The following is a 51698-nucleotide window of genomic DNA, read 5'->3' on the forward strand; positions in this document are numbered from 1 at the left end:
GGCTCCGGCTCCCGCCCGGCTTGCGGCTCCGGCTCCCGTACGGCTCGCGGCTCCGGCTCCCGTACGGCTCGCGGCTCCGGCTCGGCGGTCGGTACCGGCTCCTCTTCCGGTGACGGTGCGTCCGGCACCCATGCGTCCGGTATCCGGGCATCCGGTATCCGGGCGTCCCGGGCCGGTACGTCCGTTCCGGCGGCAACCGGCGCGGCGGCCTCGGGGCCAGACTCGGCAGTCTCCGGCCCCGACTCGGCGGCCTCGGGCCCCGGCGCCTCCGTAGCGGCAGCCCCCGGTGCCGGTACCTCCGACGCCCGGGGGTCGATCACCGTGGGGGTGCGGTGCGGCGGGGCCGTGTCGGGGAGCTGGGCCGGGGGCGGGGCGGCGAAGGGGGCCAGGGCCGCGTCGACCTCCTCGACCGTGGGACGGTCCCGCGGGTCCTTGCGCAGCAGCGCGGTCAGGATGCCGGTCAGCGGGCCGGCGGCCGCGGGGATCTCCGGCTCCTCGTACAGCACGGCGTGCAGCGTGGCCAGCGTCGAGGCGCGGCTGAACGGCGACTCCCCGGCGAGCGCGGCGCAGAGCGTCGCGCCGAGGGACCAGAGGTCGGACGGCGGGCCCTGCTCGCGTCCCTCGACGCGCTCGGGCGCCATGTAGTCGGGCGAGCCGACCAGCACCCCGGCCATGGTGAGCGCGGCCGCGTCCTGGATCGCGGCGATGCCGAAGTCGGTCAGCACCACCCCGCCGCGCGCGTCGATCAGGACGTTGCCCGGCTTGATGTCCCGGTGCAGCACGCCCACCGCGTGCACCTCCCGGAGCGCGGCGGCCAAGCCGCGGCCGACGCGTGCCGCCTCGCCCGGCCCGAGCCGCCGCCCCTCGGACAGCACGTGTTCCAGCGAGGGCGCCTGGACGAGCTGCATGACGATCCACAGCCGGTCGCCCTCCTCGGCCACGTCGTAGACGCGGACGACGTGCGGGTGGTCGATGCGGGCCGTGGCGCGGGCCTCCCGAAGGCTGCGCTCGCGCTGGATGCGGCCGCTCTCCCCGGCGAGTTCGTCGATCCGGATCTCCTTGACCGCGACCCACCGGTCGAGCATTTCATCACGAGCGCGCCAGACCCGCCCCATTCCACCACGACCGATCAATTCCGAAAGCCGGTAACGGCCTGCCGCACACTGCTCCCGGCGCACGCTGTCCGAATTCCCCACCATGCCCGCCCCCCACAGGGCCTGCGGAATCTTGTGGTACCCATCAAATACCTTCGAAAGGCGATGCAGATAGGGGGGACGAGAAATGCACAGCATTCGCCGGGGAAGCAGAGCGGCCGCCGTCGCCGTTCTCACGGGGAGCCTGCTGGTGCCGCTGGGTGCCGCGGCGCAGGCGCACGAGCCGACGCCGAGCAGCGGGCGGGGCGGCTCGCCCGGTGCCGGTTCACCGTCCGGATACCGCGTGACCACGGAACTCCCGCAGCGGATCATGGTGGACAACCACTCGGGCAAAACGTCCTTGACCGCCGGGATCACCAACCGGGGCAGCCGGACCACCGGCACCGTGCACCTGCTGGTCGTCGGATTCGGCGGCATGAAAATCACGGCCGTCAAAGGCTGCGCAGCCGTACCGCAGGGCAAACTCCCGAAAGGAGCGAACAGCGCTTTCTCGTGCGCCGTCGACCGGCTGGCCGCCGGTCAGCACCGTACGTACGACGTCAGTGCGACATTCGATCTGAAAAAGCGGGGGAAAATCTGTCTGCCGGTGCTGCTGGGCAATACGAAGACACTGCTGTGGCAGCAGGGGCCCGTCGACTTCGGCACCACCGAGCCGACGCCCGACGCGCCCGACACCCCGCTGCTCCTCGGCACCGTGAACGTGCCCGCGGGCGCGCCGCACACCAGCCCGGCACCGCCAGGGAAGCCACCGGAGAAGGAGCTGCCCAATACGGGGGCTCCGGTGCTGCCGATGGCCGGCCTCGCCGCGGCGCTGCTGGCGGCGGGCGGCGCCGGGATGTGGCTCACGTCCCGTCGGCCCGGCCGCCGCTGACCGTACGGCCCCGGCCGCCGTTGCCCGCCGCCCGTGCGGACCCGGTCGCCCGCAACGGGCCCCGCCGCCCGTACGAGCCCGCCGCACCCGTGGCCGTACGAGCCCGGCCGCACCCGCCGGGGCCGCCGCAACCGGAAACGGCGCGGGCCCCGCACCCCCTGAAGGAGGGTGCGGGGCCCGGCCGTACGCGAGGCCGCGGCCTCAGTCGCGGCGGCCCGCCAGCTTCCAGGCGGCCGGCAGCGCGCCCATGGCCAGTACGGCCTTCAGTGCGTCCCCGACCAGGAACGGCACCAGGCCGGCCGCGACGGCGGCACCCAGCGACATGCCGGTGGACAGCGCCAGGAACGGCACGCCGACCGCGTAGATCAGCGCCTCGCCGACCAGCATCGTGCCCGCGGTGCGCAGCACCCCGCGGTCGCCGCCGCGCCGGGCCAGCGCGCCGACGGCGGTGACGGCCAGCAGCATGCCGAGCACGTAGCCGAAGGAGGCGCCGCCCGCACCGGACTGCGCGCCCGCGAACCACGGCACGCCGAGCACGCCGGCCACGGCGTACAGCGCGAGCGAGAGGAAGCCCCGGCCGGCGCCGAGCGAGGCGCCGACGAGCAGCGCGGCGAAGGTCTGGCCGGTCACCGGGACCGGGGAGCCCGGGACGGGGACGGCGATCTGGGCGGCCACGCCGGTGAGCGCGGCGCCGCCGAGGACCAGCGCGGCGTCGCGGACGCGGGCGCGCGGGGCGGTGGCGGCGGGCAGCAGGTCGGCGAGGACAGCGCCCGGGCGGATGGAGGCGGCGGCAAGGCTCATCGGAACTCCGCTGGGTGGGAAACGACAGGGACGGATCGAACTTAGTCCAGTGACGGTCAGCTGATCATCGTGCGGCAGCGACAAACGCGTCACACCGCACTTGGTGGCTTCCGCTTTTCTCCCACGTCCGGTGCCGGACCGGAAGATCGGCCGTTTCGCCAGGTCACGTGATGCTCATCACGGCATGTCCGCGGCTCGTGCGGGCATTTTGTGCTAGCGCGGTCCGGCCGGGGACACTGTGGAGTCTCCCCAATGTCTCCCGTGAGAAGTACAAGCGCATGCACGACGCACCGACCGCTTCCGGCACCGGCCCGACCGGTGGCGCGGACAGCGGCGAACCCCTGTCCGGCGGACTGAAGCAGCGGCATCTGACGATGCTGGGCCTGGGCGGCGTGATCGGCGCCGGCCTGTTCGTGGGGTCCGGTGCCGGCATCAAGGTGGCGGGACCCGGCATCGCGCTCTCGTATCTGATCGCGGGCGCGCTGGCCATGCTGATCATGCGGATGCTGGGTGAGATGTCCTCGGCGATGCCCGCCTCGGGCGCGTTCTCGGTGCACGCGGAGCGGGCGCTGGGCCGCTGGGCGGGGTTCAGCGTGGGCTGGCTGTACTGGTTCATGCTCGTGGTCGTGCTCGCCGTCGAGGCGACCGGCGCGGCGCAGATCGCCAACGGCTGGGTGCCCGCGGTCCCGCAGTGGGGCTGGGTGCTGATCTTCATGCTCTTCTTCACGGGCGCCAACCTGGCCGCGGTCCGCAACTTCGGCGAGTTCGAGTTCTGGTTCGCCACGCTCAAGGTCGGGGCGATCGTGCTCTTCCTGGTCCTGGGGCTGCTGGCGATCTTCGGGGTGCTGCCGGCCTCGGGCGGGTACGACGGGGACCCGGTCGGCCTCGCACACCTCACCGGTGACGGCGGCTTCCTGCCGAACGGCTGGTCCGGGGTGATCTCCGGGGTGCTGGCCGTGGTGTTCGCGTTCGGCGGCCTGGAGGTCGTGACGATCGCGGCTGCCGAGTCCGACGACCCGGCGCGCGCGGTGGGCCGCGCGGTGCGCAGCGCGGTCTGGCGGATCCTCTTCTTCTACGTCGGCTCGATGCTGGTCATCGTGGCGCTCCTGCCGTGGTCCTCGATCGAGCCGGGCAAGAGCCCGTACGTGGCGGTGCTGGACCGGCTGGGCGTGCCGGGCGCGGGCCAGATCATGAACGTGGTGGTGTTCGTGGCGCTGCTGTCCGCGCTGAACGCCAATCTCTACGGCTCGTCGCGGATGGTGTTCTCGCTGGCCGAGCGGGGCGAGGCGCCGCGCGGGCTGCTGAAGGTGTCGGGCGGCGGGGTGCCGCGCCGGGCCGTCCTGGCCTCGGTCGCCTTCGGCTTCATCTCGGTCCTGCTCAATCTGAAGTGGCCGGATTCGGTCTTCCTGTATCTGCTCAACGCCGTCGGTGCGGTACTGCTCTTCGTCTGGGGCCTGATCGCCGTCTCGCAGCTGCGGCTGCGCCGCCGGCTGGAGCGCGAGGCCCCCTCGAAGCTCACCCTGCGTATGTGGGGATTCCCCTGGCTGACCTGGGTGGCGCTGGCCGCCATGGCGGCCGTGATCGGGCTGATGCTCTTCGACGACGGGGCCCGTCCGCAGCTGCTGTGGTCGGCCGGGGCGACCGTGCTGGTGCTGCTGATCGCGGGCGCGCGCGAGGTGCGCGACCGGCGCCGCGGGTGAGACGCCCGTCACCCTCTGTCGCTGTGGATCACGCCTCGAGCGCGGTCGGTCACGATTCAGTCTGAATATCGAACAACAAGTGCACGACTGTTGTCCTGAGCGGACGCCCCACCCAAACTGAGCGGGCTTATTCGGATCCGCCTCAGCTCCGCTCTCACCTTTGGGACAGGTACGACCATGAATCGGACACCTTCGTCCACCGCGCCCGAGCGCGAGCCGGCCGACCGGGCCGCGAGCGCCGGACCGGACGGCGGCACCTCGCTGTCCAACGGGCTCAAGCAGCGCCATCTGTCGATGATCGCGCTGGGCGGCGTGATCGGTGCCGGACTCTTCGTCGGCTCCGGCGCGGGCATCGCCGCGGCCGGCCCCTCCATCGTCATCGCCTACGCGATATCCGGCTGCCTGGTCATGCTGATCATGCGCATGCTGGGCGAGATGGCCGCGGCCAACCCGGCCTCCGGCTCCTTCTCCGTGCACGCCGAGCGGTCGATCGGCTCCTGGGCCGGCTTCACCGCGGGCTGGATGTTCACCGCACTGCTCTGCGTGGCCGTCGCCGCCGAGGCGCTGGGCGCGGCCGACATCATGGTGGGCTGGTTCCCCGGCACCGAGCCGTGGATGTGGGTCCTGCTCTTCATGGTGATCTTCTGCGCCACCAACCTCGCCGCGGTCGGCAACTTCGGTGAGTTCGAATTCTGGTTCGCCACCCTCAAGGTCGCCGCGATCGGCATCTTCCTCGTCCTCGGCCTGCTCGCCATCTTCGGCGTGCTGCCCGGCACGGACGCGCCCGGCGCCACGCACCTGACCGGTGACGGCGGCTTCCTCCCCAAGGGCGTGGACGGCCTGATGGTCGGCCTGCTCGCCTCGGTCTTCGCGTACGGCGGCCTGGAGACGGTGACCATCGCGGCCGCCGAGTCCAAGGACCCGGTGCGCGGCGTGGCGAGCGCCGTGCGCACCGCGATGTGGCGCATCGCCCTCTTCTACGTCGGCTCGATGGCGATCATCGTGACGGTCATCCCGTGGAGCGCGCCGGAGATCACCAAGACCGGCCCGTACGTCGCCGTCCTGGACTACCTGAAGATCCCCGCGGCCGGGCAGATCATGAACGTGGTCATCCTGGTCGCCCTCCTCTCCGCGATGAACGCCAACATCTACGGCTCCTCCCGGATGGCGTACTCGCTCACCGCCCGCGGCCAGGGCCCGCGCTTCCTGAGCAAGGTCAGCGGCGGCGTGCCGCGGCGCGCCGTGCTGCTCTGCTCGGTCTTCGGCTTCTTCACCGTGGTGCTCAGCATCGTCTGGCCGGACACCGTCTTCCAGTGGCTGCTGAACATGGTCGGCGCCGCGGTCCTGGTGGTCTGGGGCTTCATCGCGGTGGCCCAGCTGCGGATGCGCCGCCGGCTGGAGCGCGAGGCGCCCGAGAAGCTGGTCGTGCGGATGTGGGCCTTCCCCTTCCTCACCTGGGTGGCCCTGGCGGGCATCGCCGTCGTGCTGCTGCTGATGCTGCGGGACGAGGCCCAGCGCATCCAGCTGTACTTCACCGGCGGCTTCGCCGTGGTGCTGACCGTGATCGGGCTCGTACGGCAGAAGGCGGTCGCCCGCGACTGAGCGGCGGCGGCTTCCGCGAGAGGCGGGGCGGGACTCCTACCGGGGTCCCGCCCCGCCTCCGTCTTTCGGACCGGCCCCTCCCCCTTGCCCTGCCTCCACCCTCACCTGCTGTTAGCCTGCTCTTGCAACTTACTTGCAACTACTGCTGTAGCAGCTTGGAGGCTCGGCGCACATGGCGACGTACACACTTCCTGAACTCCCCTACGACTACTCGGCGCTGGCGCCCGTCATCAGCCCCGAGATCATCGAGCTGCACCACGACAAGCACCACGCGGCCTACGTGAAGGGCGCCAACGACACGCTGGAGCAGCTGGCCGAGGCGCGCGACAAGGACGCCTGGGGCTCGATCAACGGCCTGGAGAAGAACCTGGCCTTCCACCTGTCGGGCCACATCCTGCACAGCATCTACTGGCAGAACATGACCGGCCCGAAGGACGGCGGCGGCGAGCCGCTGGCCGTGGACGGCGTGGGCGAGCTGGCCGACGCGATCGCGGAGGGCTTCGGCTCCTTCGCGAAGTTCAAGGCCCAGCTGACGAAGGCCGCGGCGACCACGCAGGGCTCCGGCTGGGGCGTCCTCGCGTACGAGCCGGTCACCGGCCGCCTCATCGTCGAGCAGGTCTACGACCACCAGGGCAACGTCGGCCAGGGCTCGGTCCCGATCCTGGTCTTCGACGCCTGGGAGCACGCCTTCTACCTCCAGTACAAGAACCAGAAGGTCGACTTCATCGAGGCGATGTGGCAGGTCGTCAACTGGCAGGACGTCGCCAAGCGGTACGCGGCCGCGAAGGAGCGCGCGAACAACCTGCTGCTGGCGCCGTAGGCGCCGAAGGCGCCGATTGAGCGGCCTGCCTCGTGATCGTCTTCTCACCTTTCACCGGGCAGGCGGACAAAAGGAACCGCCCCCGCGAGGACGTGACTCGCGGGGGCGGTTCTGTCTCTGTAAGGGCTGCGGGTGCGTCGTGGCCGGTCGCGCAGTTCCCCGCGCCCCTGGTGGGGCGCTAGTCGAAGCTCGGGGCTGCCGTGCGGGTGCGCTTGATCTCGTAGAAGCCCGGGATGGACGCGACCATCAGGGTGCCGTCCCAGAGCTTGGCGGCCTCCTCGCCCTTGGGGGACGGGGTCACGACGGGGCCGAAGAAGGCGATCTGCTCGCCGTCGGCACCGGGGACGGCGATGACCGGGGTGCCGACCTCCTGGCCGACCAGGTCGATGCCCTCCTTGTGCGAGGCGCGCAGCCGCTCGTCGTACGCGTCGGTGTCCGCCGCGTCCGCCAGCTCGGCGGGCAGGCCCGCGTCCTCCAGCGCCGCGAGGATCGTCTCGCGGTTCCGCGGCAGGCCCTGGTTGTGGAAACGGGTGCCGAGCGCGGTGTAGAGCCGGGCGAGGACCTCGCTGCCGTACTTCTCCTCGGCCGCGATGCAGACCCGGACCGGGCCCCACGCCTCGGTCCGCATCATCTCCTGGTACGCCTCGGGCAGCTCGTCCAGCTTGGGCTCGTTCAGCACGGCCAGGCTCATCACGTGCCAGCGGACCTCCACCGGGCGGACCTTCTCCACCTCGAGCATCCAGCGGGAGGTCAGCCAGGCCCAGGGGCACAGCGGGTCGAACCAGAAGTCTGCCGGGGTCTTGCCGGTGTCGGACATGGTCTCTCCTACGAGGATCGGAAGGGCGGGTCGGCAGCCGGTTCAACCGCGGCGCCCCGTGCCATGATTCCCAGTGTTCGATATGCGAGACGAAGAGATCGCCAAGAAGACGAACACGAAGACGAACGCGAAGACGAAGGAGTCACGTCGTGCCCGGTGAGAATCTGTCCCGAGACGAGGCCCGCGAGCGGGCCCGGCTGCTGGCCGTCGACGGGTACGAGGTGGCGCTGGACCTGCGGTCGGCCGTGGCCGAGGGCGAGGCGGCGCGCACCTTCCGGTCCGTCACCACCATCCGCTTCCGCTCCTCCCGGCCCGGCGCCGACACCTTCGCCGACCTGATCGCGCCCGAGGTCACCCGGGTGACCCTGAACGGCCGCGAGCTGGACCCCGCCACCGTCTTCGACGGCGCCCGGATCGCCCTGCCCGACCTGGCCGCGGAGAACGTCCTCGTGGTGGACGCGCAGTGCGCCTACAGCCGCACCGGCGAGGGCCTGCACCGCTTCGTCGACCCCGAGGACGGCGAGGTCTACCTCTACACGCAGTACGAGCCGGCCGACGCCCGCCGGGTCTTCGCGAACTTCGAACAGCCCGATCTCAAGGCCCCGTTCACCTTCGAGGTGACCGCGCCCGAGGGCTGGGTCGTGCTCAGCAACGGCGCCGAGGAGGGCGAAACCGAAGGGGCGCGCGAAGCGCATCCGCTGAAGGGCGGTGGTGGGCGACGGGTGGGCCCGGTGCACCGCTTCGCCACGACGAAGCCCATCTCCACGTACATCACCGCCGTCGTCGCGGGCCCGTACCACTACGTCTCGGACACCTACCGGCGTACGTTCGAGGACGGCACCGAGCTGGAGGTCCCGCTCGGCGCGCTCTGCCGCAAGGGCCTGGCCCGGCACTTCGACGCCGACGACGTCTTCACCGTCACCAAGCAGGGCCTGGACTTCTTCCACGACCACTTCGACTACCCGTACCCCTTCGGCAAGTACGACCAGGCGTTCGTGCCCGAGTACAACATCGGCGCGATGGAGAACCCGGGCTGCGTCACCTTCCGCGAGGAGTTCATCTTCCGCGGCAAGGTCACGCAGGCGTCGTACGAGCGGCGGGCCAACGTCATCCTGCACGAGATGGCCCACATGTGGTTCGGCGACCTGGTCACCATGGAGTGGTGGGACGACCTGTGGCTGAAGGAGTCCTTCGCGGACTTCATGGGCGCGCTGTCGCTGGCCGAGGCCACCCGCTTCAAGGACGGCTGGATCACCTTCGCCAACGGCCGCAAGGCGTGGGCGTACCGCGCCGACCAGCTGCCCTCCACCCACCCCATCACCGCGGACATCCGCGACCTGGAGGACGCCAAGCTCAACTTCGACGGCATCACCTACGCCAAGGGCGCCTCGGTCCTCAAGCAGCTGGTGGCGTACGTCGGGCGGGACGCGTTCCTGGACGGCGCGCGGCGCTACTTCAAGCGCCACGCGTACGGCAACACCACGCTGGCCGACCTGCTGACCGCGCTGGAGGAGACCTCGGGCCGCGACCTCGCCGCCTGGTCCCGCTCCTGGCTGCAGACGGCCGGCGTCAACGCGCTGACCCCGCAGGTCACCTACGACGCGCAGGACCGCATCACCGAGCTGTCCGTCCTCCAGGAGGCCAGCCCGGCCCGGCCCGAGCTGCGGCCGCACCGGGTCGCGGTCGGCCTGTACCGCAGGGGCGACGCGGACGGCGCGCTGGTCCGGTACGCCCGTGCCGAGCTGGACGTCTCCGGGCAGCGCACGGCCGTCGAGGAGCTGGCCGGCGCCGAGCGCCCCGACCTGATCCTGGTGAACGACGAGGACCTGACGTACTGCAAGGTCCGCTTCGACGAGCGGTCGCTGGAGACCCTGCGCGGCCACCTCGGCGAGATCACCGACCCGATGGCGCGCGCCCTGTGCTGGTCCGCGCTGTGGGGCCTGACCCGGGACGGGCTGATGCCGGCCCGCGACTACCTCGGCATCGTGCTGCGGTTCGCCGGCCGGGAGTCCGACATCGGCGTGCTGCAGACCCTGCACGCGCAGGCCCGTACCGCGCTGCACCACTACGCGGCGCCCGAGTGGCGGGAGACCGGTGCCCAGCAGCTGGCCCAGGGGGCGCTGCGCGAGCTGCGGCTCGCCGAGCCCGGCAGCGGCCACCAGCTGACCTGGGCCCGCTTCTTCGCGTCCGTCGCCTCCACCGAGGCCGACTTTCAGCTGCTGAACGGGCTGCTGGACGGCACCGCGAAGATCGACGGGCTGGTGGTGGACCAGGAGCTGCGCTGGGCGTTCCTGGAGCCGCTGGCCGCCAACGGCATCGCCGACGAGCGGCGCATCGACGCCGAACTGGCCCGGGACGACACCGCGTCCGGCAAGCGGCACCACGTCCGCTGCCTGGCGGCGCGGCCCTCGGCCGAGGTCAAGGCGCGTGCCTGGGCGGACGTGGTGGAGTCCGACGCGCTCTCCAACGCCCTGGTGGAGGCGACGATTTCGGGCTTCGACCAGCCGGGCCAGCGGGACCTGCTCGCGCCGTACGCGCCGAAGTACTTCGACGCGCTGCGCACGGTCTGGCAGGACCGGTCGATCGAGATCGGCATGGCCGTGGTCCGGGGCCTCTTCCCCGCGCTGCAGAGCAGCCCGGACACGCTGGACGCGGCCGACGCCTGGCTCATCGGGCACCCGGACGCGCCGCCCGCGCTGCGCCGCCTGGTGTCGGAGTCGCGGGACGATCTCGCGCGGGCGCTGCGGGCACAGGGTTGTGACGCAAAGGTCGGCGGCAGGCCGTAACCCGAGGCAGTACCAGCACTTATCGGCCGTCGAACGCTCGTACTTTAGGACGTGGTTGTGCGGAAACGTCGACGGATCGGTAACAGCGGTTAGGGGGCGGCTCGGGCGAGGGAAAGGGCGGTGACATGAACCACAACACCCCGCTCTCTCCCCGCCCGTTGCACCACCTCGCCGACGTACGGCACCGCGTCCTGACCGCCCGGCAGCTGCGCGAGCACGGCATCGCGCCGTCCGACCTCGCCGAGCGGTGCCGGCCCGGCGGCCCCTGGCAGCAGATCCTGCCGGGGGTCCACCTGCTCCACCCCGGGCCGCCCACCAGCGAGGAACGGCTGCACGCCGTCCTGCTGTACGCGGCCCGGCGCACCCCCGCCGCGTCCACGGGCCCCGACGGGGAACCGGCCGTGCCACCCCAGGGCGGCGCCGACCGTCATGAGCCCGAGGCGATGATCACCGGTCTGGCGGCGCTCGCCCTGCACCGCTTCTCCTCCGCTCCCCCGCTGCTGTCCCTGGACCGCATCGAGGTGCTGGTGCCGCGCTCCCGGCGGCTGCGCTCGACGGGCTTCGCGCAGGTCGTACGGGCCCAGACGCCGCCGCCCGCGGTCGAGGTCAGCGGGCTGCCGGTCGCCCCGGTGCCCAGGGCGCTGGCCGACGCGGTGGCCCGGCTGACCGGCCCGCAGACCACCCGTTCCGGGTTCGGGGAGAGCGAGATGACGGCGCTGGAGGCGGTGGGCGGACCGACGGCGATCCGCCGGCTGCTGAGCGAGGCGGTGCGCGGCGGGCACTGCGACCCGACCGCGGTGGTGCGGGAGCTGAGCCGGGCACGGCTGCTGGGCAAGCCGCAGGTGATGGACGCGGTGGACGGCCTGCTGGCGGAGGGCCGGGCGCTCGCCGAGGGGATGCTGTACGCGCTGGTGCGGGACCACCGGCTGCCGGACCCGGTGTGGAACGTGGACCTGCGGCTGCCGGGCGGTCCTTACCTGGGCGGGGTGGACGCCTTCTGGCCGGTGCAGGCGGTGGCGCTGACGATCGACGCGCGGTCCCCGAAGTACGCCGACCAGACGCTGTGGCCGGAGCACACCCGCACCCGTGAGCGGCTGGAGCGGCTGGGCATCACGGTCGTGCAGGTGACGCCGAAGAAGCTGCGGGAGGCGCCCGAGCAGCAGGCGGCGGTGGTGCGGACGGCGCTGATGGCGGCGGCCGACCGGGAGCCCAGCGCGTACGTGGCGGTGCTGCCGAAGTAGGGCCTGCGGACGGCGGGAGGGCGGGCCCGGTGCCGGACCCGCCCCCGCGGGCGTCAGGCCCCGTGCGGGCCGTTGGACGTCACTTCCCGCCGCAGAACTCCGCCTCCACCATGTCCACGCTGTCACCGGTCCAGTCGGCGTTGAGGTTGAACGCCGCGGTGTGCCGGCCGTCGCGGGTGCTGACCGCCTCGGAGGACGAGCCGTGGATGCCGCCGCCGTGGCCGTACAGCCGTACGCCGCAGGACAGTTTCTGTGTCATCAGGCCGAGCCCGTACCGGATGCCCGGCCCCACCTCACCGGCCGGAACGGTGGTGAGCATCTCCTTGAGCTGCCGATGCGGGAACAGCTCGCCGCGCAGCAGCGCCCGGTAGAAGCGGTTGAGGTCGCCGGCCGTGGAGATCATCTCGCCGGCCGAGGAGGCGAGCGAGGGATTGAGCTCGGTGGCGTCGTACACCTCGGGCCCCGGCTTCTCCGCCAGCAGCTTGGAGTACGCGATGCCGTGCGGCCCGGGCATCCGCGGGTCCGTGCCGGGCACGACGGTGTGGCGCAGCCCGAGCGGCTTCAGGACGCGGCGCTCGACCTCCTTTCCGTACGGCTTTCCGGTGGCCTTCTCGATGACCATGCCGGCGAGTACGTAGTTGGTGTTGGAGTAGCTCCAGGACGTGCCCGGCTCGAAGGCGGGCGCGCCCTTCATGGCGAGCCGGACCAGCTGCCGCGGTGTCCAGGTGTCGTAACGGTGCTTCAGGAAGCCCGGCCCGGTGACCTTGTCGCGGAACTCCTCCGCCTCGAAGACGTCGCGGATGCCGCTGGTGTGGTTGAGCAGCTGCCGGAGGGTGACGCGGCGGCCGTCGTGGCCGTGGCCGCGTACGACGCCGGGCAGCCAGTGCTCCACGGTGTCGTCCAGGCTCAGCCGGTGCTCGGCCTCCAGCTGGAGCAGGACGGTGGCCACGAACGTCTTGGTGATGCTGCCGACGCGGAAGGCGTCGTCGGCGCCGCGCGGCTGTCCGGTGCCGGTGTTGCCCACCCCGGAGCTGGCCTTCCACACCTTCCCGTCCTCGGTGACCCGGCCGATCACGCCGGGGACGCCCTTGGCGACCTGTGCGTCCATCGCCGCCCTGGTGCCCCGGTGGCCGTCGTGGCCCGGCCCGGCGGCGGTGGCCGCGGGCGCGGTGAACAGTGCCGTGCCCGCGACGGCGGCGGCCAGCGCCCCCGCCAGTGCGATCCGTGCCCTCATCGTCGTTCCCCCTCACTGCGGCGCCGGTGGCGCCTGCTGCCGGCTGCGGTCGGTGAGGGGGACCCGGGCGCGGGATGCGGGGTTGAGGGGGCGCCGGGGGTTGAGCGTCAATCAGCCACGCTTGAGGACCAGTTCGGTGTTGCGGTCGCCCGGCTGCCCGGCCAGGTCGGTGCGGGCCTCGGGCGCGTTGAAGGAAAGCTCCCGGTAGAGGGCGGCGAGGCCGGTCTGGGAGAGGTCGTGGAAGTCGGTGCGGTGCGGTGCGGCGGACTCCACGAGCGTGGTGAAGAGCGAGACCGTGCCGTCGTGGTTGTCCACCACCTCGATCACCCGCGCGAGCTGCGGGAAGTCGATGTGGGAGGCGGTGGAGACCTCCCAGAAGCCGTCGTGCGCGGTGATGTCGTTCTTGTGGCTGTGGCCGTTGATCCAGGCCAGAACGTTGCGGTGGGCGGAGAGCAGCCGGACCAGCTCGTCGCCGCCGTGCCGTCCCTCGTCGGGGCGCGCCGGGTCCGGGCGGGTGTTGTTCATGGTCTTGCTGGTGTGGTGGCTGAAGACCAGTACGTAGGAGTCCTTGTGCTCCTTCAGCTGCCGCTCCAGCCAGCGCAGCTGGGCGGTGCCGACGGAGCCGGTGTAGTGGCCGCCGGGGTCGGTGGTGTCCAGGCTGAGGCCGATCACGTCGTCGGAGACCTTGAAGGAGTAGTACAGCCGGTCCTCGTGCACGTTGGCCTCGGTGAAGCCGTGGCCGTGCGGCCCTGCGCCGGTGTAGGCCGGGTCGAGATGGGCCCGGACGTACTCGGCGCGGGTGAAGGGCGCGCGCCGCGGGTCGGGCGTGACCTGCCGGGTGTGCCGCCGGTTCGCCTTCATCAGCGCCTTGAAGTCGGCGCCCGTGGGGTCGAGGCCCTTCTTCACGGCCTTCCAGACCCGCTCCGCCTCGTCCGCCGGCAGCGTCTCCAGCTTCCGGCCGCCGGTGGCGACCTCCGTCCAGTAGGAGTCGTCCGGCGCGTAGCAGCCGCCGGGCAGCTGGTCGTGGTTGCCGACCGTGCTGTACCAGGGGATGTCCAGGCCGGGGCTGTGCACGGTGCGGATCGCGGCGTCCAGGAAGCCGGGCAGCCGCGGGAAGCCGAGCTGCTTGTCGGCGTCGCGCAGGTCGCTGCCCGGCTGCCAGTACAGCTTCAGGCCGCTGTCCTGGACGCCTTCGTAGTGCCGGGGGTCGCCGGTGTTGGGGACGATGCGGCCGCCGCTCATCGCGGCGAGGAACCAGTCCAGCTCGACCTTGGAGTTGTTGTCGGTGTTGTCGCCGGTGGTCATCGCGAAGGCGAGCGGCGAGCCGGTGGCGGGGCCGCCCTCGAGCGCGTTGACCCGCTCGATGAGTGAGACGAGACCGGCCACCGACAGGGCCTCCTGGGGCCGCCAGGCGCTCGCGGTCTGCGCGCGCAGGTACTCGTACCGCAGCGGGCTCTGCACGTCGACCAGGTGCAGGTCGGTGAACTGGACGAAGGAGGCGAGCGTGGTGCGCCGCTCGTCCCGGCCGGGGCGCGCCGACGCCAGCTCGGTGCGGACCACCCGGGACCAGGCGGGGCCGTCGCCGAGGCGGCGGTAGCCGGTGGTGCCGCGCGGGGTGGCGACGGAGTGCAGGGTGGTGCCGCGCTGGAACGGCACGGGCGGTACGGCGGGCGCCGCCACCGGCTGCGGCGCGAAGGGCGGCGGCCCGGCCTGGGCCGGCACGGCGGTGGCCGTCCTGCCGGTCAGTCCGAGGGTGAGTCCGGCCCCGGCGGCGGCGCCGGCCACTCCGGTGGCGGCGAGGAACGTACGGCGGTCGAGGGTGGCGGCGGCGGACCGGATGCGGGACATGCGCGAACTCCCCGGGTGCGGACGCGGTGGTGTCGGGGGCGGGCCGGCCGCCCCTCACCGGGGATGTTTCGCACCGGGGGTGGACTGTGCGTGAACATGACCACAACGCGGGCCACCGATCTCCGCACAGGGATCACGGCCGGGTCCTGGCGTGGTCCGCCCGCAACGGGACGCTCGCGGACCGGGCAGCCGCGCGTCATGTGGCGTTCACCTCACGGGGTAACCCGTCGCGCACGGGCGGACGCGGGGAGTGCGTCACCTCACCGGCGCGCCGGGCGCGGCACCCGGGCGCGCGGTGTGGGGTTCACCACCAGTACGTCGGATACCTGCGGGCGCCGCGGCCGCCGAAGCGGTGCACGCAGACGCCGACGGCGGCCAGCAGCACCGTGGCGGCGGTCAGCAGGGCGAGGAAGGACAGCGGCTCGGGCCCCTGGAAGCCGACGATCGCGGCCGTGGCCATGGCGGGCGCGTGCGGCGTACGGGCCACGGAGGTCGCCCCGAAGGCCAGCGCGCCGGCCGCCGCCGCGCTCCAGACGCCGGCCCCCGCGACGGCCACCACGAGGAACCCGGCGCCGGCGGCCAGCAGGTGGCCCCCGATGATGCTGCGCGGCTGCGCGAGCGGGAGCGCCGGTGCGCCGGCGATCAGCGCGGCGCTGGCGGCGAGCGGCGGGATGAGGACGGGGTGCCGGACCAGGGCACCGGTCCCGGCCAGCACGAACAGCGCGACGGCCACCGCGACGGTCGCGGCCAGCAGGGCGAGCGGCCGGGGCCGCGGGGGCGCCGCCGAGCGCAGGGCACGCGCGGAACCGGCGGCTGCGGGAACGGCGGCGGGAGTGGCGGCAGCGGCGGGGCCGGGGGTGTCTGTCTCCGGGTCGGCGACGGCAGGGGCAGGGGCGGTCACAGGAGCAGGGCCTCTCTGGGGGCTCTACGCCCCGTTCGGTACCGGAATGCACGGTCTTCGCGTCGGCACCTCGTTGTGACCTTCGCACTGTCCTTCGGGTAGGAGATTATGGGAGGGCAGTAGCGACTCAGAAGTCACTTGTCCGCATGGCAAGATTTGTTTTCCGCTCCAGTCCGCTCCACTCCGTGAAACGGATTGGACAGGGCGACGGGTGTCACACGCATGATGGAGGGACTTCTGAGCAGGGTTTCCTTTCGGAAATCGTCGCCAGTCCCCTAGAAGGAGTGCCATGAGGATCGGAATCGTCGGAGCCACCGGCCAGGTCGGCGGTGTGATGCGAGGGATTCTCGCCGAGCGGAACTTCCCCGTGGAGCAGCTCCGGCTGTTCGCCTCGGCCCGGTCCGCCGGCCGCACGCTCCCGTGGCAGGACACCGAGATCACGGTCGAGGACGCGGCGACGGCCGACTACTCGGGCCTGGACATCGTCCTCTTCTCCGCGGGCGGCGCGACCGCCAAGGAGCTGGCGCCCAAGGTCGCAGCGGCCGGCCCGGTCGTGATCGACAACTCCTCCGCCTTCCGCCGCGACCCCGAGGTCCCCCTCGTGGTCTCCGAGGTGAACCCGCACGCGGTCGCCGACCGCCCGAAGGGCATCATCGCCAACCCGAACTGCACGACGATGGCCGCCATGCCCGTGCTGCGCCCGCTGCACGCCGAGGCGGGGCTGACGGCGCTGGTCGTCGCCACGTACCAGGCGGTCTCCGGCTCCGGCCTGGCCGGCGTCGAGGAGCTGGACGAGCAGGCCCGCAAGGCCATCGAGCAGGACGCGACCAAGCTGACGCACGACGGCTCCTCGGTGGAGTTCCCCGCGCCGAACAAGTACGTCCGCCCGATCGCGTTCAACGTCCTGCCGATGGCGGGCTCCATCGTGGACGACGGCCTCAACGAGACCGACGAGGAGCAGAAGCTCCGCCACGAGAGCCGCAAGATCCTGGAGATCCCCGAGCTGAAGGTCTCCGGCACCTGCGTGCGCGTCCCGGTCTTCTCCGGCCACTCGCTCCAGGTCAACGCGCGCTTCGAGCGCCCGATCAGCCCCGAGCGGGCGACCGAGCTGCTGGCCGGCGCGCCGGGCGTGGCCCTCTCCGACGTGCCGACCCCGCTGCAGGCCGCCGGCCAGGACCCGTCCTACGTCGGCCGCATCCGCAAGGACGAGACGGTCGACAACGGCCTGGCGCTCTTCCTCTCCAACGACAACCTCCGCAAGGGCGCGGCGCTCAACGCCGTCCAGATCGCGGAGCTGGTCGCGGCCGAGCTCAAGGGCTGACCCGAGGCCGAGCTCACGGGCTGACGCCCGCACCGAGGGGTGCCCGTACGGATCTCCGTACGGGCACCCCTCGCTTTCACGGCCTGCGCACCTCGAAGTGGAAGCAGCCGTACTCGACGGCCCGTACGTGCACCAGCGCGGTCTCCGGCTCGGCGAACGCCTCGTCCAGCGCGGCGTCGAGCGCCGCTTCGGCGTCCTCGGGCAGCTCCAGCAGCCGCCCGCCCGCGATGTGCCCGGCCGCGGTGTACCGCCGCAGGACCCGCAGCGCGCCGGGACGGGTGAACGGGTAGCCCGTGGCGTCCGGGGCCGGCCCGCCGCACTCCTCCGCGTGCACGAACACCGGCCCGGCCTCGTCGTAAGCGCCCGGCTCGGCCCCGGTCGCGGCGGCCCACCGGCGCAGCGGCGCGTAGGAGACGAGCGCGACCCGCTCACCGGCCCGGACGGGCCGCAGACAGCAGCGCAGCGGACTGCCGACACAGGCGACGGGCCTGCCGTCCTCGGACGCCACGAACGGCCGCGGAGGCCGCCCGGCGTCGTCGGCGGTACGCAGTTCCTTCAGTGCGAGGGCGTCAAGGGGACGCGGCGTATACCTGCTCATGCCCCCAGCCTGCGCGCCCCGCTCCCCCACGTCCGGCGGAAAACGGACACCACACTCCCCGGCTCCGGAGCCGCCGCCACGGCGGCTCCCGGAAATACCGGTCGCCGTGGGCCCCCGGCACCGTGGAAGGATGGGCGAAACGTCCGATGCGAAGGAGATGACCGCGTGCCTGGCACGAATCTGACCCGCGAAGAGGCGCAGGAGCGGGCGCGCCTGCTGACCGTCGACGCGTACGAGATCGATCTGGATCTGAGCGGCGCGCAGGAGGGGGGCGTATTCCGGTCCGTGACCACGGTGCGTTTCGACGTGGCCGAGGACGGGGCGGATTCGTTCATCGACCTGATCGCCCCCACCGTGCACGAGGTGGTGCTCAACGGCACGGCGCTGGACGCCGCCGCGGTGTTCCAGGACTCGCGGATCGCGCTGGCGGGCCTGCGGGCCGGGCGCAACGAGCTGAAGGTCGTGGCGGACTGCGCCTACACCAACACCGGTGAGGGCCTGCACCGCTTCGTCGACCCGGTGGACCAGCAGGCGTACCTCTACACGCAGTTCGAGGTGCCGGACGCGCGCCGGGTGTTCGCCAACTTCGAGCAGCCCGACCTCAAGGCGACCTTCCGGTTCACCGTGAAGGCCCCGGAGGGCTGGACCGTGGTGTCCAACTCCCCGACGCCGGAGCCGAAGGACAACGTCTGGTCCTTCGAGCCCACGCCGCGCATTTCCAGCTACATCACCGCGCTGATCGTGGGCCCGTACCACTCCGTGCACAGCTCCTACGAGAAGGACGGGCAGCGGGTGCCGCTGGGCATCTACTGCCGGCCCTCGCTCGCCGAGTTCCTGGACGCCGAGGAGATCTTCGCGGTCACCCGGCAGGGCTTCGACTGGTTCCAGGAGAAGTTCGACTACGCGTACCCGTTCGCCAAGTACGACCAGCTCTTCGTGCCGGAGTTCAACGCCGGCGCGATGGAGAACGCCGGCGCGGTGACCATCCGCGACCAGTACGTCTTCCGGTCCAAGGTGACCGACGCCGCGTACGAGGTGCGTGCCGAGACGATCCTCCACGAGCTGGCCCACATGTGGTTCGGCGACCTGGTCACCATGGAGTGGTGGAACGACCTGTGGCTGAACGAGTCGTTCGCCACGTACACCTCCATCGCCTGCCAGGCGTACGCGCCGGGCAGCAAGTGGCCGCACTCCTGGACCACGTTCGCGAACTCCATGAAGACCTGGGCGTACCGGCAGGACCAGCTGCCGTCGACGCACCCGATCATGGCGGAGATCCGCGACCTGGACGACGTGCTGGTCAACTTCGACGGCATCACGTACGCCAAGGGCGCCAGCGTGCTCAAGCAGCTCGTGGCGTACGTCGGCATGGACGAGTTCTTCCGCGGCGTGCAGGCGTACTTCAAGCGGCACGCCTACGGCAACACCCGGCTCTCGGACCTGCTCGGCGCGCTGGAGGAGACCTCGGGCCGCGACCTGAAGACCTGGTCGAAGAAGTGGCTGCAGACCGCCGGCATCAACGTCCTCCGCCCGGAGATCGAGACGGACGCCGCGGGCAACGTCACCTCCCTCGTCATCCGCCAGGAGGCGCCCGCACTGCCCGAGGGCGCCACGGGCGAGCCGGTGCTGCGCCCGCACCGCATCGCGGTCGGCTGCTACGACCTCAAGGACGGCAGGCTGGTCCGCTCGGACCGGATCGAGCTGGACGTGGACGGCGAGCGCACCGAGGTGCCGTTCCCCGCGAACACCCCGCGCCCTGCGGTCGTCCTTCTCAACGAGGACGACCTCTCGTACGCCAAGGTCCGCCTGGACGAGGAGTCGCTGAAGACCGTCACCGCGCACCTCGGTGACTTCTCCGAGTCGCTGCCGCGCGCGCTGTGCTGGGCCTCGGCCTGGGACATGACCCGCGACGGCGAGCTGGCGACCCGCGACTACCTGGAGCTGGTGCTCGCCAACATCGGCAAGGAGTCCGACATCGGCGTGGTCCAGTCCCTCCAGCGGCAGGTCAAGCTGGCGCTGGAGCTGTACGCAGCGCCGGACTGGCGCGAGACCGGCCTCGCGAAGTGGACCGACGCCTGCCTCAAGCAGCTGCGCGCCGCCGAGTCCGGCAGCGACCACCAGCTCGCGTGGGCCCGCGCGTTCGCCGCCACGGCCCGTACGACCGCGCAGCTGGACCTGCTGCAGAACCTGCTGGACGGCACCGAGGAGATCACCGGCCTCGCCGTCGACACCGAGCTGCGCTGGGCGCTGCTGCAGCGGCTGGCCGCCACCGGCCGTGCGGACGAGAAGGCCATCGCGGCCGAGCTGGAGCGGGACCGGACCTCGGCGGGCGAGCGGTACGCCGCGACCGCCCGCGCCGCCCGCCCGACCGCCGAGGCCAAGGCCGAGGCCTGGGCATCGGTCGTGGACTCGGACAAGCTCCCGAACGCCGTGCAGGAGGCCGTCATCGGCGGCTTCGTCCAGACCGACCAGCGCGAGCTGCTGGCCCCGTACACCGGGAAGTACTTCGACGCGCTGAAGGGTGTGTGGGAGGCCCGCAGCCACGAGATGGCGCAGCAGATCGCGGTCGGGCTCTACCCCTCGCTCCAGGTCTCGCAGGAGACCCTGGACGCGACGGACGCGTGGCTGGCCTCGGCCGAGCCCAGCGCGGCCCTGCGCCGCCTGGTCACGGAGAACCGTGCCGGCATCGAGCGCGCCCTCAAGGCCCAGGCAGCGGACGCCGCGGCTGCCGCGGGCTGACAGGGGCGCTGAGCGCCCGGTTCCCCGCGCCCTGGAGGGGCGCGGGGAACTGCGCGAGCAACCGAGACGGCGGGACGGTCGCGCAGAAACGGATGGCGCCCCGGCGTCGGCGTGGTGATACCGCCCGGCGTCGGCGCGCAACCGCAGCCGTCCGCCGGGCGAGTCGTACGGAACGGCGTCAGCCGTTCACCTCGTCGAAGCGGCGGCGCAGCTCCGCGCGGCCCGCTTCGGTCAGCTCACCGTGCACGCGCATCCGCGCGAGACCGCCGTCCGGGAAGACGTCCAGCCGGATGTGGGTGGCGGTGACCCGGCGCGGCAGCGCGAACCGGTGCGGGGTGTCGGGCTGGAGCTTCGTCTTCGGCAGGATCTCGAACCAGGACGACTCGTCCTCCGGGGTGCCGTCACAGCCGTACAGCGCGGCCCAGCCCGCCGAGTTGCCCTTGAGGTACGCCGTGTCGATCTCGATCGCGCGGATCTCGCCCTGCGCGGCGAGGCGGAAGCGGACCCAGTCGTTGGTGCCCTTGACCCGGCGGCGGCGGTTCTCCCAGCCGTCGTCCATCTTGCGGGAGAGGTCGGGCTGGATGATCTGGGTGGGCGAGGAGTAGAAGCGGTCCGAGGCGTCCTCGACCGCGCCGCCGTTCAGCACCGACGCCAGGTCGATGGTGCCGAGCAGCTCCAGCCACTCGGGGTCGGCCACGACCTCGCCGTACACGCGGAAGCGGGCGATGCCGCCGTCCGGGTGCTGCTTGAGGCGGAGGTGGGTGAAGCGGCGCTCGGCGGTCACCTCGAAGCCGTTGGCGGCGTGGCCGCGCACCGGCGTGCGGGGGACGATCTCCTCCCACTTCACGTCGTCGGCGAGCAGTTCCTCCGGGCTCGGGCTGCCCGGTACGGAGGTGGCCTCGACGGTGACCTGCTGCGGGTAGTTGCCGCGGAAGTGGGCGGTGTCGACGATGACGCCGCGGATCACGCCGGGCACGGCGAGGCGGATCAGGGCCCAGTCGTGCTCGTCGTCGGTCGGGAAGGGGTGGTCACCGTCGGCGCCGCGGCGGCGCCGGGTCTCCCAGCCGTCCATGATCTTGCCCTTGTGGCCGAAGTGGTGCGGGTCGAAGACCGCGGGCTCCGGCTTCAGCAGGTTCTCGCGCTCCGCGAAGAACTCGTCGTTCGCGGCGATCACTCCGGCGCCGAAGCGGCGGTCGGCGAGGTCGACGAGCGAGGTGAAGGCGAAGTCCCCGCCGCGGTAGTCGGCGTAGGGGTCGCCACCGCCGTACGGAGCGGCGTCGTTGGCGTGCGGATCAGTGGAGGAGGCGGCCGGGGTGGTGGTCATCTCTGCCCTTCGTCGTCCGGGGGTGGGAGCGCACTCACCGGAGTGTGTGCGCACACCAACGACTTTCGCAGAGGCGTTCGGGCAGGTCTATCGAAAGTTTCTGCAGTAGTCGTGAAGTCAACCTGAAAGGTACGCGCTGACCGCGAGCGCCGGGGCGCACCCGGCCCGTACCGCTACTGCTCCGACAGCTCCGCCGCCACCTGGCGCAGCGCGGCCAGCACCCGCGCCATCCCGGGGGCATCCTCGGCGCCGCGGCGGACCGCGGCGACGACGTGGCGGCGCGGCTGGTCGGCGTGGAGCACCCGCACGGCGACCCCCGCGCCGCCGCGCTCCGGCCGCATCGCCATCCGCGGCACGAGCGCCACGCCCATCCCGGCCGCGACCATCGCCAGGATCGCCGCCCAGTCGGCCGCCGCGTGCGCCTGCTCCGGCACGAACCCGGCGTTCTCGCAGGCCGTGGTGGTGATCTGGGACCACGGCCCGCTCCGCCCGAAGATCCACGGCTCGCCCGCGAGGTCGGCCAGCCGCAGCCCCGGCTCGGCGGCCAGCGGATGACCGGCCGGCAGCGCCACGTCCAGCGGGTCGGCGAGCAGCGAGAAGCGGGCGAACTTGGGGTCGCGCGGCGTCGGCGCGTGCGCCGCGAGGGACAGCGCCAGATCCACGCTGCCCTCCGACAGCAGCTCGTACGCCTCGCCGGCCTCGGCCTCCCGCACCCGGACCACCAGCCCCGTACGCGTGCCGCGCAGCCGCTCGACGGCGGGCACCACGAGCGCGGGGATCGCCGTGGAGAACGCGCCGACCTGGATCTCGCCGGCCTCGCCCCTGAGGTAGCCGAGCAGTTCCGCGTCGGCCCGCTCCAGCTGCGCGAAGACCGCGTCGGCGTGGCGGAGGACGAGGTGGGCCGCGTCGGTCAGCCGCACCCGCCGGCCGTGGGCCTGGAGGAGGGTCACCCCGAGCTGCTTGGCGAGCCCGGTCAGCTGCTGCGAGACGGCCGAGGGCGTCATGTGCAGCGCCTCGGCGGTCGCGGTCACCGTGCCCAGCTCGCCGAGGGTGCGCAGGATCCGCAGCTTCTTGATGTCCCAGTCGGCCATGCGGGCAGCGTATGCGGTCATCGCGCGGCTTCCCGCCGCGCACCGGCGGCCGGGGCCGCGGTGCCGGGAAAGGGCATGTCCAGGACTGTCACGGTTTCCCTTCGGCGGCGCGGCGGGCACCTACCGTGGCAGTCCCGGACTCCAGCGGTCCATCGAAGATTTCTGACGACTTCCTTCAGGAAAGCTGAAAGGAGGTCGTCAGAAGGGGGCCGGGAGCCGCCCGGTGCGGGCGGCCCCGCGGGCCCCTGGCCGTCAGCCGGCGCGGGCCGCCTTGCGGGCCTCGCGGGCCGCGAGCCGCTCGTCGAACTTGCGCGCCTGATCGTCGAGGCCGCCCATGAACAGCCCCAGCTCCTCCTGCGCCCGCAGCCCTGCCGGGCCCAGGCCGCCGATCTCCAGGACCTTCAGGAAGCGCAGCACGGGCTGGATCACGTCGTCGTGGTGGATGCGCAGGTTGTAGATGCCGCCGAGCGCCATCCGGGCCGCGGCGCGCTCGAAGCCGGGCATGCCGTGGCCCGGCATCCGGAAGCCGGTCACCACGTCGCGCACGGCGCACATGGTCTGGTCGGGGGCCAGCTCGAACGCCGCGCCGAGGAGGTTGCGGTAGAAGACCATGTGGAGGTTCTCGTCCGTGGCGATCCGGGCGAGCATCCGGTCGCAGACCGGGTCGCCGGAGTGCCGCCCGGTGTTCCGGTGCGAGATGCGGGTGGCCAGCTCCTGGAAGGCCACGTACGCCACGGAGTGCAGCATGCTGTGGCTGTTGTCGGACTCGAACCCCTCCGACATGTGTGCCATGCGGAATCGTTCCAGCTGTACCGGGTCGACCGCCCGGCTGGTGAGCAGGTAGTCCCGCATCACGATGCCGTGCCGGCCCTCCTCGGCCGTCCAGCGGTGCACCCAGGTGCCCCACGCGCCGTCGCGCCCGAAGAGGGTCGCGATCTCGTGGTGGTAGCTGGGCAGGTTGTCCTCGGTGAGCAGATTCACCACCAGGGCGGTACGGCCGATGTCGGTGACCTTGGACTGCTCGGGCGCCCAGGGCTCGCCGCCCATGACGCCGTCGAAGTTCCGCCCGTCACTCCAGGGCACGTACTCGTGGGGCATCCATTCCTTGGCTGCCGCCAGATGCCGGTTCAGCTCCTTCTCGACGACCTCTTCGAGCGCGTACAGGAGCTGAGCGTCACTCCAGGCGGTCTGGCCGCGCGCTCCGTCTTGGTGGGCGGGGGCGATGGTCATACGGGGGTCTCCTGGGGACGTGGAAAACCTTACGGAACGGTAGGTTACGGCATCGTAGGTTAGGTCCGCGTCAAAGAGATCCGCCATGCCAATCGGGTGAAATACGCAAAAAACCGGACCCGGAAACAGCAAAAGGCGCCGAACGGTTCGCATGAACCGTTCGGCGCCTGGCAGTCCGTGGTGCCCGGTGAGCCCGGAAGGAAGAGGCCGGGTGTCAGCTCTTCTTGGTCTTGCGGGACTTGTCGCCCAGCATGACCAGCCCGGCGATGACCAGGAAGAGGACGATGGGCGTCGCGACGTAGAGGCCGAGCGTCTGGACGACACTCAGGCCCGGACCCGGGTCGTCGCCGTCGTCGCGGGTGAGCGCGAAAGCAGGGGACGACATCAGCAGCATCAGCGCGGTACCGGCGGTGATCGTTCCGGCGCGCAGGGCGTGGTTCTTGACCTTGTTGCTCACGTACCTCAACGTATCGGACGCCTTGGAGGCACGCGCGCTCGGGGTACCCATAGGGGGTGTCCCGCCCGGCGGGGCGCCCTAGCCGGCCCCCTCTTCCGGCACGGCCGCGAACTCCGCCATCAGCGCCCGCAGCCGCGGCGACTCCACGATCTCCTCCAGCGTCATCGGCCGGCCGTCGGGCGCGGCGATCGGCAGCCGCCAGTTCGGATACTCGTTCCACGTGCCGGGGAGGTTCTGCGGCCGCCGGTCGCCCACCGCGTCCGGCAGCCACACGCCGACCATCCTGGCCGGGGTGCGCAGCAGGAAGCGGTGCAGCGCCGCCACCGCGGCCCGCTCGTCCGCCTCCGCGTCCCCGCTCGCCGTGCCCTCCGGCAGCAGCCCGAGGCCGGCCAGCCACTCCAGCCAGGTGGCGACCTCGGCCCGGTCCGCCGCCTGCTCCTCCGCGAGGGAGCCGTCCAGCAGGCCGATGCGGTGCCGCAGCGCGGTGTGCTCGCCGGTCAGCCGGCCCGCCGTACTGGGCAGGTCGTGCGTGGTGACGGTGGCCAGGCAGCCGGCGCGCCAGCGCTCCGGCGGCAGCGGCGGCTGTCCCTCGGCGGTCCAGTCGCGCTCGAACCACAGGACGGAGGTGCCGAGGACGCCGCGCTCCTCCAGCGCCTCGCGCACCCCGTCCTCGACCGTCCCCAGGTCCTCGCCGATGACGGCGGTGCCGGCCCGCGCGGCCTCCAGCGCCAGCACGGAGAGCATCGCCTCGGCGTCGTACCGGACGTAGGCGCCCTCGGTGGGCGGCCGGCCCTCCGGGATCCACCAGAGCCGGAAGAGGCCCATCACGTGGTCGATGCGGAGCGCGCCCGCATGGCGCAGCAGGCCGCGCAGCAGCGCGCGGAAGGGCGCGTACCCGGTCTCCGCGAGCGTGTCGGGGCGCCAGGGCGGCAGGCCCCAGTCCTGGCCGCGCGAGTTGAAGGCGTCCGGCGGGGCGCCGACGGACATGCCGGCCGCGAAGGCGTCCTGGCGGGCCCAGGTGTCGGCCCCCGTGGGGTGCACGCCGACGGCGAGGTCGTGGACCAGACCCGTGCGCATGCCGGCGTCGCGCGCGGCGCGCTGCGCGGCCGCGAGCTGTTCGTCGGTGAGCCAGGCGGCCCTGCGGTGGAAGTCGACGCGGTCGGCCAGCGCGCGCCGCATCCGCTCCGTACGGGCGGAGCGGGGGTCGCGCAGCCCGTCGGGCCAGGCGCGCCAGTCCGGGCCGTGCGCCTCGGCGAGGGCGTACCAGGTGGCGTGGTCCTCCAGGTCCTGGCCCTGGGCCGCGCGGAAGGCGTCGTAGGCGGCCTGCCGGTCGCCGCTCAGCGGCACCGTCCGCAGCAGCTCCAGCGCCTCCTTCTTCAGCTCCCAGACCGCGTCCCGGTCGATCAGCGCGCCGTTCTTCAGCACGGCGTCGCGGAGCGCAGCGGCCCGTCCGGTGAGCTCGTCGGCGCGCTGCCGGTCGGCGCCGGACAGCTGTGCGTACTCGGGGACGTCCGCGATCCGCAGGTGCACGGGGTCGGGGAAGCGGCGCGAGGAGGGGCGGTACGGGGAGGGATCGGTGGGCGGTCCCGGTACGGCCGCGTGCAGCGGGTTCAGCTGCACGAAGTCCATGCCGAGCGTCCGTCCGGACCAGTCGGCCAGCCGGGCCAGGTCGCCGAGGTCGCCCATACCCCAGGAGGTCTGCGAGAGCAGGGAGTAGAGCTGGACCATGAAGCCGTGGCCGCGACCGGACACGCCGGGCATCCGGTCGGGCGCGACGACGAGGTGGGAGTGCGCGGCCCGGCCGTCGGGCGCGTGGGCGCGCAGCACGTGGACGCCGGGCGGCAGCGGGGCCGCGTGGCCGCCGGGCGTCAGACCCCAGTCGAGGGTCCGCCCGTCCTCGGTGTCCACGCACAGCGCGGTGCCGCCGGGCAGCCCGGCCAGGTCCGGCGGGCGGCCCTCGCGGCTGACGAGGGTGGGCGGGAGGAGGGCACGGGCGGGACCGTACTCGTACGCGTCCAGTGCGGCGCGTACGGCCTGCGGCGTGGAGGCGTCGATGCCGAGCGCCGCGAGCACGGCGACGACCGTGTCCTCGGGAACGTGGACGGTGCGGCCCGGCGCTGGCTCGTAGGACGTGGAGACGCCGTGCAGCCGGGCGAGCCGCGCTCGGCCCATCAGACCTCCATGGACTCCGTGCCGTAGCCGGCGGCGGCGGGCTCACTGGTGAGCGGCAGCTCGGCGGCGATGGGGGTCTCGCTGGTGAGGGGCATGCTGTCGGCGAGCGGGGGCTCGCTGGTCAGAGGGGGCTCGGAGAAGGTGAACGAGCCGGATCCGTCCAAGCCGCAGTCCGGGTCGGAGACCCCTGCCAGCAGATCCGGCTCGGTCGGTTTGGAGAGGGCGTCGAGAAGGAGCTGAGCGGACGGAGCCACGAGGGCCTCCCGTTCGTCGAGAGTAGGACACGAGGGCCCTACCCAGTGAATGCCGCCGCAGACGTATCCGGTCACTAAACGTGTTCCACCTCACACCCCCGCCTCGGTGAACGATTTGGCGGCGGAGTCGGTCGCCCACGCAGGAGATCCCGACTAAACGGACATCATAGCGAAACTCCTGCGGCATTTCCCCTGGACAGCGCTTCCCGCGCGTCCCATCGGTCACAGCGGGCAAAGGGGGGCACTTCGGTTGCCCTCGTTGACACCTCGACCCCCGAGTGGTGGGCTCACAGCCACCGGCGGCCGCCCGCACACCGACCACGCGGGGCCGGCCCGCCGGACGAGGCCGCAGACCGACGGGGACGAGGAGAGGCCGTGCGATTCCGTGGCGCCCGCGCCAGGAAACGGAACGGCGCCGGGCCCGGCGCCAGGGTGGCAGGCACGACAGCGCTGGCCGCCGCCGTCATAGGGGGACTTCTCGGCGGCGTACCGGCCGCCCAGGCCGCGCCCGACGAACCCGCCACCGGCGCCCCCGACCGGCCCGCCGACGCGGCCCCCACGCCCGCCGTCTGGCCCCGCCCGCAGTCGCTCCGGACCCTCGGCACGGCCGTACCGCTCGGCACCGCCGTCACGGTCGTCAGCCCCGAGGACACCGATCCGTATGCCGTCGAAGCCCTCCTGAAGCTGCTGCGGAGCGCCGGAGTGCGCACGGTCCACGAGGCGCGCCCCGGAGCGCCGCTGCCCTCCGACGGGCCGCTGATCCGCGTCGGGGGGCAACACGCCGCCGACGCGCTGCGCGCCCTGCACGCCCCCGCACGCGGCACGGACCTGCCCTCCGGCGGCTACCGGCTGGCCGTCGGCGAGGTCGCCGGGCGCGGCACGGTCGCCATGGAGGGCGCCGGCCCCGACGGGCTCTTCCACGCCGTGCAGACGCTGCGGCAGCTCATCACGCGGGACGCGGACGGCGGGCACCGGCTGGCCTCCGTCGCCGTACGGGACTGGCCGGGCACCGCGGTCCGCGGCACCACCGAGGGCTTCTTCGGCCGGCCCTGGTCGCAGGCCGAACGGCTGGCGCAGCTCGACTTCATGGGCCGTACGAAGCAGAACCGCTTCCTCTACGCGGCGGGCGACGACCCGTACCGGCAGGCCCGCTGGCGCGACCCCTACCCCGCTGCGCAGCGCGCCGACTTCCGCGAGCTGGCCGAGCGGGCCCGGGCCAACCACGTCACGCTGGGCTGGGCGGTCTCCCCCGGCCAGTCGATGTGCCTGTCCTCCGCCGAGGACGTACGGGCACTGCAGCGCAAGGTGGACGCCATGTGGGCGCTGGGCGTGCGCGGCTTCCAGCTCCAGTTCCAGGACGTCAGCTACAGCGAGTGGCACTGCGACGCCGACGGGGACGCCTTCGGCACCGGACCGGAGGCCGCGGCCCGCGCCCAGGCGAAGGTGGCCAACGCGCTCGCCGACCACCTCGCCGAGCGCCACCCCGGCGCCGCACCCCTGTCGCTGATGCCCACGGAGTACTACCAGGACGGCTCGACCGCGTACCGCGAGGCGCTGGCGGACGCGCTCGCCGACCGGGTGGAGGTGGCCTGGACCGGCGTCGGCGTCGTGCCCCGCACCATCACCGGCGGCGAACTGGCAAGGGCCCGTGAGGTGTTCGGGCACCGGCTGATCACGATGGACAACTACCCGGTCAACGACTACGCCCAGGACCGGATCTTCCTCGGCCCGTACACCGGGCGGGAGCCCGCCGTCGCCACCGGTTCAGCGGCGCTCCTGGCCAACGCCATGGAACAGCCCACGGCCTCCCGCATCCCGCTGTTCACCGCCGCCGACTACGCCTGGAACCCCCGCGACTACCGCCCCAAGGAGTCCTGGCGGGCGGCCATCGACGACCTGGCCGACGGCCTGGCGGACGACGGCGGCTCCCCCGCCGGCGGCCGGGCCGGCGGGGACCGCACCCGCGCCGCGCTGCACGCGCTCGCGGGCAACGCCGCCTCCTCCGTGCTGCACTCCGGCGAGTCGGGCTACCTCCGGCCGCTCATCGACCGCTTCTGGGCGGCCCGCGCCACCGCGGTCAACGGCGGCGGCGCGGCCGCCGACGAGGCATACACCAAGGCGGCCGCCGCGCTCCGCTCGGCGTTCACCACCATGAGCGAGGCCCCCGACCGGCTGACCGGCGGCCTGGCCGACGAGGTACGCCCCTGGTCCGAGCAGCTGGCCCGCTACGGCCGGGCCGGCGTGCGGGCCGTCGACATGCTGCGCGCCCAGGCCCGCGGCGACGGCGCAGCGGCGTGGCGGGCCCAGCGGGCGGCCGAGCGGCTGCGCAAGGAGATCGGCGTGCACCCCGCGACGGTCGGCAAGGGCGTGCTCGGCCCGTTCCTGGACCGGGCCCTGCGCGAGTCCGACGCCTGGACCGGCGCCGCCTCCGACGCGCCGGCCCCGCACGAGGCGGCCCACGCCACCGCGCTGACCGTGCCGTTCGGCCGGGTCCGCACGCTGTCCGCGGTCACCGCCCTCACCGACCCGTCACGGGACGCCGCGCGCGCCACGGTGGAGGCCCGGGTCCCGGGCCAGGGCTGGCGGCGCCTCGGCCGCCTCGCCGCCTCCGGCTGGACCCAGACCGCCGCGCACGGCATGCGCGCCGACGCCGTGCGCCTGCACTGGGACGAGGACGACCCGGCCCCGTCCGTGTCGTCCCTCACGCCCTGGTTCGACGACACGGCCCCGGCCGGCCTGGAGCTGTCCCGTAAGGAGGTGGACGCCGACACCGGCGGCACGGCCGCCGTCGACGTACGGCTCTTCTCCCGCCGCCCCTCCGACGTCCGCGGCCGGCTCCGGGTCGAGGCGCCCAGGGGCTTCGCCGTGCAGGCGCCCGACCGGCTCACCGCGCCGCGCGGCGGCACCGCGACCGCCCGCCTCCGGATCACCGTGCCCGCCGGCGCCCGCACCGGCACGTACGAGGTCCCGGTCTCCTTCGGGGACGAGAAGCGGACCCTGACCCTGCGGACGTTCCCGCCGACCGGCGGCAGGGACCTGGCCCGCGGCGCGCGAGCGACCTCCTCGGGCGACGAGACGGAGGACTTCCCGGCCTCGGCCGCGACGGACGGCGACCCGCGTACCCGCTGGTCCTCGCCCGCCGAGGACGGCGCCTGGCTCCAGTTCGCGCTGGACCGCCCGGTGCGGCTCGGCCGGGTGGTCCTGCACTGGCAGGACGCGTACGCGGCCCGCTACCGCGTGCAGGTCTCCTCCGACGGCCGCACCTGGCGCACGGCCGCCACGGTCCGCGACGGCGGGGGCGGCCGCGAGAGCGTCCGGATGGACGCGAAGGACGTCCGCTACGTCCGCATCCAGGGCGACGAACGGGCGACCCGCTTCGGCTACTCGCTGTGGGGGGTGGAGGCGTACGCGGTCTCCGGCCGCGGTCATGCCGACGACGGGGGCCGCCGGGGTGACGGCCGCCACCGGGACGTCCCCGCGCAGCGCGGGGACGGCGCCGGGAAGCGCGGGAACGAGCACGGCCACCCGGAGGACCACGGTCACCGGAACGGCCACGGCCACGCGCCGCGGGACTGACCGCCCGGTTGCCGGGCGCGGCCGCGTCGTGGCTGGTCGCGCAGTTCCCCGCGCCCTCGGGGGCGCGGGGAACTGCGCGAGCAACCGGCACGGCGGGACAGCCGGCCGACGGCCGAGGCCCCGCGGCGGCGGCCCGGGTGCGTTCCGGGGAACGCGAATGGCCCGGATCTACGCGGAAACCGCGTCGATACGGGCCATCGCATCCTCCGCGCCGTACGGCTGCAGATATGGCAGCCAGCGCGGGTCCCTATGCCCGGTGCCGATGATCCGCCAGGCCAGGCCGGACGGTGGCGCGGGCTGATGACGCAGCCGCCAGCCGATCTCGGCGACGTGCCGGTCGGCCTTGACGTGATTGCAGCGACGGCACGCGGCCACCACGTTCTCCCAGGTGTGCTGCCCCCCGCGGCTGCGCGGGATCACGTGGTCGACGCTGGTTGCGACGCCACCGCAGTACATGCACCGGCCGCCGTCCCGCGCGAAGAGCGCACGGCGGGTCAGGGGGACGGGACCGCGGAAGGGCACCCGTACGAAACGCTTGAGACGGACCACGCTGGGAGCAGGCAGAGCGCGGGTCGCACTGTGCATCAGGGCGCCGGAATCCTCGAGGCTGACGGCCTTCTCATTGAGGACGAGGATGAGCGCGCGGCGGAGCGGTACGACGCCGAGCGGCTCGTACGACGCGTTGAGGACCAGGACATGCGGCACGGGTGCCTCCTTGTACGCCGGCGGCGCGTGGCTCGCGCCGGGACGATCTCCCCACAGTGTCCCCCGGTGCCTGGTCGGAGCGCCACCATGACCAGGTAACGGGTCGGAGGTGTTTTCGACCACACTTCTTTACTGCCCAGCATTTCGGCCCGCGCTACTCGAACAACGGCGCGGACTGCCCGCGTTGCCCCGTTAGTGTGGTTGGTCTGCCCGATGTGCGGTACGTGCTGCTCGGGTGCTGGTGTCCCACACGGAAGGTCTTGTTGTGTACTGGTCCGCTTCTCCGGTCGCCGCCACGGCACCGGATCCGTCCTCCCTGTCCGAGGCCACGGAGAAGGCCACCGACGCCGCAGGCTGGGTGCAGCAGAACTGGCAGAGCTGGCTCGACGCCGGTCTGCGCATCATCCTGATCGTCGTCATCGCCGTGGTCCTGCGCTCGCTGGTCCGCCGTGCGATCACGAAGCTGATCGAGCGCATGAACCGCAACGCCGGGGCGTCGCGCAACAGCGCGCTCGGCGGCTTCCTGGTGAACGCCGAGCGCCGCCGGCAGCGCTCCGAGGCCATCGGCTCGGTGCTGCGCAGCGTCGCGTCCTTCGTGATCCTCGGCACAGCCGCCCTCACGGTGCTGTCCGTGCTGAACATCAACCTGGCGCCGCTGCTGGCCAGCGCCGGCGTCGCGGGCGTCGCGATCGGTTTCGGCGCGCGCAACCTCGTCACGGACTTCCTCTCCGGCGTCTTCATGATCCTGGAGGACCAGTACGGCGTCGGCGACACCATCGACGCGGGCGTCGCCTCGGGTGAGGTCATCGAGGTCGGGCTGCGGGTCACCAAGCTGCGCGGCGCCGACGGCGAGATCTGGTACGTCCGGAACGGCGAGGTCAAGCGGATAGGCAACCTCAGCCAGGGCTGGGCGACCGCCACCGTCGACGTGCAGCTGCGCGCGACCGAGGACCTGGACCGGGTGCGGGAGGTCATCACCGAGGCGGGCGAGGAGATGGCCAAGTCCGAGCCGTGGAACGAGCGCCTGTGGGAGCCGGTCGAGGTGCTCGGCCTGAGCGAGGTGCTGCTCGACACCATGACGATCACGGTGTCCGCCAAGACGATGCCCGGCAAGTCCTTCGCCGTCGAGCGCGAGCTGCGCTGGCGCATCAAGAAGGCGCTGGACGCGGCCGGCATCCGCATCGTCGGCCACGAGCCGCTGCCGGCGGAGGACGAGGAGACCCCCGACCCGTCGGGCTCCGTCGCGGCCCCGTCCGCGTTCAACAACCCCCTCTCCCCCCAGTCGGTCGCCAGCAACCCGATCACGCCCCCTGCCCAGTCCTCGTCGACCAGCCTGAACAAGTAAGGCCCGGCCCCACGGCCCCGAGGCCGCTCCGGCACCATCGGCCCGCTCCTCGCACCGGGGAGCGGGCCGATCCGTGTCCGGACCATTGACGGGGCCCGTACGAGGACCTACCTTCCAGTTGATTGGAAAGTTTCTTAACAGATCAGCGGGGCGGGTGAGCGGGATGGCCGGGACGGGCGGGACGCCGGGGACTCCTCGGGTGCTGCGGGCGATGAACGACCGGGCCGCGCTGGAACTGCTCGTGTCGCAGGGCCCGTTGACGCGGACCCGGATCGGCGAGCTGACCGGACTGTCCAAGCCCACCGCCTCGCAGCTGCTGGGCCGGCTGGAGGCGGCCGGGCTGGTGCGGACGACGGGGAACGTGACCGGGCGCCCCGGCCCCAGCGCGCAGCTGTACGAGGTGAATCCGGCGGCCGCGTACGTCGCCGCGCTCTCGGTGGACCACGGCGGCGTCACCGCCGTGGTCGCAGACATCACCGGGCGGGTGATCGGGGAAGGGCGGGCCGCCGCGGAGACCGCGCAGGACGCCGCCGGAGAGGCGCGGGGCGGCGGGAGCGCGACCGCGCGGGTGGTCACGACCGCCGTGGACGGGGCGCTGGCGAAGGCCGGGCTGGGCCGCGGCGACCTGCACGGGGCCGTCATCGGTACGCCCGGCGCGCTGGACCCGCACACCGGCGAGCTGCGGTACGCGCCGCACCTGCCCGGCTGGCACTCGCGGGCGCTGCTGGGCGAGCTGGGGGACGCGCTGGGCGTGCCGGTCGTCATCGAGAACGACGTGAACCTGGCCGCGCTGGCCGAGCAGTACGAGGGGTCGGCGCAGGACCACGACGACTTCGTCCTGGTGTGGGTCGACGAGGGCGTGGGCGCGGCGATCGTCCTCGGGGGCACGCTGCTGCGCGGTGCCACCGGCGGGGCCGGGGAGATCGGGTACATGCCGCTGCCGGGCGCGCCGCTCGCGCGGGGCGGCCCGGACGCGGCGGCCGCTCCGGACGCGGGCGGCGGCTTCCAGAGCCTGGTCGGGCAGCCCGCTGTCCTCGGCATCGCCCGCGGGCTGGGGCTGGATCCGGCCGATGTCACCGAGGCGCTCGCGGACCGGCGCGTCGTGGACGAGGTGGCGCGCCGGCTGGCGACCGGCCTGGCGGCCGTGGTCGCGGTGGTCGATCCCGAGCTGGTGGTGCTCTCCGGCGTCGTCGCGCAGGCGGGCGGCGAGCGGCTGCGGGTCCGGGTCGAGGAGGAGCTGACCGGGCTGGCGCTCCCCCGTCCGCAGCTGCGGATCAGTGACATCGAGGGCGACCCGATCCTGACGGGCGCGCTGCGGACGGCCCTCGTGCAGGCGCGGGACGCCGTCTTCGACACGGCCTGACCCGGCGCCGCAGGCGGTATCCCCGTACGTCCTCCCCTCGGTCTCCCCTCGGTCCCCTCTCGGGAAGGGTCTGTCATGCACTCACCAAAACGCTCGCCCCGCCGGGCCCTGCGCGGCGCCGCGGCCGCCGCCGCCCTGCTGCTGGCCGCCGGCTGCGCCAATCCGGGCGTCGGCAGCGACCGGGACGATCCGGCCAAGCCGGTCACGCTGAAGTTCTGGCACGGCTGGTCGGCGCCGGGCGAAGTGAAGGCGATCGACGCGTCGCTCCGCCGCTTCGAGGAACTGCACCCCAACATCCACGTCGTGGCGACCGGGAACGTCTCCGACGAGACGACCAACCAGGCGCTCCGGGCGGGCGGTTCGGACGCGCCGGACGTGGTCTCGTCCTTCACCACCAACAACGTCGGTCAGTACTGCGATTCGGGGATGTGGGCGGACCTCGACCCGTTCATGGCCCGCAGCCACCTGCAGAAGACGAAGGTCTTCCCCAAGACGCTGCTGGAGTACAGCAGTTACGAGGGAAAGCAGTGCGCGCTGCCGCTGCTCGCCGACGCGTACGGGATGTACTACAACAAGGACGCGTTCGCCGAGGCCGGCATCGCGCGGCCGCCGCGCACCATGTCGGAGCTGGTGCGGGACGCGAAGAAGCTGACGAAGCGGACCCGGAACGGCGGGTACGAGCGGGTCGGGTTCATGCCCAACTTCCGCATGTACCAGAACAGTCCGGACCGGCTGCTCGCCCAGTGGGGCCCGACGTACTTCGACGGCAGGGGGAACTCCCGGCTCGCGGCGGAGAAGGCGATGCCGGAGTTCTTCCGGACCACGGACGCGCTGATGAAGGCCCAGGGCGGGTATGCGGACCTGGAGAAGTTCCGTACGACGTTCGGCGACGAGATGTCGTCGCAGAACGCCTTCCTCACCGGCAAGCTCGCCATGCACATGGACGGTGAGTGGCGGGGCCTGATGCTGGACGAGGCGAAGGCCAAGTTCCGGTGGGGCACGGCGCCGCTCCCGGTCCCGGACGACCGGCCGGAGACGTACGGGCGCGGCTACCTGACCGGCACGGTGGTGGGCATCGCGCACAGCAGCCGGCACCAGAACGCGGCCTGGGAGCTGGTGAGGTTCCTGACGGCGGACACAAAACAGGTGGTGCGGTTCGCCAACGCCATCCACAACGTGCCGTCGACGAAAGCGGCGCTGAAATCCCCCGACCTGGACGCGGACCGTTCGTTCCGCACGTTCCTCGACATCGCGCGGAACCCCTACAGCACGGCGCTGCCGCCCTCGACCAACGGCGGGCAGTACGTGGTCTCGCTGCGGGACTTCGCCTACGACGTGGAGGCGGGGAAGGTGCCCGACCTCCATACCGGGCTGCGCGACCTCGATGCCCGGATCGACGCCGACACCCTCCAGTCCAAGAGCTGAGGACGCTGCCATGGCCCTCTCCGTCGCGCCCGCACTCCGGCGCAAGCACCGCCGTACCCGGCTCCGTACGCTCGGCTTCCTCTCGCCGTGGCTGGTCGGCTTCTCGGTCTTCTTCGCGTATCCGCTGCTCGCGACCGTCTACTTCTCCTTCATGCACTACAACCAGATCAAGGAGCCCACGTTCGTCGGGCTGCGGAACTGGACGTACGTGCTGACGCAGATGCCGCTCTTCGGGCCCGCGCTGTGGAACACCCTCTGGCTCGTCGTCGTGATGGTCGCGCTGCGGGTGGTCTTCGGCCTCGGCATCGGCCTGCTGGTCACGAAGATCAAGACCGGCGTCGGGCTGTTCCGTACGGCGTTCTACGTGCCGTACCTGGCCCCGCCGGTCGCCGCGACCGTCGCCTTCGTCTTCCTCCTCAGCCCCGGCAGCGGCCCCGTGAACGAGGTCCTGTCGGCGCTCGGCATCGACTCGCCGCCGACCTGGTTCAACGATCCGGCGTGGGCCAAGCCGTCGCTGGTGATGCTGTCCCTGTGGGGCATCGGTGACCTGATGGTCATCTTCATGGCCGCGCTGCTGGACGTGCCGAAGGAGCAGTACGAGGCGGCGGAGCTGGACGGGGCCGGCGCCTGGGCGCGGTTCCGGTACGTCACCTGGCCGTCGATCACCCCGATCGTGATGTTCGCGGTGGTGACCGGTGTCGTACAGACGATGCAGTACTACACACAGGCGCTGGTCGCCGGGAAGCTCGCCTCCGGCGTCTCCGTCGGCCCCGGCACCGTCATCCAGCCCGGCTACCCGGACCACGCCACGCTCACGGTGCCGCAGCTCGTGTACTCGCTGGGCTTCCAGAACTTCAACACCGGCGCCGCGTGCGTGCTCTCGCTCGTGCTCTTCGCGATCGCGATGGCCGTCACCACGCTGCTGATGCGCAAGCGCGCCGGCCTGCTCTCGGCGGAGGACTGACCGATGACCACTACTGTGCTGAGAGCGGCGGACGTCCGTACCGGGAGCAGCGGCGGGCCGGCCGTACGGGCGGTGCGCCGCAAGCGGGTGCTGCACTGGATCGCGGTGCACTCCCTCGCGGTCGCCGCCGCGCTCTTCTTCGTCCTCCCCTTCGTCTTCGTCTTCCTGACGTCGGTGATGAGCGACGGGCAGGCGATGAGCGGGGAGCTGTGGCCGCACGCCTGGCACTGGGAGAACTACGCGCAGGTGTTCCGCACGCCGGGCTTCCTCGACTGGTGGCGCAACTCGCTGATGTACGCGGTGCTGGGCACGGCCCTCACGGTGTGCTCCTCCGTGCCGGTCGCCTACGCGCTGGCCAAGTTCCGCTTCCGCGGGCGGCGCACCGCGATGCTGCTGGTGATCTCCACGATGATGCTGCCGCCGCAGGTCGTCGTGGTGCCGATGTACCTGGTGTGGGCCCAGCAGTTCCACCTGTCGGGCTCGCTGTGGCCACTGATCATCCCGATGGCGTTCGGGGACGCGTACTCCATCTTCCTGCTGCGGCAGTTCCTGCTGACGATTCCGAAGGAGTACCTGGAGTCGGCGCGCGTGGACGGCTGCGGGGAACTGCGGACGCTGCTGCGGATCGTGGTGCCGATGGCGAAGCCCGGTATTGCGGCCGTCGCCCTCTTCCAGTTCTTCTACTGCTGGAACGACTACTTCGGGCCGCAGATCTACGCCGCGCAGAACCCGGGCGCCTGGACGCTGTCGTACGGCCTGGAGACGTTCAAGAGCGCCCACATGGTCAACTGGAACCTCACCATGGCGGCCACGCTGCTGGTCATGGCTCCGGTGATCGTCGTTTTCTTCTTCGCACAGAAGGCCTTCGTGGAAGGCGTCACTCTCACAGGAGTCAAGGGCTGATGCACGGATGAAGCTTGCAGTGGTCGGCGGGGGATCGACCTACACCCCCGAACTCATCGACGGCTTCGCACGGTTGCGGGACGTACTGCCGGTGGACGAGCTGGTGCTGGTCGACCCGGCGGCCGACCGGCTGGAGCTGGTGGGCGGGCTGGCCCGGCGGATCTTCGCCCGGCAGGGCCACCCGGGCCGGATCACCTGGACGGCGGACCTGGACGCCGGGGTGGACGGTGCCGACGCCGTCCTGCTCCAGCTGCGGGTCGGCGGGCAGGCGGCACGCAACCAGGACGAGACCTGGCCGCTGGAGTGCGGCTGCGTGGGCCAGGAGACGACGGGCGCGGGCGGGCTCGCCAAGGCGCTGCGCACCGTACCGGTGGTACTGGACATCGCCGAGCGGGTGCGCCGCCGCAACCCGGACGCCTGGATCGTGGACTTCACCAACCCGGTCGGCATCGTGACGCGCGCGCTGCTGACCGCCGGGCACCGGGCCGTCGGGCTGTGCAACGTGGCGATCGGGTTCCAGCGGAAGTTCGCCCGGCTGCTGGACGTGGCACCGGAGGACGTCCAGCTCGAACACGTCGGCCTGAACCACCTGACCTGGGAGCGCGCCGTCCGGGTCGGCGGCGAGGACGTGCTGCCGAAGCTGATCGCCGAGCACGGCGACGCGATCGCCGCCGACCTGCACATGCCGCGCACGCTGGTCGAACGGCTGGGCCTGGTCCCCTCGTACTACCTGCGCTACTACTACCAGCACGACGAGGTCGTGCGGGAGCTGCGCACCAAGCCCTCGCGGGCCGCCGAGGTCGCGGCGATGGAGAAGGAACTGCTGCGGATGTACGGCGATCCGGCGCTGGACGAGAAGCCGGAGCTGCTGGGCAAGCGGGGCGGCGCCTTCTACTCGGAGGCGGCGGTCGCGCTCACCTCCTCCCTGCTGAACGACACGGGCGACGTACAGGTGGTGAACGCGCTGAACAACGGCACGCTGCCGTTCCTGCCGGACGACGCGGTGATCGAGGTGCCGGCCACGGTGGGCGCCCACGGCGCGACGCCGGTGCCCGTGCGCCCGCTGGAGCCGCTGTACGCGGGGCTCGTCGCGAACGTCACGGCGTACGAGCACCTGGCGCTGGAGGCGGCGCTGAAGGGCGGCCGGGACCGGGTCTTCGACGCGCTGCTCGCCCACCCCCTGATCGGCCAGATCGCGTACGCGGAGCGGCTGACCGACGAGCTGCTCGCGCACAACCGGGAGCACCTGGCGTGGGCCTGAGCGGGAACGGCGGGCCCGCCGTCCTGGCCGTCGACGCCGGGAACAGCAAGACCGACGTGGCGGTGGTCGGCGCGGACGGCAGCGTGCTGGGTGCCGTACGCGGCGGCGGGTTCCGGCCCCCGGCGGTGGGCGCCGCGCGGGCGGTGGCGGGGCTCGCCGCGCTGGTCGACGAGGCGCTGGCGCGCGCGGGCACCGGCCGGGTCGCGCACCTGTCCGCCTGCCTGGCCAACGCCGACCTGCCGGTGGAGGAGGAGCGGCTGACCGAGCTGCTGACGGCGCGCGGCTGGGCGGACACGGTGACCGTCGCCAACGACACCTTCGCGCTGCTGCGGGCCGGGCTGCCGGACGGCGGCCCGCACACCGGCGTCGCGGTGGTCTGCGGCGCCGGCATCAACTGCTCGGGCCTCGGACCCGGCGGCCGTACCGCCCGCTTCCCGGCCATCGGGCGGATCTCCGGGGACTGGGGCGGCGGCGGGCACCTCGCGGAGGAGGCGCTGTGGTGGGCGGCCCGCGCCGACGACGGCCGGGGCGCCCCCAGCGCCCTCGCGGACCGGCTGCCGGCGCACTTCGGGCTGCCGGCGATGCCGGCGCTCATCGAGGCGCTGCACCTGGGCGGGATACCGGCCGGGCGCCGTCACGAACTGGTGCCGGTGCTGTTCGCGGTGGCCGCGGAGGGGGACGAGGTGGCGCGGGCGATCGTGGCGCGGCAGGCCGAGGAGGTCGTCCTCATGGCCGCCGTCGCGCTGCGCCGCCTGGGCCTGCTGGACGAGCCGGTGCCGGTGGTGCTGGGCGGCGGGGTGCTGGCCGCGCGCCATCCGGTGCTGCACGACGCGGTGGTCGCGCTGCTCGCCGAGCGCGCCCCGAAGGCGGTGCCGCGGGTGGTCACCGCTCCCCCGGTGCTGGGCGCCGCCCTGCTGGCCCTGGACACCACGGGCGCTCCGGCGGCCGCGTACGCCCGGCTGCGCGCCCACTACGCCGGGACGCCGTAGCCGGTACGGGCGCGGCCCGCGGGCGGCACGTCCGGCGCGGCGGTCACGCCCGCTCGTCGGGGGCGGGCACGTACCGGACCAGGACCGCGCGGGCCACGTCCGCGGGCGGGCGTCCCTGGGACTCCGCCATGGCCCGCAGCAGCGCGGCAGCGTCCTGCGTCGAGAGGTGCCGCACCGCGGCCAGGACGCCGATGGCGGTGTTGATGTCGTCGGCGTCCGCCGTGGCCCGCAGCCGCTCGGCGATCTCGGTGTCCAGGTCGGCGAGGAGCACCACGGCGGCGATCTCCGCGAACGTCTCCGCGTCGGCCGGCGGGCCGGCGGCGGCGGTGCCCTCACCCGTGCGGTAGAGGGTGAGGGTGCCGAGCGTGGCGGAGGCGGTGCGCAGCGGGTACGCGAAGACCGCCGTGATCCCGGCGCGGCACGCGGTGTCGGTGAACAGGGGCCACGGGGCGCCGTTTTCGGACACTTCCGGCACCAGGACGGGCCGGCCCGTGTCGAACGCGGTGCGGGACGGGCCCTCGCCGGTGACCCACTGCGCCTCCTCGGCGCGCTGCGCCACGGGCGAGCTGACGGCGAGCTGGTACTGCCAGCTGCCCGGGCCGTGCAGCGTGACCGCTGCGGCGTCGACCGTGGGCAGCTCCCGCACCGCGGCGGCGCACACGGCCTCGGCGCAGCCCCCGAAGGTGCCCCGGCGGGCGGTGTGGACGATCCGGTGCCACAGCGCGTCCCGGCGGGCGAGCCCGTCCCGCGGCGGGGCGGGCGAGGGGCGACCGGCCGCGGCGGCGCGCTCGTGGCGCGCCATGGCCAGCATGGCGCGGCGCAGCACCGCCGCCGGCTGCCGCACGCCGTCGCGCGGGTCGGCCCCGTCGGCCCCGCGGAGGGCGTCGTACGCCGCCGTGATGTCCTCGACGTGGTGCAGCGCGCCGACGACGAGCCCGTCGCCCGCGGTCAGCGGGGAGTTGACCGGGGCCCACGTCTTGTAGCGGAACGCGCCGGGCCGGCCGGTGTCGGGGATGTCGTAGCGCTGTACGCCCATCTCGTCCGGCGTGCTGCGCCGCAGCACCCGCTCCAGCGAGGCCCCGAGGTTGCGCACGCCGTCGGCGGTGGCGTCCGCCGGGTTGTCCGGGAAGGCGTCGAACATGAACGAGCCCAGCAGCTCCTCGCGCGACCGCCCGGTGGCGCGCAGGTACGCGGGGTTGACGCCACGGATGTGCAGGTCCGTGTCGAGCAGGACGTACGGGGCCGCTGTCGCTTCGAAGAGCTGACTTTCCGCCATGGCCCGCAGCGCCTCGTGCACGGGATTTCACCTCGTTCGGTAGCCGACGGTCGCGGGGAGGCGCTCCCCAGGCTAGGACACATGTCCGGGGACCGGTCGGGCGAACGGGTCAGTCGTCCAGCGGCAGCGCCAGGTCCCGTACGTGCCCGGCGAGCAGCTTCACCGCCGCGTCCACCGCGGCGTGCTGATCCCGGTCCCGGATCGCCTCCACCAGGACGTGGTGCGGGTCGGTGGGGGCCGCGGTCGCGGTGTCCAGGCAGGCGGCGCGGCGCAGCTCGGCGCGGAGTGCCGCGCTCAGCGAGCGGTAGATGTCGGCCAGTACGGGATTGGCGCTCGCCTCGGCGACCAGGACGTGGAAGTCGGCGTCGGCGGCGGTGAACGCCTCGTCGTCGTGGGCCGCGAGCGCCGCCCGGCGCCGGGCCAGCGCGGTCTCGATCGCGGTGAGCTGGGCGTCCGTGCGGTGCCGTGCCGCCTGCCGGGCCGCGATCACGTCCAGGCCCTGGCGGACCTGGGTGACATGGGTCAGCTCGGCGCGCTCCAGGCGGCGGCGGAGCGCCACCGCGCTGTCGTCGTCGGAGACGACGAACGTGCCGTCGCCCTGCCGGGTCTCCAGCAGCCCCGCGTGCACCAGGGCGCGGATCGCCTCCCGTACCGAGGCCCGGCTCACCTGGAGCGTCTCGGACAGGGCGCTCTCCGGCGGGATGCGGCTGCCCACGGGCCAGACGCCCTTGAGGATCTGTTCCCTGATCTCGTCGGTCGCGGTCTCCACCAGCGACACCCTGCGCACCGTCCGCACCGCACCGCTCCATTTCCCAGGTCACCTGACGTCAGGCAACTCTAGTCAGCCCGGTCCGCGGCGGCTGCCCCTTCGCCGAAGCCGGGGAACCGAACACCGTTCGTATGCGTCAGGAGGGCACAGGGGGGACCGACGGGCGACGGCGGCGCGGGAGCCGGGGGCCGGGGGCCGGCCTCGAACGAGATCGCGATCCGAACAAGATCCAGGCAATACCTGTGTGGTCACCGGCCCCTGCGGCCATACTGCTGGCCGTGCACCCCTGTCCGCGGCGCGGGCCGCGGGGCGCACGGCCAGCGACCGAGGGGGAGGTTCCGTGTCATACCCGCCGACCGGCAGCGCGGCACCGCCCGCGCCCGCGCCGGCCCCTGAGCCGGAGCCGGCGACCACCGCGGCGCCGCCGTCCGCCGTGCCGCCGCCCTCCGGTGAGGGCGCCGTGTGGGCCGAGGGGCTGCGCCGGCTGCGCGCGGCGGCGACCACCGAGCCGGGCCGGCTGCGGGTCATCGGCGCCGTACTGGCCGCACTGGTCGTGCTGTTCGGCGCGCTGACCGCCTGGCAGGTGACGGACCGTTCCGCCGCGGCGGCCGACGTCCTGGAGAGCAGCCAGCCGCTGAGCCGGGACGCGGCCGACATCTACCGCTCGCTGGCGGACGCCGACACCACGGCGGCGGGCGGCTTCCTGGCCGGTGCCGCGGAGAGCCCGGCGTCCCGCAAGCGCTACACCGACGACATCGCCACCGCGGCGAAGCTGCTGGTCCGCGCCTCCGCCAACTCCCAGGGCTCGCAGACGGCCCGCGAGCAGATCGAGCGGCTGAACGACGCCCTGCCGCGGTACACGGGCCTGGTGGAGACGGCACGGATGTACAACCGCCAGGGCCTGCCGGTGGGCGGGGCCTACCTGCAGTACGCCAACGACCGGATGCGCACCCAGCTGCTGCCGGCGGCCCGCAAGCTGTACGACACCGAGACCGGCCGGCTCGGCGCCGACCACGACGACGCCACCGCCCGGCCGTGGGTGGCGCTGGCCTCCGGGGTGCTGGCGATCGGCGCCCTCGGCTGGGCGCAGCGCCGCACCTACCTGCGCACGAACCGGGTGTTCAACCGCGGCCTGCTGATCGCCACGGCCGCCTCGTCGCTGGTGCTGCTGTGGACGGTGGCCGGGCACACGGTCGCCCGCGCCGACCTCGACGCCTCCATGGCGCACGGCGCCGACTCGCTGCGGGTGCTGAACGAGGCGCGCATCGCGACGCTCCAGGCGCGCGGCGACGAGAACCTGATGCTGGTCTCGCGCGGCGGCAAGGTCACTTCCGGCCAGCGGGACTTCTACGAGGTGGAGTACGCGGCCGGCATGCGGGAGCTGGCGGGCCCGGGGCAGGGCGCCGGGGCACCGGCCGGCGGCAAGCTGCGCGAGGCGCTGGCCCTGGCGGACGACGAGGCCGGCCGCGCGCCGGTGCGGGAAGCGCTGAAGAACGTACGCGAGTGGCAGTCCCGGCACGCCGAGGCACGTGCGGCCAGCGACCGCGGCGACTACGAGGGCGCGCTGGCGAAGGTGATCGGCACGGACCGGCCCACCAGGGAGTCCTTCGACAAGGTGGACGCGGCGCTGCAGCAGGCGCTCCGGCACGAGCAGGACGAGTTCCAGGAGGCGGCGCGCGGCGGCCGGCGCGCGCTGAGCGGTCTGGCGGCGGGCGCCGCCGTACTGGCCGTGCTGGCCGCGGCGGGTGCGGTGCTGGGCATCGGCCGCAGGCTGTCGGAGTACCGGTGACGAGGGCGGTGAGGAGCATGCGCGCGCGATGGGCGGACCTCGGGTCGGCGCTGGCCCCGGTGGCCGCCGGCATGGGCGTGATGGCGGCCGCCGCCGCGGTTCTGGTGCCGGTGCTCAGCGGCGGGCCCGCCGTGCCGGAAGCGCCGCGGGTCCCGGCGGCGCCCCGTACGGCCGCCGCCTCGCCCGCCGCCACCGGATGCACGGAGGCGAACGCCGCGGAGAGCCTGCGCCCCTCCGCCGCCGACGGCCCCGCGGTGCGCCGGATCAAGAAGGCGGGCCGGCTGGTGGTCGGCGTCGACCAGAACAGCTACCGCTGGGGCTACCGCAACCCGGACAACCCGAAGAACCTCATCGGCTTCGACATCGACCTGGCGAAGGCCATCGCCAAGGACATCCTCGGGCCGCACCCGCACATCGTGTACCGCGCCATCCCCACCAACCAGCGCATCGACGCCGTACGGCAGCGCAAGGTGGACATGGTGGTGCGCACCATGACGATCAACTGCGACCGCAAGCGGCAAGTGGCCTTCTCCACCGCCTACTTCAAGGCGGGCCAGCAGGTGCTCGCGCCCAAGAGGTCGTCGATCGACGCGTTCGACGACTCGCTGCGGGGAAAGAAGATCTGCACGGCGGCAGGATCGACGGGCGAGCAGCAGCTGAAGCGGGAGGACCACGGCGCGACGGTCATGACCGTGCCCAACCAGCTCGACTGCCTGGTCCGGCTCCAGCTGGGCGAGGCCGACGCCGTGGTGACCGACAGCGCGCTGGCCGCCGGCCAGGCGGCGCAGGACCCGGCCGTCGAGCTCAAGGGCGAGCCGTTCAGCACCGACCTGTACGGCGTGGCGATGAACAAGGAGGACGAGGACCTGGTGCGGCGGGTGAACAAGGTGCTGGAGGACTACCGCAGCGGCGGTGCCGACAGCCCGTGGACGACCGCGTACGACAAGTGGCTCAAGGCCGACCTGCCGGGCGTCTCCGGCCCGCCGGCCCCGCAGTACAGCGACTGACCGGCCCGGCCGGACGCCCCGCGCCCGGCCGTCAGCAGCGCACCGCACGCACTCTGGAGAGGTGATCGATGGGGGTCCCTGGACCCGCCCCGGCCATGAGCCGCGACGAGGTGGACCGTGCCCTCGGCAGGCTCGACGCCGAGCACGAAGCGATCGAGACCTCGCTGCTGGCGCTGCAGGACCACGCGGGCCGCCGCCTCCTGGAGGGCGCCGAGCTGACCGGCGTCACCAAGGACCGCTGGGCGACGGCCGAGCGGCAGATCACGGCGCTCTGGGCGCACTTCGAGGCGTACTCGGCGGCCCTGGAGTCCGCCCGCGCGCTGCGTGCCCGCCGCCGCTGGCCCTCCCAGGAGGACCTGGCCACCCTGTCCGACATGCTGCGCGGCAACGGCATCACCGTCTCCGGCGGCTCGGCCGCCGGCAGCCCCGGCCGGCTCAGCGAACAGCTCAGCCTCGAGACGCTGGTCGACCGGATGAACGGCCTGTACGCGCGGGCCCTGGACGTCATCGTCAGCGCCGACTCCGTATGGACCGCGCTGCCGGCCCGGATCGACCTGCTCGCCGCCGAACTGCGTCGCACCCGCTCCCTCGCGCACTCCGTCGGCGTCCGCCCCGGCGAGCACCCCTCCGGCGACGACCTGGAGCGGATCACGCACGAACTGACGCAGCTGCGCGCCGAGGTGCTCACCGACCCGCTCGCCTTCTGGGTGCCGGCCGCCGACGCCAGCTCCGCGCCCGGCGGCGGCCGCCCCGACACCGACCGGTACGACCGGGCCGCGCGCGCCCTGGAGGACGTGCGGCGCGAGATCGAGGCGGTGCTCGCCGTGCGGCAGGACGCCGAGCAGCGGCTGATGCACCTGCGCGACCTGCTCTCGCGCGCCGACCGCACGCTCACCGAGGCCCGGCAGGCACGCGGCGAGGTGCTCGCGAAGATCGCCGCCTCCGAGGTGCCGGCCGTCTCGGGCCCGTCGGCCGCGCTGCACGAACAGCTCGCCACCGCCGCCGAGTACCGCAGACGCGCCCAGTGGCACCTGCTGTCGCCGCTGCTGGACAGCCTGGAGGAGCGCGCCGAGGAGGAACTGCTGCGCGCCCGCGAGTCGTTGACCGCGGTGACCGCGCCGCTGGCCGTACGCGCCGAGCTGCGCGGCCGGCTCGACGCGTACAAGGCCAAGGTGGCGCGGCACGGCCTGGCCGAGGACCCGCTGCTGATCGAGCGGTACGACATCGCCCGCCGCATGCTGTGGAGCGCGCCCTGCGACCTGCGCGCCGCCGAGCACGCGGTGCTGCGCTACCAGCAGGCGGCGGCCGAGGCGCTGGCGGCCGGTCGCGCCGAGCGCGAGGGGGAGGCATGACCGGCGAAGCGAACACCGACTGCCAGCGGCCGGAGTGCGCCGGCCGTTACGAGGACGTCGGCGGCGGCGAACTGTACTGCGACACCTGCGGCATGGCGCCCGTCGTCTCGCCGACCGGCATGGTGGCCTCGCCGCCGACCGGCGTGGCGGGCCCGGCCCGCGCCTCGGCCGGCTCCGGCCCCTCGCAGCGCTCCGGCAGCGCCCGCGGCTCGTCCTCGTCCCGGTCCTCGTCCCGCTCGTCCGGCTCCCGGCGCTCGGTCTCCGGGCGCCTCGCCGGCGCGCTGTCCGGGCAGTCGACGCAGTCGGTGTCCGTGCGCAGCGCCAGTTCGGGCCAGGGCTCGGCGTCCGGTTCGGGCGCGGGGCGCGGGCGGCTGGGCGCCGGCCTGGTGGCGGTGCCGGACGTGCCGCGGCCCGACCCGCGCACGGTCGTGCTGGAGAATCCCGAGGTGCCCGAGCGCAAGCGGTTCTGCAGCCGCAGCGACTGCGGCGCGCCGGTGGGCCGGGCCCGCAGCGGACGCCCGGGCCGTACCGAGGGCTTCTGCACCAAGTGCGGCCACCCGTACAGCTTCGTGCCGAAGCTGCGGGCCGGTGACGTCGTGCACGGCCAGTACGAGGTCGTGGGCTGCCTGGCGCACGGCGGGCTGGGCTGGATCTATCTCGCGGTGGACCGCGCGGTCTCCGACCGGTGGGTGGTGCTCAAGGGCCTGCTGGACACCGGTGACGAGGACGCGCTCGCGGTCGCGGTCTCCGAGCGCCGCTTCCTCGCCGAGATCGAGCACTCCAACATCGTCCGCATCTACAACTTCGTCGAGCACCTCGACCCGGTGACCGGCAGCCTCGACGGCTACATCGTCATGGAGTACGTCGGCGGCAAGTCCCTGAAGGAGATCGCCAACGAGCGGCGCACGCCCCAGGGCCGGCGCGACCCGCTGCCGGTGGAGCAGGCCTGCGCGTACGGCATCGAGGCGCTGGAGGCCCTCGGCCACCTGCACAGCCGCAACCTGCTCTACTGCGACTTCAAGGTCGACAACGCCATCCAGCAGCACGACCAGCTCAAGCTGATCGACATGGGCGCGGTCCGCAGGATGGACGACCACGAGAGCGCGGTCTACGGCACGGTCGGCTACCAGGCGCCCGAGATCGCCGAGGTCGGCCCGTCCGTCGCCTCCGACCTCTACACCGTCGCGCGCACCCTCGCCGTCCTCACCTTCGACTTCCAGGGCTACACCAACGTCTTCGCCGACTCGCTGCCCGACCCCGAGCACATCGACGTCTTCCGCCGGTACGAGTCCTTCTACCGGCTGCTGGTCCGGGCCACCGACCCCGACCCGGCGCGCCGTTTCTCCTCCGCCGAGGAGATGGCCGAGCAGCTGACCGGCGTGCTGCGCGAGGTCGTGGCGCTGCAGACCGGCGAGCAGCGGCCCGCGCTGTCCCAGCTGTTCGGGCCGGAGCTGCGGGTGGTCGACACCGAGCTGATGCCGGCCGTCGCCGGGGACACCTCGCTGCTGGGCCGGCGGACCGCGCCGCCCCGCCGCCGGTTCCGGCGCCGGCAGCCGGCCGCGGCGCTGCCGGGCCGGGGCCCGTCGGCCGGGCTCGTGGGCGCGGCCCCGGCCACGCCGTCGGTCCCGGCCCAGGTGTCGTACGAGATCTCCCCGCTGCCCGGCTACGGCGGCCCGGCCCCCGTGCTGCGCACCCTGGACACCGCGGCCACCGTGCTGGCGCTCCCCGCGCCGCGGGTGGACCCCGGCGACCCGAACGCCGGCTTCCTCGCCGGCCTGCTGGCCGCTGCCCCCGCCGAACTGCTCGCCGCGCTGCGCTCCGCGCCCGCCGACTCCCTGGAGGTCCGGCTGCGCGACCTGCGGGCCCGGCTGGAGATGGGCGACGGGGACGGGGCCCGGCGGGTGCTGCGGGAGATCGAGACGGACCCGCTGGCCGAGTGGGCGACGGACTGGCGGGTGGTCTGGAACCGCGGCCTGGTGGCCCTGGCCAACGGCGACAAGGAGACCGCGGCGCTCTCCTTCGACGCGGTGTACGACGCGTTCCCCGGCGAGCCGGCGCCCAAGCTGGCGCTGGGCGTCTGCGCCGAGGTGCTGGGCCAGCTGGACAACGCGGCCGAGTACTACCACCTGGTGTGGACCACCGACCACAGTTACGTCAGCGCGGCGTTCGGGCTGGCCCGGGTGCGGCTCGCGGCCGGTGACCGGGCGGGCGCGGTACGGGCCCTGGAGGCCGTCCCGGAGTCCTCGATCCACTTCACCGCGGCCCGGATCGCCGCGGTGCGGGCCCGGCTGCGGCAGCGCCCGGCCGGCCAGCCGCTGCTGGCCGACCTGCGGGCCGCCGCCGGGGAGATCGAGCGGCTCGCGGACTTCGGGCTGGACGCGCAGCGCCGCGAGACGCTGACGACGGAAGTGCTGGGCTGCGCCCTGGACTGGGTGCTGTCCGGACGTGCCGGGGAGCCGGTGCCGGACGACGGCCCGGACGCGGCGCGGCCCGACGGCGGCCGGGCCACGCTGCTCGGCTGCGCGCTGGACGAGCGCGGGCTGCGCTTCGGCCTGGAGCGGTCCTACCGGCTGCTCGCCAGGCTGGCCCAGCGCGGTGATGAGAGGATCGAACTGGTGGAGCGGGCCAACCGCTTCCGCCCCAGGACGTGGGTGTGAGATGGCAGTGACAGGTCCTTCCCGGTGCCCGGGCTGTGGAGAGCCCCTGGAGCCGGGGGACAACTTCTGCGGCGTGTGCGGAGCCGATCTCTCCGCCACGGCGGACGCGCACGCGGCCGGGGACCACCCGACGCTCGCGCTCTCCCCCCGGGGCGAGGTGCCCGCCGGGCAGCCCGGCGGCGCGTACGGCGATCCGGGGCCCGCGCGCCCCGACGAGCCGTACCGGACCGACGAGGCGTACCGGACCGACGAGGCGTACCGGGCCGCGCCGCCGCCCGCGCCGGAAACCCGGCTGCCGGACCCCGGCCCCGCACCGGCGGCACCCGCACCGGCGGCACCGGCGCCGTCGCCCGCCGCGGCCGGCGAAGCGCCCGCCGACCCACGCACAGACTTCGCCGCCGGGACGTGCGTGGCCTGCCGGGCCGGCACCGTCGACCAGGACGGCTACTGCGAGCGGTGCGGGCACGCCCAGCCCCGCGAGCGCGACCACTTCGAGCGGGAGCTGGAGCGGGTCGCAGCGGTCAGCGACCGCGGCTACCGGCACCACCGCAACGAGGACTTCTTCGCCCTCGCCGGCACCACGCTGCCCGACGGCTCCCCCGCGGTGCTCGCGGTCGTCTGCGACGGCGTCTCCTCCGCGACCCGGCCCGACGAGGCGTCGCAGGCCGCCGCCGAGACGGCGGCCGAGGCCCTGGTGGCGGCGCTGCCCCGGGAGGCGCATCCGCAACAGGCCATGCACGACGCGATCGTGGCCGCCGCCAAGTCCGTCGACGCGCTCGCCGCGCAGGACGGGCCCCAGGAGCACGACCCGTACCGCCGGCAGAACGCCCCGGCCTGCACGCTGGTGGCGGCCGTCGCCGCCGGCGGGCTGCTGACCGTCGGCTGGGTCGGCGACAGCCGCGCGTACTGGATCCCCGACGACCGCACCGCGCCCGGCGCGCGGCTCACCGAGGACGACTCCTGGGCCGCACAGATGGTGGCGAACAACCTGCTGACGGAGGCGGAGGCGTACGCCGACGAACGTGCCCACGCCATCACCGGCTGGCTCGGCGCCGACGCGTACGAACTCCAGCCGCACACCGCCGCCTTCCGGCCCGACCGGCCCGGTGTCGTCGTGGTGTGCACCGACGGCCTGTGGAACTACACCGAGGCCGCCGCCGACCTCGCGGCCGTCCTGCCGCTGGACGCGGGCGCACGCCCGCTGGACAGCGCCCGGGCACTGGTGCGCCACGCTCTGGACAGCGGGGGCCACGACAACGTAACAGTGGCCGTGGTGCCGTTCCCCGCCCCGGCAGGCGGGGCAGGATCGGCCTGAGCCGCCACGGCGGCAGCAGGACAGCAACGCAGTCACCACAGCAACGCAGCAACCGCTGTGAACGGTCCGGCACCTGGGGAGGTGCCGACGGGGGGACGGCCTGGGGTACTTCCGCCCGCCCGCATGCCGACGTGCTTCGACGGAGCGTCAAGGAGCGGAAGAGATGGCCAACTTCTCGAAGTCCACGGTGCCGCAGTTCTCCGTGGAGGTGTACCAGAACGAGTACCTCCCCGAGGGCGGCCGCGAGGTCAACGCCATCGTCACGGTCACCGCCACCGGCGGCGGCACCTCCGGCGGCCGGCCGCTCGCCGACGCCGCTGGGCGGCCCGCCGCGACCGCGCCGGGCGGGGCCCCGGACGCCGCCGTGGCCGTCATGGTCGACTGCTCGGGCTCGATGGAGTACCCGCCGGTCAAGATGCGCAACGCCCGCGAGGCGACCGCCGCGGCGATCGACACCCTGCGGGACGGGGTCGCCTTCGCGGTGATCGCGGGCACCCACCAGGCCGCGGAGGTCTACCCCGGCGGCGGCCGGCTCGCGACGGCCTCGCCCGCCACCCGCGGCCAGGCCAAGGAGGCGCTGCGGCGGCTGCGGCCGGGCGGCGGCACCGCGATCGGCACCTGGCTGCGGCTGGCCGGCCGGCTGCTGGACTCCTCCGACGCGGCCATCCGGCACGGCATCCTGCTCACCGACGGCCGCAACGAGCACGAGTCGCCCGAGGACCTGCGGGCCACGCTGGACGCCTGTGCCGGGCGGTTCACCTGCGACGCGCGCGGGGTGGGCACCGACTGGGAGGTCGCGGAGGTCACCGGCATCGCCTCGGCCCTGCTGGGCAGCGCCGACATCGTCGCCGATCCGGGCGGGCTGGCGGCCGACTTCACGCGGATGATGGAGACCGCGATGGGCAAGGAGGTCGCGGACGTCGGGCTGCGGGTGTGGACGCCGCAGGGCGCCGAGATCCGGTTCGTGAAGCAGGTCGCGCCGACGGTCGAGGACCTGACCGGCCGGCGGGCCGAGGCGGGACCCCGGGCCGGCGTCTACCCGACCGGCTCCTGGGGCGACGAGTCCCGCGACTACCACCTGTGCGTACGCGTCCCGGACGCCGGCGTCGGCCGGGAGATGCTGGCCGCGCGGGTGGCACTGGTGCTCCCTGTGCCGGGCGGCGACGCGCCCCGGACGCTCGCGCAGGGCCTGGTACGGGCGGTGTGGACGACGGACACGGCCGTATCGACGCAGATCAACCCACAGGTGGCGCACTACACGGGACAGGCGGAACTGGCCCGCGCCATCCAGCAGGGACTGGATGCCCGTAAGTCCGGAGATATGGACGGAGCCACCGCGCGGCTCGGCCGGGCGGTACAGCTGGCGAGCGCCTCGGGGAACGAGGACACTGCGAAACTCCTTGCGAAGGTGGTGGACGTCGTCGACGCCACGACCGGTACTGTGCGGCTGAAGGCGAAGGTCGCGGAAGCGGACGAGATGACGCTCGAAACACGCTCAACCAAGACAGTTCGCGTCAAAAAGTGACAAACGAGTGACAAGCAAGACGTAACACCGTTGGAAGACGGTACGGAGGGGGACATACCGACATGCCGACCTGCCCGAACGGCCACCAGTCAGTGGCCGAAGACTGGTGCGAGGTGTGCGGCCACCGCATGGCGGGCACTGTCGCCCCGACGCCTCCCCCGCCGCCCGGCTTCCCCGGCGCCCCCGCCCCCCAGCAGGCGCCCCCGCAGGGCGGCTACGGCTTCCCGCCGCCCCGCCCCGCCCGGCGGCGGCCAGGCGCCCGGCACCGGCACCGGCACCGGCGAGCTCTGCCCGCAGTGCGGGACGCCGCGCGAGGCCATGGCCCCGTTCTGCGAGGAGTGCCGGTACAACTTCCTGACGCACTCCTCGACCTCCGCCTCGTACCCGGCGCCGCCGCAGCAGCAGTCCGCGCCGCCGCCCGGCTTCCCGCCCCAGCCCGGCCCGCCGGACCAGTACGAGTACCAGGGCTCGCGCCCCTCGCAGATGAACCGGCCCGCCGAGCCACTGGGCCCCGGG

Annotated in this window: 38 protein-coding genes and 1 pseudogene; 23 read left to right on the plus strand and 16 right to left on the minus strand. The window is 73.4% G+C overall.

All coding sequences use genetic code 11. From position 1 onward, the window contains the following. The coding region (locus C3486_RS23330) for a protein kinase (RefSeq protein ID WP_374936910.1) at positions 1–1292 on the minus strand (1292 nt) is incomplete at its 3' end. Between the two features lie 172 nt (positions 1293–1464). Between C3486_RS23330 and C3486_RS23335 the strand changes: the two genes are divergently transcribed. Next, positions 1465–2025: a hypothetical protein gene (locus C3486_RS23335; RefSeq protein WP_258052958.1), complete on the plus strand. Its 561-nt coding sequence runs from the start codon at positions 1465–1467 to the stop codon at positions 2023–2025. A 201-nt stretch (positions 2026–2226) separates the two neighbouring features. Here C3486_RS23335 and C3486_RS23340 read toward each other — a convergent pair whose 3' ends face one another. Then, a complete protein-coding gene (locus tag C3486_RS23340) occupies positions 2227–2826 on the minus strand; it encodes a biotin transporter BioY (protein WP_103834717.1) in 600 nt (199 codons plus the stop codon). A 278-nt stretch (positions 2827–3104) separates the two neighbouring features. Here C3486_RS23340 and C3486_RS23345 point away from each other — a divergent pair, with 278 nt between their 5' ends. The 3 genes from C3486_RS23345 to C3486_RS23355 all read left to right on the plus strand — a co-directional run bounded on the left by C3486_RS23345 (position 3105) and on the right by C3486_RS23355 (position 6948). Next, entirely contained in the window at positions 3105–4526 is a 1422-nt protein-coding gene (locus tag C3486_RS23345; protein WP_103834718.1) for an amino acid permease, read from the plus strand. A gap of 177 nt (positions 4527–4703) precedes the next feature. Then, positions 4704–6128, plus strand: coding sequence for an amino acid permease (locus C3486_RS23350; protein WP_103834719.1), 1425 nt, complete (start codon positions 4704–4706; stop codon positions 6126–6128). A gap of 172 nt (positions 6129–6300) precedes the next feature. Then, a complete protein-coding gene (locus C3486_RS23355; RefSeq protein WP_103834720.1) occupies positions 6301–6948 on the plus strand; it encodes a superoxide dismutase in 648 nt (215 codons plus the stop codon). A gap of 178 nt (positions 6949–7126) precedes the next feature. Here the strand turns inward: C3486_RS23355 and C3486_RS23360 are convergent, their stop codons facing one another. Continuing rightward, a complete protein-coding gene (locus tag C3486_RS23360) occupies positions 7127–7765 on the minus strand; it encodes a DsbA family protein (protein ID WP_103834721.1) in 639 nt (212 codons plus the stop codon). Positions 7766–7914: 149 nt separating this feature from the next. Between C3486_RS23360 and pepN (C3486_RS23365) the strand changes: the two genes are divergently transcribed. Further along, the gene (gene pepN, locus C3486_RS23365) at positions 7915–10551 is read left to right on the plus strand and encodes an aminopeptidase N (protein ID WP_103834722.1); all 2637 of its coding nucleotides are present in this window, start codon (positions 7915–7917) and stop codon (positions 10549–10551) included. A 125-nt stretch (positions 10552–10676) separates the two neighbouring features. Next, a complete protein-coding gene (locus C3486_RS23370; protein WP_103834723.1) occupies positions 10677–11792 on the plus strand; it encodes a hypothetical protein in 1116 nt (371 codons plus the stop codon). Positions 11793–11871: 79 nt separating this feature from the next. Here the strand turns inward: C3486_RS23370 and C3486_RS23375 are convergent, their stop codons facing one another. From C3486_RS23375 to C3486_RS23385, 3 genes are all read right to left on the minus strand, one after another. Next, a complete protein-coding gene (locus C3486_RS23375; RefSeq protein WP_103834724.1) occupies positions 11872–13026 on the minus strand; it encodes a serine hydrolase in 1155 nt (384 codons plus the stop codon). Between the two features lie 111 nt (positions 13027–13137). Further along, a complete protein-coding gene (locus tag C3486_RS23380; RefSeq protein WP_103834725.1) occupies positions 13138–14874 on the minus strand; it encodes a TIGR03767 family metallophosphoesterase in 1737 nt (578 codons plus the stop codon). 304 nt (positions 14875–15178) lie between these two features. Beyond that, entirely contained in the window at positions 15179–15775 is a 597-nt protein-coding gene (locus tag C3486_RS23385; RefSeq protein WP_258052959.1) for an HPP family protein, read from the minus strand. 289 nt (positions 15776–16064) lie between these two features. Between C3486_RS23385 and C3486_RS23390 the strand changes: the two genes are divergently transcribed. Further along, positions 16065–17096, plus strand: a complete 1032-nt coding sequence (locus C3486_RS23390) for an aspartate-semialdehyde dehydrogenase (RefSeq protein ID WP_103834726.1) — start codon at positions 16065–16067, stop codon at positions 17094–17096. Between the two features lie 76 nt (positions 17097–17172). Here C3486_RS23390 and C3486_RS23395 read toward each other — a convergent pair whose 3' ends face one another. Then, positions 17173–17694 carry a DUF1203 domain-containing protein gene (locus tag C3486_RS23395; RefSeq protein ID WP_103834727.1) on the minus strand — a complete coding sequence of 174 codons (522 nt, stop codon included), beginning with the start codon at positions 17692–17694 and terminating at the stop codon, positions 17173–17175. A gap of 165 nt (positions 17695–17859) precedes the next feature. On the opposite strand from C3486_RS23395, the gene pepN (C3486_RS23400) reads away from it, so the two are divergent. Then, the gene (gene pepN, locus C3486_RS23400; RefSeq protein WP_103834728.1) at positions 17860–20433 is read left to right on the plus strand and encodes an aminopeptidase N; all 2574 of its coding nucleotides are present in this window, start codon (positions 17860–17862) and stop codon (positions 20431–20433) included. Between the two features lie 178 nt (positions 20434–20611). Here the strand turns inward: pepN (C3486_RS23400) and alc are convergent, their stop codons facing one another. The 6 genes from alc to C3486_RS23430 form a co-directional block, all read right to left on the minus strand. After that, entirely contained in the window at positions 20612–21757 is a 1146-nt protein-coding gene (gene alc, locus C3486_RS23405) for an allantoicase (RefSeq protein ID WP_103834729.1), read from the minus strand. A gap of 173 nt (positions 21758–21930) precedes the next feature. Then, positions 21931–22848, minus strand: coding sequence for a LysR substrate-binding domain-containing protein (locus tag C3486_RS23410; protein ID WP_103834750.1), 918 nt, complete (start codon positions 22846–22848; stop codon positions 21931–21933). Positions 22849–23100: 252 nt separating this feature from the next. Continuing rightward, positions 23101–24078, minus strand: a complete 978-nt coding sequence (locus C3486_RS23415; RefSeq protein WP_103834730.1) for an acyl-ACP desaturase — start codon at positions 24076–24078, stop codon at positions 23101–23103. A 214-nt stretch (positions 24079–24292) separates the two neighbouring features. After that, entirely contained in the window at positions 24293–24535 is a 243-nt protein-coding gene (locus C3486_RS23420) for a hypothetical protein (RefSeq protein WP_103834731.1), read from the minus strand. Positions 24536–24613: 78 nt separating this feature from the next. Then, positions 24614–26707: a 4-alpha-glucanotransferase gene (malQ, locus tag C3486_RS23425; protein WP_103834732.1), complete on the minus strand. Its 2094-nt coding sequence runs from the start codon at positions 26705–26707 to the stop codon at positions 24614–24616. Beyond that, positions 26707–26961: a hypothetical protein gene (locus tag C3486_RS23430; RefSeq protein WP_103834733.1), complete on the minus strand. Its 255-nt coding sequence runs from the start codon at positions 26959–26961 to the stop codon at positions 26707–26709. Before C3486_RS23430 ends, malQ begins: the two co-directional genes overlap by 1 nt. Positions 26962–27393: 432 nt before the next feature. On the opposite strand from C3486_RS23430, the gene C3486_RS23435 reads away from it, so the two are divergent. Then, positions 27394–30537, plus strand: coding sequence for a beta-N-acetylglucosaminidase domain-containing protein (locus tag C3486_RS23435; protein WP_103834734.1), 3144 nt, complete (start codon positions 27394–27396; stop codon positions 30535–30537). A gap of 168 nt (positions 30538–30705) precedes the next feature. Here C3486_RS23435 and C3486_RS23440 read toward each other — a convergent pair whose 3' ends face one another. Beyond that, positions 30706–31242 (minus strand): HNH endonuclease, encoded by a 537-nt coding sequence (locus C3486_RS23440; protein WP_103834735.1) that lies wholly within the window; start codon positions 31240–31242, stop codon positions 30706–30708. 265 nt (positions 31243–31507) lie between these two features. On the opposite strand from C3486_RS23440, the gene C3486_RS23445 reads away from it, so the two are divergent. The 7 genes from C3486_RS23445 to C3486_RS23475 all read left to right on the plus strand — a co-directional run bounded on the left by C3486_RS23445 (position 31508) and on the right by C3486_RS23475 (position 39492). Further along, the gene (locus C3486_RS23445) at positions 31508–32587 is read left to right on the plus strand and encodes a mechanosensitive ion channel family protein (protein ID WP_103834736.1); all 1080 of its coding nucleotides are present in this window, start codon (positions 31508–31510) and stop codon (positions 32585–32587) included. Between the two features lie 211 nt (positions 32588–32798). Next, the gene (locus C3486_RS23450) at positions 32799–33950 is read left to right on the plus strand and encodes an ROK family transcriptional regulator (RefSeq protein ID WP_103834751.1); all 1152 of its coding nucleotides are present in this window, start codon (positions 32799–32801) and stop codon (positions 33948–33950) included. Positions 33951–34025: 75 nt separating this feature from the next. Then, complete coding sequence (locus tag C3486_RS23455) at positions 34026–35375, plus strand: extracellular solute-binding protein (RefSeq protein WP_103834737.1); 1350 nt, start codon at positions 34026–34028, stop codon at positions 35373–35375. A gap of 10 nt (positions 35376–35385) precedes the next feature. Then, positions 35386–36339 (plus strand): carbohydrate ABC transporter permease, encoded by a 954-nt coding sequence (locus tag C3486_RS23460; protein ID WP_103834738.1) that lies wholly within the window; start codon positions 35386–35388, stop codon positions 36337–36339. A gap of 3 nt (positions 36340–36342) precedes the next feature. Continuing rightward, complete coding sequence (locus tag C3486_RS23465; protein WP_103834739.1) at positions 36343–37242, plus strand: carbohydrate ABC transporter permease; 900 nt, start codon at positions 36343–36345, stop codon at positions 37240–37242. Positions 37243–37249: 7 nt separating this feature from the next. Next, entirely contained in the window at positions 37250–38503 is a 1254-nt protein-coding gene (locus tag C3486_RS23470; protein ID WP_103834740.1) for a 6-phospho-beta-glucosidase, read from the plus strand. Then, a complete protein-coding gene (locus C3486_RS23475; RefSeq protein WP_103834741.1) occupies positions 38494–39492 on the plus strand; it encodes an N-acetylglucosamine kinase in 999 nt (332 codons plus the stop codon). The genes C3486_RS23470 and C3486_RS23475 overlap by 10 nt, the downstream gene beginning before the upstream one ends. 43 nt (positions 39493–39535) lie before the next feature. Here the strand turns inward: C3486_RS23475 and C3486_RS23480 are convergent, their stop codons facing one another. Continuing rightward, positions 39536–40768, minus strand: a complete 1233-nt coding sequence (locus tag C3486_RS23480; RefSeq protein WP_146075045.1) for a PAS domain-containing protein — start codon at positions 40766–40768, stop codon at positions 39536–39538. A 109-nt stretch (positions 40769–40877) separates the two neighbouring features. Further along, the gene (locus tag C3486_RS38595; RefSeq protein ID WP_308461262.1) at positions 40878–41537 is read right to left on the minus strand and encodes an FCD domain-containing protein; all 660 of its coding nucleotides are present in this window, start codon (positions 41535–41537) and stop codon (positions 40878–40880) included. A gap of 340 nt (positions 41538–41877) precedes the next feature. Here C3486_RS38595 and C3486_RS23490 point away from each other — a divergent pair, with 340 nt between their 5' ends. The 7 genes and pseudogenes from C3486_RS23490 to C3486_RS23520 form a co-directional block, all read left to right on the plus strand. Then, the gene (locus C3486_RS23490; protein ID WP_374936909.1) at positions 41878–43326 is read left to right on the plus strand and encodes a hypothetical protein; all 1449 of its coding nucleotides are present in this window, start codon (positions 41878–41880) and stop codon (positions 43324–43326) included. Between the two features lie 17 nt (positions 43327–43343). Further along, complete coding sequence (locus tag C3486_RS23495) at positions 43344–44333, plus strand: glutamate ABC transporter substrate-binding protein (RefSeq protein WP_103834744.1); 990 nt, start codon at positions 43344–43346, stop codon at positions 44331–44333. 68 nt (positions 44334–44401) lie between these two features. After that, positions 44402–45685: a hypothetical protein gene (locus C3486_RS23500; protein ID WP_103834745.1), complete on the plus strand. Its 1284-nt coding sequence runs from the start codon at positions 44402–44404 to the stop codon at positions 45683–45685. Next, complete coding sequence (locus C3486_RS23505) at positions 45682–48342, plus strand: serine/threonine-protein kinase (protein ID WP_103834746.1); 2661 nt, start codon at positions 45682–45684, stop codon at positions 48340–48342. Before C3486_RS23500 ends, C3486_RS23505 begins: the two co-directional genes overlap by 4 nt. Before the next feature lies 1 nt (position 48343). After that, positions 48344–49657, plus strand: coding sequence for a PP2C family serine/threonine-protein phosphatase (locus tag C3486_RS23510; RefSeq protein WP_103834747.1), 1314 nt, complete (start codon positions 48344–48346; stop codon positions 49655–49657). Positions 49658–49820: 163 nt separating this feature from the next. Next, positions 49821–51182, plus strand: a complete 1362-nt coding sequence (locus C3486_RS23515) for a VWA domain-containing protein (RefSeq protein ID WP_103834748.1) — start codon at positions 49821–49823, stop codon at positions 51180–51182. Between the two features lie 62 nt (positions 51183–51244). Beyond that, a pseudogene (locus C3486_RS23520) lies at positions 51245–51698 on the plus strand (FHA domain-containing protein); the annotation flags it as partial.

Source organism: Streptomyces sp. Ru73 (assembly GCF_002920575.1).
In the GTDB taxonomy this organism is placed as follows: domain Bacteria; phylum Actinomycetota; class Actinomycetes; order Streptomycetales; family Streptomycetaceae; genus Streptomyces.

What these genes read in the sequence shown, in the direction of transcription:
- C3486_RS23335 (WP_258052958.1), top strand. Translation starts at nt 1,465, where the DNA reads ATGGTGGACAACCACTCGGGCAAAACGTCCTTGACCGCCGGGATCACC.
- C3486_RS23340 (WP_103834717.1), bottom strand. Translation starts at nt 2,826, where the DNA reads ATGAGCCTTGCCGCCGCCTCCATCCGCCCGGGCGCTGTCCTCGCCGAC.
- C3486_RS23345 (WP_103834718.1), top strand. Translation starts at nt 3,105, where the DNA reads ATGCACGACGCACCGACCGCTTCCGGCACCGGCCCGACCGGTGGCGCG.
- C3486_RS23350 (WP_103834719.1), top strand. Translation starts at nt 4,704, where the DNA reads ATGAATCGGACACCTTCGTCCACCGCGCCCGAGCGCGAGCCGGCCGAC.
- C3486_RS23355 (WP_103834720.1), top strand. Translation starts at nt 6,301, where the DNA reads ATGGCGACGTACACACTTCCTGAACTCCCCTACGACTACTCGGCGCTG.
- C3486_RS23360 (WP_103834721.1), bottom strand. Translation starts at nt 7,765, where the DNA reads ATGTCCGACACCGGCAAGACCCCGGCAGACTTCTGGTTCGACCCGCTG.
- C3486_RS23370 (WP_103834723.1), top strand. Translation starts at nt 10,677, where the DNA reads ATGAACCACAACACCCCGCTCTCTCCCCGCCCGTTGCACCACCTCGCC.
- C3486_RS23375 (WP_103834724.1), bottom strand. Translation starts at nt 13,026, where the DNA reads ATGAGGGCACGGATCGCACTGGCGGGGGCGCTGGCCGCCGCCGTCGCG.
- C3486_RS23380 (WP_103834725.1), bottom strand. Translation starts at nt 14,874, where the DNA reads ATGTCCCGCATCCGGTCCGCCGCCGCCACCCTCGACCGCCGTACGTTC.
- C3486_RS23390 (WP_103834726.1), top strand. Translation starts at nt 16,065, where the DNA reads ATGAGGATCGGAATCGTCGGAGCCACCGGCCAGGTCGGCGGTGTGATG.
- C3486_RS23395 (WP_103834727.1), bottom strand. Translation starts at nt 17,694, where the DNA reads ATGAGCAGGTATACGCCGCGTCCCCTTGACGCCCTCGCACTGAAGGAA.
- alc (WP_103834729.1), bottom strand. Translation starts at nt 21,757, where the DNA reads ATGACCACCACCCCGGCCGCCTCCTCCACTGATCCGCACGCCAACGAC.
- C3486_RS23410 (WP_103834750.1), bottom strand. Translation starts at nt 22,848, where the DNA reads ATGGCCGACTGGGACATCAAGAAGCTGCGGATCCTGCGCACCCTCGGC.
- C3486_RS23415 (WP_103834730.1), bottom strand. Translation starts at nt 24,078, where the DNA reads ATGACCATCGCCCCCGCCCACCAAGACGGAGCGCGCGGCCAGACCGCC.
- malQ (WP_103834732.1), bottom strand. Translation starts at nt 26,707, where the DNA reads ATGGGCCGAGCGCGGCTCGCCCGGCTGCACGGCGTCTCCACGTCCTAC.
- C3486_RS23450 (WP_103834751.1), top strand. Translation starts at nt 32,799, where the DNA reads ATGAACGACCGGGCCGCGCTGGAACTGCTCGTGTCGCAGGGCCCGTTG.
- C3486_RS23455 (WP_103834737.1), top strand. Translation starts at nt 34,026, where the DNA reads ATGCACTCACCAAAACGCTCGCCCCGCCGGGCCCTGCGCGGCGCCGCG.
- C3486_RS23460 (WP_103834738.1), top strand. Translation starts at nt 35,386, where the DNA reads ATGGCCCTCTCCGTCGCGCCCGCACTCCGGCGCAAGCACCGCCGTACC.
- C3486_RS23465 (WP_103834739.1), top strand. Translation starts at nt 36,343, where the DNA reads ATGACCACTACTGTGCTGAGAGCGGCGGACGTCCGTACCGGGAGCAGC.
- C3486_RS23470 (WP_103834740.1), top strand. Translation starts at nt 37,250, where the DNA reads ATGAAGCTTGCAGTGGTCGGCGGGGGATCGACCTACACCCCCGAACTC.
- C3486_RS23480 (WP_146075045.1), bottom strand. Translation starts at nt 40,768, where the DNA reads ATGGCGGAAAGTCAGCTCTTCGAAGCGACAGCGGCCCCGTACGTCCTG.
- C3486_RS23495 (WP_103834744.1), top strand. Translation starts at nt 43,344, where the DNA reads ATGCGCGCGCGATGGGCGGACCTCGGGTCGGCGCTGGCCCCGGTGGCC.
- C3486_RS23500 (WP_103834745.1), top strand. Translation starts at nt 44,402, where the DNA reads ATGGGGGTCCCTGGACCCGCCCCGGCCATGAGCCGCGACGAGGTGGAC.
- C3486_RS23505 (WP_103834746.1), top strand. Translation starts at nt 45,682, where the DNA reads ATGACCGGCGAAGCGAACACCGACTGCCAGCGGCCGGAGTGCGCCGGC.
- C3486_RS23510 (WP_103834747.1), top strand. Translation starts at nt 48,344, where the DNA reads ATGGCAGTGACAGGTCCTTCCCGGTGCCCGGGCTGTGGAGAGCCCCTG.
- C3486_RS23515 (WP_103834748.1), top strand. Translation starts at nt 49,821, where the DNA reads ATGGCCAACTTCTCGAAGTCCACGGTGCCGCAGTTCTCCGTGGAGGTG.